The 57,671-nt window shown below is 61.4% G+C and carries 53 protein-coding genes and 1 tRNA gene (2 of these 54 running past the window's edge); 33 read left to right on the top strand and 21 right to left on the bottom strand.

Going from position 1 to position 57,671, the window contains the following annotated elements:
* From deoA to RL_RS01035, 9 genes are all read right to left on the bottom strand, one after another.
* A protein-coding gene (gene deoA / locus RL_RS01075; RefSeq protein ID WP_011650015.1) for a thymidine phosphorylase crosses the window boundary here: on the bottom strand, positions 1-102 show its 5' end (the start). 1,206 nt of this gene lie to the left of the window's left edge; only the first 102 of its 1,308 coding nucleotides appear in the window; the start codon lies at positions 100-102; its stop codon lies beyond the left edge, outside the window.
* 1 nt (position 103) lies between these two features.
* Entirely contained in the window at positions 104-880 is a 777-nt protein-coding gene (deoC, locus tag RL_RS01070; RefSeq protein ID WP_011650014.1) for a deoxyribose-phosphate aldolase, read from the bottom strand.
* Between the two features lie 115 nt (positions 881-995).
* Complete coding sequence (locus RL_RS01065) at positions 996-1,796, bottom strand: purine-nucleoside phosphorylase (protein ID WP_011650013.1); 801 nt, start codon at positions 1,794-1,796, stop codon at positions 996-998.
* Positions 1,793-2,182 (bottom strand): cytidine deaminase, encoded by a 390-nt coding sequence (locus RL_RS01060; protein ID WP_003544464.1) that lies wholly within the window; start codon positions 2,180-2,182, stop codon positions 1,793-1,795. Before RL_RS01060 ends, RL_RS01065 begins: the two co-directional genes overlap by 4 nt.
* A 1-nt stretch (position 2,183) precedes the next feature.
* The gene (locus tag RL_RS01055; protein WP_011650012.1) at positions 2,184-3,155 is read right to left on the bottom strand and encodes an ABC transporter permease; all 972 of its coding nucleotides are present in this window, start codon (positions 3,153-3,155) and stop codon (positions 2,184-2,186) included.
* 10 nt (positions 3,156-3,165) lie between these two features.
* Positions 3,166-4,269 carry an ABC transporter permease gene (locus tag RL_RS01050; RefSeq protein WP_011650011.1) on the bottom strand — a complete coding sequence of 368 codons (1,104 nt, stop codon included), beginning with the start codon at positions 4,267-4,269 and terminating at the stop codon, positions 3,166-3,168.
* A 7-nt stretch (positions 4,270-4,276) separates the two neighbouring features.
* Positions 4,277-5,788 carry an ABC transporter ATP-binding protein gene (locus tag RL_RS01045; protein ID WP_041936129.1) on the bottom strand — a complete coding sequence of 504 codons (1,512 nt, stop codon included), beginning with the start codon at positions 5,786-5,788 and terminating at the stop codon, positions 4,277-4,279.
* An 88-nt stretch (positions 5,789-5,876) separates the two neighbouring features.
* On the bottom strand, positions 5,877-6,869 hold the full coding sequence (locus tag RL_RS01040) for a BMP family lipoprotein (protein WP_011650009.1): 993 nt from the start codon (positions 6,867-6,869) through the stop codon (positions 5,877-5,879).
* Positions 6,870-7,186: 317 nt separating this feature from the next.
* The gene (locus tag RL_RS01035; protein WP_011650008.1) at positions 7,187-7,504 is read right to left on the bottom strand and encodes a hypothetical protein; all 318 of its coding nucleotides are present in this window, start codon (positions 7,502-7,504) and stop codon (positions 7,187-7,189) included.
* Positions 7,505-7,732: 228 nt separating this feature from the next.
* On the opposite strand from RL_RS01035, the gene RL_RS01030 reads away from it, so the two are divergent.
* Positions 7,733-7,822 (top strand) — tRNA-Ser (locus tag RL_RS01030).
* A 100-nt stretch (positions 7,823-7,922) separates the two neighbouring features.
* Here the strand turns inward: RL_RS01030 and RL_RS01025 are convergent.
* Positions 7,923-8,399, bottom strand: a complete 477-nt coding sequence (locus RL_RS01025) for an Lrp/AsnC family transcriptional regulator (RefSeq protein ID WP_011650007.1) — start codon at positions 8,397-8,399, stop codon at positions 7,923-7,925.
* Positions 8,400-8,440: 41 nt separating this feature from the next.
* Here RL_RS01025 and RL_RS01020 point away from each other — a divergent pair, with 41 nt between their 5' ends.
* The 3 genes from RL_RS01020 (at position 8,441) to RL_RS01010 (ending at position 10,160) form a co-directional block, all read left to right on the top strand.
* Positions 8,441-9,061, top strand: coding sequence for an RBBP9/YdeN family alpha/beta hydrolase (locus RL_RS01020; protein WP_041936128.1), 621 nt, complete (start codon positions 8,441-8,443; stop codon positions 9,059-9,061).
* A 234-nt stretch (positions 9,062-9,295) separates the two neighbouring features.
* Positions 9,296-9,505 (top strand): KTSC domain-containing protein, encoded by a 210-nt coding sequence (locus RL_RS01015; RefSeq protein WP_041936127.1) that lies wholly within the window; start codon positions 9,296-9,298, stop codon positions 9,503-9,505.
* Between the two features lie 415 nt (positions 9,506-9,920).
* Positions 9,921-10,160 (top strand): CrpP-related protein, encoded by a 240-nt coding sequence (locus tag RL_RS01010; RefSeq protein WP_041936126.1) that lies wholly within the window; start codon positions 9,921-9,923, stop codon positions 10,158-10,160.
* Here the strand turns inward: RL_RS01010 and pncB are convergent.
* The 7 genes from pncB to RL_RS00975 all read right to left on the bottom strand — a co-directional run bounded on the left by pncB (position 10,142) and on the right by RL_RS00975 (position 18,891).
* Positions 10,142-11,446 carry a nicotinate phosphoribosyltransferase gene (gene pncB, locus RL_RS01005; RefSeq protein WP_011650004.1) on the bottom strand — a complete coding sequence of 435 codons (1,305 nt, stop codon included), beginning with the start codon at positions 11,444-11,446 and terminating at the stop codon, positions 10,142-10,144. The two genes, RL_RS01010 and pncB, sit on opposite strands and share 19 nt — an antisense overlap.
* Positions 11,447-11,633: 187 nt before the next feature.
* Positions 11,634-11,981, bottom strand: coding sequence for a hypothetical protein (locus RL_RS01000; protein WP_011650003.1), 348 nt, complete (start codon positions 11,979-11,981; stop codon positions 11,634-11,636).
* Positions 11,982-12,069: 88 nt separating this feature from the next.
* On the bottom strand, positions 12,070-13,029 hold the full coding sequence (locus RL_RS00995; protein WP_011650002.1) for a 2-hydroxyacid dehydrogenase: 960 nt from the start codon (positions 13,027-13,029) through the stop codon (positions 12,070-12,072).
* Between the two features lie 8 nt (positions 13,030-13,037).
* On the bottom strand, positions 13,038-14,675 hold the full coding sequence (locus tag RL_RS00990; RefSeq protein WP_011650001.1) for an ABC transporter ATP-binding protein: 1,638 nt from the start codon (positions 14,673-14,675) through the stop codon (positions 13,038-13,040).
* Positions 14,672-15,820 (bottom strand): ABC transporter permease, encoded by a 1,149-nt coding sequence (locus RL_RS00985; RefSeq protein ID WP_011650000.1) that lies wholly within the window; start codon positions 15,818-15,820, stop codon positions 14,672-14,674. Before RL_RS00985 ends, RL_RS00990 begins: the two co-directional genes overlap by 4 nt.
* Complete coding sequence (locus RL_RS00980; protein ID WP_011649999.1) at positions 15,820-16,908, bottom strand: microcin C ABC transporter permease YejB; 1,089 nt, start codon at positions 16,906-16,908, stop codon at positions 15,820-15,822. Before RL_RS00980 ends, RL_RS00985 begins: the two co-directional genes overlap by 1 nt.
* A 150-nt stretch (positions 16,909-17,058) precedes the next feature.
* Entirely contained in the window at positions 17,059-18,891 is a 1,833-nt protein-coding gene (locus RL_RS00975; protein ID WP_011649998.1) for an extracellular solute-binding protein, read from the bottom strand.
* Positions 18,892-19,166: 275 nt separating this feature from the next.
* Between RL_RS00975 and mepA the strand changes: the two genes are divergently transcribed.
* From mepA to RL_RS00945, 6 genes are all read left to right on the top strand, one after another.
* A complete protein-coding gene (gene mepA / locus RL_RS00970) occupies positions 19,167-20,243 on the top strand; it encodes a penicillin-insensitive murein endopeptidase (RefSeq protein ID WP_011649997.1) in 1,077 nt (358 codons plus the stop codon).
* A gap of 85 nt (positions 20,244-20,328) precedes the next feature.
* The gene (locus RL_RS00965) at positions 20,329-20,709 is read left to right on the top strand and encodes a methylglyoxal synthase (protein WP_011649996.1); all 381 of its coding nucleotides are present in this window, start codon (positions 20,329-20,331) and stop codon (positions 20,707-20,709) included.
* 17 nt (positions 20,710-20,726) lie between these two features.
* Positions 20,727-21,752, top strand: coding sequence for a glucokinase (locus RL_RS00960; RefSeq protein ID WP_011649995.1), 1,026 nt, complete (start codon positions 20,727-20,729; stop codon positions 21,750-21,752).
* A 147-nt stretch (positions 21,753-21,899) separates the two neighbouring features.
* Positions 21,900-23,687, top strand: coding sequence for an ABC transporter ATP-binding protein (locus tag RL_RS00955; protein WP_011649994.1), 1,788 nt, complete (start codon positions 21,900-21,902; stop codon positions 23,685-23,687).
* Between the two features lie 15 nt (positions 23,688-23,702).
* Positions 23,703-24,527: a 4-hydroxy-tetrahydrodipicolinate reductase gene (dapB, locus tag RL_RS00950; protein WP_011649993.1), complete on the top strand. Its 825-nt coding sequence runs from the start codon at positions 23,703-23,705 to the stop codon at positions 24,525-24,527.
* Between the two features lie 21 nt (positions 24,528-24,548).
* Complete coding sequence (locus tag RL_RS00945) at positions 24,549-25,184, top strand: 2,3-bisphosphoglycerate-dependent phosphoglycerate mutase (RefSeq protein WP_011649992.1); 636 nt, start codon at positions 24,549-24,551, stop codon at positions 25,182-25,184.
* Positions 25,185-25,223: 39 nt separating this feature from the next.
* On the opposite strand, the gene phnF is transcribed toward RL_RS00945, so the two are convergent.
* A complete protein-coding gene (gene phnF / locus RL_RS00940; protein WP_011649991.1) occupies positions 25,224-25,961 on the bottom strand; it encodes a phosphonate metabolism transcriptional regulator PhnF in 738 nt (245 codons plus the stop codon).
* A gap of 117 nt (positions 25,962-26,078) precedes the next feature.
* Between phnF and phnG the strand changes: the two genes are divergently transcribed.
* The 16 genes from phnG to RL_RS00860 all read left to right on the top strand — a co-directional run bounded on the left by phnG (position 26,079) and on the right by RL_RS00860 (position 40,167).
* Positions 26,079-26,555: a phosphonate C-P lyase system protein PhnG gene (gene phnG / locus RL_RS00935; RefSeq protein WP_011649990.1), complete on the top strand. Its 477-nt coding sequence runs from the start codon at positions 26,079-26,081 to the stop codon at positions 26,553-26,555.
* The gene (phnH, locus tag RL_RS00930) at positions 26,555-27,163 is read left to right on the top strand and encodes a phosphonate C-P lyase system protein PhnH (protein WP_011649989.1); all 609 of its coding nucleotides are present in this window, start codon (positions 26,555-26,557) and stop codon (positions 27,161-27,163) included. The genes phnG and phnH overlap by 1 nt, the downstream gene beginning before the upstream one ends.
* Before the next feature lie 4 nt (positions 27,164-27,167).
* Positions 27,168-28,274 (top strand): carbon-phosphorus lyase complex subunit PhnI, encoded by a 1,107-nt coding sequence (locus RL_RS00925; RefSeq protein ID WP_003544416.1) that lies wholly within the window; start codon positions 27,168-27,170, stop codon positions 28,272-28,274.
* A complete protein-coding gene (locus RL_RS00920; protein WP_003544415.1) occupies positions 28,271-29,146 on the top strand; it encodes an alpha-D-ribose 1-methylphosphonate 5-phosphate C-P-lyase PhnJ in 876 nt (291 codons plus the stop codon). Before RL_RS00925 ends, RL_RS00920 begins: the two co-directional genes overlap by 4 nt.
* Entirely contained in the window at positions 29,143-29,919 is a 777-nt protein-coding gene (gene phnK / locus RL_RS00915; RefSeq protein WP_011649988.1) for a phosphonate C-P lyase system protein PhnK, read from the top strand. Before RL_RS00920 ends, phnK begins: the two co-directional genes overlap by 4 nt.
* A gap of 26 nt (positions 29,920-29,945) precedes the next feature.
* Positions 29,946-30,653, top strand: coding sequence for a phosphonate C-P lyase system protein PhnL (gene phnL, locus RL_RS00910; protein ID WP_011649987.1), 708 nt, complete (start codon positions 29,946-29,948; stop codon positions 30,651-30,653).
* Positions 30,650-31,267, top strand: coding sequence for a DapH/DapD/GlmU-related protein (locus RL_RS00905; RefSeq protein WP_011649986.1), 618 nt, complete (start codon positions 30,650-30,652; stop codon positions 31,265-31,267). Before phnL ends, RL_RS00905 begins: the two co-directional genes overlap by 4 nt.
* 118 nt (positions 31,268-31,385) lie before the next feature.
* Positions 31,386-32,228 (top strand): phosphonate ABC transporter ATP-binding protein, encoded by an 843-nt coding sequence (gene phnC / locus RL_RS00900; protein WP_086935536.1) that lies wholly within the window; start codon positions 31,386-31,388, stop codon positions 32,226-32,228.
* Positions 32,229-32,430: 202 nt separating this feature from the next.
* Complete coding sequence (locus RL_RS00895) at positions 32,431-33,498, top strand: IS110 family transposase (protein WP_011649142.1); 1,068 nt, start codon at positions 32,431-32,433, stop codon at positions 33,496-33,498.
* Between the two features lie 270 nt (positions 33,499-33,768).
* Positions 33,769-34,680: a phosphonate ABC transporter substrate-binding protein gene (phnD, locus tag RL_RS00890; protein ID WP_041936125.1), complete on the top strand. Its 912-nt coding sequence runs from the start codon at positions 33,769-33,771 to the stop codon at positions 34,678-34,680.
* Positions 34,681-34,748: 68 nt separating this feature from the next.
* Positions 34,749-35,729 carry a phosphonate ABC transporter, permease protein PhnE gene (gene phnE, locus RL_RS00885; RefSeq protein ID WP_011649983.1) on the top strand — a complete coding sequence of 327 codons (981 nt, stop codon included), beginning with the start codon at positions 34,749-34,751 and terminating at the stop codon, positions 35,727-35,729.
* Entirely contained in the window at positions 35,729-37,081 is a 1,353-nt protein-coding gene (gene phnE, locus RL_RS00880; protein ID WP_011649982.1) for a phosphonate ABC transporter, permease protein PhnE, read from the top strand. Before phnE (RL_RS00885) ends, phnE (RL_RS00880) begins: the two co-directional genes overlap by 1 nt.
* A gap of 121 nt (positions 37,082-37,202) precedes the next feature.
* Positions 37,203-37,898, top strand: coding sequence for a DUF1045 domain-containing protein (locus tag RL_RS00875; RefSeq protein ID WP_011649981.1), 696 nt, complete (start codon positions 37,203-37,205; stop codon positions 37,896-37,898).
* Positions 37,899-37,911: 13 nt separating this feature from the next.
* Complete coding sequence (locus tag RL_RS00870; protein ID WP_041936124.1) at positions 37,912-39,051, top strand: alpha-D-ribose 1-methylphosphonate 5-triphosphate diphosphatase; 1,140 nt, start codon at positions 37,912-37,914, stop codon at positions 39,049-39,051.
* A complete protein-coding gene (phnN, locus tag RL_RS00865) occupies positions 39,048-39,644 on the top strand; it encodes a phosphonate metabolism protein/1,5-bisphosphokinase (PRPP-forming) PhnN (protein WP_011649979.1) in 597 nt (198 codons plus the stop codon). Before RL_RS00870 ends, phnN begins: the two co-directional genes overlap by 4 nt.
* A 19-nt stretch (positions 39,645-39,663) precedes the next feature.
* Positions 39,664-40,167, top strand: a complete 504-nt coding sequence (locus RL_RS00860) for a GrpB family protein (protein ID WP_011649978.1) — start codon at positions 39,664-39,666, stop codon at positions 40,165-40,167.
* A gap of 35 nt (positions 40,168-40,202) precedes the next feature.
* Here the strand turns inward: RL_RS00860 and RL_RS00855 are convergent, their stop codons facing one another.
* Both RL_RS00855 and polA read right to left on the bottom strand, forming a co-directional pair.
* On the bottom strand, positions 40,203-42,548 hold the full coding sequence (locus RL_RS00855) for a DNA translocase FtsK (protein WP_011649977.1): 2,346 nt from the start codon (positions 42,546-42,548) through the stop codon (positions 40,203-40,205).
* Positions 42,549-42,822: 274 nt separating this feature from the next.
* A complete protein-coding gene (gene polA / locus RL_RS00850; protein ID WP_032993322.1) occupies positions 42,823-45,822 on the bottom strand; it encodes a DNA polymerase I in 3,000 nt (999 codons plus the stop codon).
* Positions 45,823-46,367: 545 nt separating this feature from the next.
* Between polA and RL_RS00845 the strand changes: the two genes are divergently transcribed.
* Positions 46,368-46,784, top strand: coding sequence for a MarR family winged helix-turn-helix transcriptional regulator (locus RL_RS00845; protein WP_003544385.1), 417 nt, complete (start codon positions 46,368-46,370; stop codon positions 46,782-46,784).
* Positions 46,785-46,894: 110 nt separating this feature from the next.
* Here the strand turns inward: RL_RS00845 and RL_RS00840 are convergent, their stop codons facing one another.
* Positions 46,895-49,279, bottom strand: a complete 2,385-nt coding sequence (locus tag RL_RS00840; protein ID WP_011649975.1) for a bifunctional diguanylate cyclase/phosphodiesterase — start codon at positions 49,277-49,279, stop codon at positions 46,895-46,897.
* A 212-nt stretch (positions 49,280-49,491) separates the two neighbouring features.
* On the opposite strand from RL_RS00840, the gene RL_RS00835 reads away from it, so the two are divergent.
* The 6 genes from RL_RS00835 to dnaJ form a co-directional block, all read left to right on the top strand.
* On the top strand, positions 49,492-50,880 hold the full coding sequence (locus RL_RS00835; RefSeq protein WP_041936123.1) for a dipeptidase: 1,389 nt from the start codon (positions 49,492-49,494) through the stop codon (positions 50,878-50,880).
* Positions 50,881-51,308: 428 nt separating this feature from the next.
* Positions 51,309-51,959: an SH3 domain-containing protein gene (locus RL_RS00830; protein ID WP_011649972.1), complete on the top strand. Its 651-nt coding sequence runs from the start codon at positions 51,309-51,311 to the stop codon at positions 51,957-51,959.
* Between the two features lie 603 nt (positions 51,960-52,562).
* Positions 52,563-52,784 (top strand): hypothetical protein, encoded by a 222-nt coding sequence (locus RL_RS00825; protein ID WP_003544378.1) that lies wholly within the window; start codon positions 52,563-52,565, stop codon positions 52,782-52,784.
* Positions 52,785-52,994: 210 nt separating this feature from the next.
* Positions 52,995-55,331, top strand: a complete 2,337-nt coding sequence (locus RL_RS00820; RefSeq protein ID WP_011649971.1) for a transglycosylase domain-containing protein — start codon at positions 52,995-52,997, stop codon at positions 55,329-55,331.
* Between the two features lie 336 nt (positions 55,332-55,667).
* A complete protein-coding gene (gene dnaK / locus RL_RS00815; protein ID WP_011649970.1) occupies positions 55,668-57,584 on the top strand; it encodes a molecular chaperone DnaK in 1,917 nt (638 codons plus the stop codon).
* Between the two features lie 85 nt (positions 57,585-57,669).
* Positions 57,670-57,671, top strand: a 2-nt sliver of a protein-coding gene (dnaJ, locus tag RL_RS00810) for a molecular chaperone DnaJ (protein ID WP_011649969.1). The gene runs 1,126 nt beyond the window's last position; only 2 of the gene's 1,128 nt are visible here; its start codon straddles the right edge of the window (only 2 of its three bases are visible, at positions 57,670-57,671); its stop codon lies off the right edge, out of view.

The raw sequence follows: 57,671 nt of genomic DNA, 5'->3' as shown, positions 1-57,671 counted from the left end.
CGACAACTGACCGGCAGCCAACGCAGCGATGAAGGAGCTGATCTCGGCGGCGTCGAGTTCGTCGCCATCGCGCTTACGCCGGATGATCTCCTGCGGAATCATTTCAGTAGCCCGACGCCGCAGCCGAGGCCGACTGTGTTCCGCTCAGAACAGACAGGATATCGTCGAGCAGGTCGGAAGCGCCGAAGCGGAACGTCGACGGCATCGCCCAGTCCGGTGTCATGATGGTTTCGGCAAGGCTCAGATAGAGTGCAGCATCTGCCACCGAGCCGATGCCGCCGGCCGGCTTGAAGCCGACCTTGCGGCCGCTCTCGCGGATAGCGCGGATCATGATGTCGGCGGCTTCGAGAGTCGCATTGACGGCGACCTTGCCGGTGGAGGTCTTGATGAAATCGGCGCCGGCTTCGATGGCGAGTTCGGAGGCATGGCGGATCAATGCGGCATCCTTCAGCTCGCCGGTCTCGATGATGACCTTCAGCAGGACGGGGCCGGCGCATTCTGCGCGCACGGCCTTGACCATGTCGGTCACTGCCTTCTCATTGCCGGCGAGCAGCTTGCGGTAGGGGATGACCAAATCGATCTCATCGGCTCCATCGGCAATCGCCTCGCGGGCTTCAGCGGCGACATCGGCTACTTCCATATCGCCGGAAGGGAGGTTGACGACGGTCGCGATACGCACGGCGTGCCCAGTGCCAAGGATATTGCGGGCCTGAGCGACGAATCGCGGCCAGATGCAGATCGCAGCGCTGGTGCCGTAGGGCGTCTGCGCACGGGCGCAGAGCGCGTCGATTTGCGCCTCGGTGCAATCATCCCTCAAATTGGTGAGATCGAGAAGAGAAAGGGCGACAGCCGCCGTCTCCCGGTTGGAATGGCTATTCATCTTCGCTTCCTCTAGAGCATGATGCCGAAAAGTGTGAGCGGTTTTCGGACGACATCATGCTCTAACTCTTTAATTTAGAACAGGATTCAGATTTCAGGCCGACCCGGCCTAGAAATCATCCTCTTCCAGCCGCAATCATGTCTTTCAATATGGCGGCGAGACGGGCGCCGCCGATGGGCGCCATGTCCTTGGTTTCTTCATGGCTGAGCTCATTGCCGGTCATGCCTGCCCCATAGTTGGTGATAACGGAGGCGGCTGCAACCCTCAGGCCCAGCATTCTTGAGATGATGACCTCGGGCACCGTCGACATGCCGACGGCATCGGCACCGAGGATGCGCGCCATGCGGATTTCGGCCGGCGTTTCGAAGCTTGGACCGGAGAACCACATATAGACACCTTGCGCCAGCTCGATTTCAAGCTTCGCCGCTGCCCTCTGCATCGCCGCGGCAAGGCCCGCATCATAGGCATTGGTCATGCCGACGAAACGGTGATCGCTTTCCTCGCCGATCAGCGGGTTCATGCCGGAATAGTTGATGTGATCGGTGATCTGCATTACCGAACCGGGCGGCATGTCGTCGCGCAGCGATCCGGCCGAATTGGTCAGGATCAGCGCTTCGACGCCGAGCGCCTTCAGCACCTCGATCGGCAGGCGCATGGCGTTGGCATCGCCCTTCTCGTAATAATGCACGCGGCCGGAGAGCATGACGACAGGCACGCCGCCGAGGCGGCCGGCGACGACTTCGCCTGCATGTCCGGAGACGGCGCTGACGGGAAAGCCCGGCAGGTCGCGATAAGGGACACGGACGGCTCCGTCCAGCTCACCGACGAGGGAGCCGAGACCAGAGCCGAGCACGATGCCGTGGCGCGGCTTGATGCCGCCGAGCAATGCGGCGAGCAGGCTGACGGTCGCCTTCATCCGAGTTCGGTCTCGAAGCTGAAGGGAAGAAGCTCTTCCATTGTCATGGTCTTCTTCACGCCCGCTTCATCGCAGAGGTAGATCTTCGTCTCCTTGGAGGCGAATTCGGAGATCTTCTGGCGGCAGCCGCCGCAGGGTGGGCAGAGCGGCAGTTTTTCGGCAATGACCGCCATTTCGACGATCTTCTTCGCGCCGCCCATGATCATGGCGCCGATCGCCGTCGGCTCGGCGCACCATCCTTGCGGGAAGGAGAGGTTTTCGATGTTGGCGCCGGTATAGACCTTGCCGTCCTCGGCGCGGATCGCGGCACCGACCGGGAATTTCGAATAGGGCGCATGGGCAAAGGCCATGGCGCCGCGGGCGGCTTCGAACAGATCGTGAGACATATCAACGCTCCTTCGTATAGGGCACGCCACCGGCTTTCGGCGGGGTTGCGACGCCGATGAAGCCGGCAAGCAGGACGCAGGTGAGGACATAGGGCAGCGCCTGGAAGACCTGAACCGGCACTTCGCCGATCAGCGGCACCTGCTTGCCCTGCATGAAGTTTGCCAGCGCATCGAGGAAGCCGAAGAGCAGGCAGGCAAACATGACGGGCACCGGCTTCCACTTGGCAAAGACGAGAGCGGCGAGCGCGATGTAGCCCTTGCCGGCCGACATGTCCTTGATGAAGGCGGCGGACTGGGCGATGGCCAGATAGGTGCCGGCAAAGCCGCAGAGAATGCCGGCACACATGACGGCGCGGTAGCGCAGCCAGGCAACGGAAATACCTGCCGTATCGACCGCGCCCGGATTTTCGCCGACGGCGCGAAGGCGCAGGCCGAAACGTGTGCGGTAAAGCACCCACCAGGAAAACGGTACGGCGAGAAAGGCGAGGTAGGTGAGTATATTGTTGCCGGATATGACATTGGCATAAAGCGGGCCGATGATCGGAATGTCGCGGGCGACGTCGGCGCCCGGCAGGATGATCGGCGCAAAGCGCGAATCCGGCGCCAGCTGCGGCGTGCGCCCGCCCTGGCCGAACCATGCCTGGCCGAGCACGATGGTGATGCCGGCGATGAAGAAGTTGATCGCCACACCTGACACAATCTGGTTGCCGCGATTGGTGATCGAGGCAAAGCCGTGCACCAGGCTCAGCGCCACCGAGCAGAGGATGCCGGCACCGAGGCCGAGCCAGGCCGAATCGGTGAGATAGGCAACGCAGGCGGCGGCAAAGGCCGAGCCCAGCATCTTACCCTCGAGGCCGATATCGAAGATGCCGGCGCGTTCCGAAAACAGACCGGCAAGGGCGGTGAAGATCAGCGGGATCGACAGGCGGATGGTGGAGGCTAGAACGCTGATGAAGATGTCATAATAATCCATCGCCCGCTCCTTAACCGCGCTTGAACTGCTGATAGAGGCGCACCATCGCCGGCCGGAACATATATTCCAGCGCGCCGGCAAAGAGGATCACCAGACCCTGGATGACGAGGATCATCTCGCGGGTGATATTCGGCATTTCGAAGGAGATCCAGTCGCCGCCCTGGTAGAGGATGCCGAAGAGGAATGCCGCCAGGATGATGCCAAGCGGATGATTGCGGCCCATCAGCGATACGGCGATGCCGACGAAGCCGGCGCCGCCGACGAATCCCACCTGCAGGCGCGCGGAGGCGCCCATAACCGGATTCAGCGCCATCATGCCGGCCAGCGCGCCGGAGAGCATCATCGCGATCATCACGATTCGTACGTAGGGAATACCGGCGTATGAAGCAGCTGTCGGGCTGACGCCCAGCGTGCGCATCTCGAAGCCAAGTTTCGTGCGCCAGATTAAAAGCCAGACGACGTAGCACATAACCAGTGCAATGATGAAAGAGACATTCAACGGGGCAGCACCCAGCTTTGTCCCGAATATTTCCATCAGCCATGTTAGCTTCGGCAACTGCCCACCCTCGAGGAATGTGCGTGTTTCCGGCGCCATTTTGCCGGGCACGATCAATACGTGCACCAGCAGGTAGTTCATCAGCGAGGCGATGATGTAGTTGAACATGATCGTCGTGATGACGATATGGCTGCCGCGCTTCGCCTGAAGCCACGCCGGTATGAAGGCGGCAACCGCGCCGAAGAGTGCAGCGCCGACCACCGCAACCGGCATCGTCACATACCATGGCACGTAATTATCGAGCGAAAGCGCCACCAAAGCACAGCCGAGGCCGCCCATGTAGGCCTGGCCTTCGGAGCCGATGTTGAAGAGACCGGCATGGATTGCCACTGCGACGGAAAGGCCGGTGAAGATGAAGCTCGTCGCGTAGAACAGCGTGAAGCCGATGAATTCGCCATTGCCGAGCGCACCCTCGATCAGCAGCGACAGCGCATCGAGCGGGCTCTCGCCGATCAGCCAGACGACGAATCCGGAGATCAGGAAGGCGACGATAAGGTTCAAAATCGGGATGAGGCCGTAATTGATCCAGTTTGGCAGCGGAACGGAAGCAGTGCTCATAAAGGCCTCATGCGGCAATGCCGGCCATCATCAGGCCGAGGGTCTGTTCACCGGCATCGGGCGTCTTCTCGCCGACGACATGGCCGGCAAACATGACAAGGATACGGTCTGAAAGGGAGCGGATTTCATCGAGCTCGACGGAGACGAGCAGGATCGCCTTGCCCGCGTCGCGCATTTCGATGATACGGCGGTGGATGAATTCGATAGCGCCGATATCGACGCCACGTGTCGGTTGGCCGATGATCAGCATCTTCAGATCGCGTTCGATCTCGCGGGCGACGACGATCTTCTGCTGGTTGCCGCCGGAGAAATTCGCCGTCTTCAGACGCGGGTTTGGCGGGCGGATGTCGTATTTCTCGATCTTCTCCATCGCATCCTTGCGGATCGCTTCGAGATCGAGCAGCGGGCCTTTGCTGTAGGCCGGGCGGCGATGATAGCCGAGCACGGAATTTTCATATTCCTCGAATTTCAACACCAGGCCCATATGGTGGCGGTCCTCAGGAATATGCGCGAGGCCGAGATCACGCAGGCGGGCGGGATCAGCCTTGTCGATCGTCTGGCCGTCGAGAAGAATTTCACCGGAGGTCGGCTTGCGGATGCCGGCAATTGCCTCCAGCAATTCGGATTGGCCATTGCCGGCGACACCGGCGATGCCGACGATCTCACCGGCGCGCACGTCGAAGGAGACGTTGTCGACCATGGTGACGCCGCGATTGTCCTTGACCGTCAGGTTGCGGACAGACAGCACGGCAGATCCGGGGTTGGCCTCGCCCTTCTGCACGCGCAGCAGCACGCGGCGGCCGACCATCAGTTCGGCGAGTTCCTCCACCGTCGTCTCCGCCGTCTTGCGGGTCGCGACCATCTCGCCGCGACGCATGACCGAGACCGTATCGGTGATCGCCATGATCTCGCGCAGCTTGTGGGTGATGAGGATGATCGTCTTGCCCTGGTCGCGCAGCACCTTGAGAATGCGGAAGAGGTGATCGGCCTCCGCCGGCGTCAACACGCCGGTGGGCTCGTCGAGGATCAGGATCTCGGCGCCGCGATACATGGCTTTCAGGATCTCGACACGCTGCTGCAGGCCGACCGGGAGCTCTTCGATCAGCGCGTCCGGATCGACCTCCAGGCCATATTCCGTTTCCAGCCGCTTGAGCTCGGCGCGGGCCGAGGCAACGCCTCTCGCCAGCAGCATGCCGCCTTCGGCGCCAAGCATGATGTTCTCGAGCACCGTGAAATTATCGACCAGCATGAAGTGCTGGTGCACCATGCCGATGCCGGTGGCGATCGCCGCCTGGCTGTCGCGGATGGTGACGGGATTGCCGTTGACGCGGATCTCGCCGCTATCGGCATGGTAGAAACCGTAGATGATCGACATCAGGGTCGATTTGCCGGCGCCGTTTTCACCGATGATGCCGTGGATCGTCCCCTTGGCAACGGTCAGGTTGATGTCCTTGTTGGCATGGACGGCACCGAACTTCTTGTCGATGCCGACAAGCTCGATAGCGGGCTTATCTGTCACTGCAGGCTCCAAATAAGAAAAGGGCGTATGGCGAAAATCCCCTCCGCCATACGCCCGATCTCAATCGTCGATCACATTCGGGCGCGGATCACTTCGGGCAAGCGTTGTCCGAGGTATAATCGTGAACCTTGATGGTACCCGCGATGATATCGGCCTTGGCCTTGTCGACGGCAGCCTGCATTTCCGGCGTGATCAGCGACTTGTTGTTGTCGTCGATCGCGGCGCCGACACCATCTTCCTTGACGCCGAGCGCCTGGACGCCAGCGGTGAACTTGTCGTTCTTGGTGTCGTTGTAGGCATTGTAGACGGCGAGGTCGACGCGCTTGACCATCGAGGTCAGGACCGAGCCCGGATGCAGATGGTTCTGGTTGGAGTCGACGCCGATCGACAGCTTCTTGTTGTCGGCGGCGGTCTGCAGAACGCCGAGACCGGTGGCGCCGGCTGCCGCATAAACGACGTCAGCGCCCTGGTCGATCTGGTTCTTGGTGAGCTCACCGCCGCGGACCGGGTCGTTCCAGGCAGCGCCCGTGGTGCCGGTCATGTTCTGGAACACTTCGATATCGGCCTTGACGGAGCGGGCGCCCTGCTCGTAGCCGCATTCGAACTTGCGGATCAGCGGGATGTCCATGCCGCCGACGAAGCCGACCTTGCCGGTCTTGGAGGCCATGCCGGCGAGAACGCCGACGAGGTAGGAGCCTTCTTCTTCCTTGTAGACAACCGAACGGACGTTCGGCTTGTCGACGACGGAGTCAACGATGATGAATTTGGTATCCGGGAATTCGGCTGCAACCTTCTCGATAGCCGAGGTCCAGGCGAAGGAAACAGCAACCACCGGATTGAAACCGCGGCTTGCGAAGTTGCGGATGGCCTGTTCGCCCTGGGTGTCGCCCGTCGGCTCGAAATCGCGATAGGCAATGCCGGTCTCGGCCTTGAACTTCTCGGCACCGTTATAGGCCGCCTCGTTGAAGGACTTATCGAACTTCCCGCCGGTGCCGTAAACCAGCGCCGGCTTGACATCGGCGGCAAGCGCCGTCGTCGACATGGCAGCCACGGCAAAGAGAGTGAGAAGGGATTTTTTCATTGTGCAGCCCTGTTGTTGCTATTCGTTAGGGGTCCTCCCGCAAGCCCTTTTCGGGCATGTCTGCGGAACCACCGACCTCCCCCCGGAGGCCTGGCTGCGCGCATCCTTGCATGGCTCACGGAAAAATTCACCAGAAATTTTTCAGCTGGTAAAGATTTGCAGCGATTGCCGAAAATCAGCTCTTCGGGGCTGATTTTTGGACAATCCTTGCATCGGAATGCGGATTTTCTAGCCAATCCTCTGACAAATGACGCGGCGGTAGAGGGGCGAATGCCCACCCGGATTTCCCGCCGGATCGTGTTGGCAGAACCACCTTGCTATGCGGTGAAGCGACCGGCCACCGACGGCTTCTTGTAGCCGATCATCCACAGAAGCAGCGCGATCACCAGGAAAACGGCAAAGGCCGGCTGGAGCATCAGCCACTGGAAGATGAGGGCGTAGAAACGCGGGTGGATATAATAGGAAAGGGAGGATTGCAGCGACGTCAGCGTTGTCGGGCTCACATCCTGCCAGGCATCGGAGATCGGCGTCATCACCACGGAGGACGCCGCAACCGATTGGATCGAATCGATGGTCCCGGCAATCACGGCCGCCGCAAGCGCGACAAGACTCGCCAGACGCAACAGGAAACGCATCAATTCCTCCGACGCTCGATATGCCGGACAATTCCGGCCGGCCGCGCCATTCTCCACCTTCGAGAATTACATAGTCATCGATGAGGTGAAGCACAATGGAGGGGCCGAGGCGAGTTTTATCCGAAGAAGTCAAAAAACTGTTAGATTTCGGTTGATCGGCAAAAATTCATCGGTATATATCGCGCCGTTCCGACGATTTGCTCCTATCCGGGCGCGAACGCCAAAAAAGGACAGGTGGCCGAGTGGTTTAAGGCGCACGCCTGGAACGCGTGTGTACGTGAAAGCGTACCGTGGGTTCGAATCCCACCCTGTCCGCCATACCCTCATTTTCAATATTGATTCAAACCGTATCGAGAGCGGGACGCGCAAGCGTATTGGCGGTACGCTTCGATAGAACAAGCTGGTCGTCCGCATACTCTCAAGGGCGCTGCAGCAGGGCGCGTCCAATCGGCTTCGGATTCTCGCTGCGCAACACCAGAGATGTCGTCACGGCCCCAAAACGCGCGATCGTGTCAACGATCGTTTCCAGCTCTCCCGGCGCCGGAACCAGCACCTTCAAGAGAAAACAGTCCTCTCCGGTGAGGCGCAATACCTCCATGACCTGCGGCATCTCCGCGAACTGTTTCAGACAGGGTTTGATATGCTCATGCGTCGTGCGCAAGCGAAGCACAGCCGTCATTCCAATTCCCAAAGCGGTGGGGTCGATACGGGCGGCGTAACCGACAATGATGCCGCGGTCTTCCAGCCGCTTGACCCGTTCTGATGCTGCCGGCTGAGAGAGCCCGACCCGTCGACCGAGTTCGGAAACCGCAATGCGTCCGTTTTCCTGCATCGCTTCGATAATGGCGATATCGGTTGGATCGAGCTGTACCCGATTGTTTTCCTGAAAAGCCATGGGATCACCTTGAAATCATCGGAAAGAGACGCGGTTTTCCGATGATCATTCATTCCGAAGCAAATGAAAATGGATCATTTTCACCGGCGCGGATGATCAGAGGAAAAGACATGAAGGACATCATCATATTGCCGGGGATTGGCGGTTCGGGCGAGGCTCATTGGCAAACACGCTGGGAACGGTCGAACCCTTATATGCGGCGTTTCCAACCGACCAATTGGGAAAAACCCGACCTGGCGGACTGGATTTCAGCCCTGGAGCGCGCCGTCGGCGCATCGACAACCCCTCCCCTGCTGGTCGCCCACAGCCTTGCCTGTCTGCTGGTCGCTCATTGGCAGCAGGTTTCTTCGCTGGCCGTTGCCGGAGCGTTTCTTGTGGCAGTCCCGGATCCGCAGTCCGCGTCATTCCCCAAGGAGGCGGCCGGATTCGCCGATCCGCCGTCGCAAAGGATGCGCTTCCCCACTCTGATTATCGCAAGCGGTGATGATCCCTTCGGCACGCTCGACCATGCCCATGCGCGAGCCGACCTGTGGGGCAGCGGTCTTGTCGCGATCGGTCCTTTCGGCCATATCAACGGGCAAAGCGGCCTTGAGGACTGGGGCCAGGGAAAGGCCTTGCTGACGGCGTTCTCCGCCGGATTGGCAAGATCTGATCGGGCTTGATCTTGTTTTCGGGCTCACGATCGAATGGACGAAACACGCCTTTGCGTGTGCTGGATCCGTGCGAGACCGAACAACGAAATGGCCCGCTTGCCTGCGTATCCTCGAGGCCGTCGCTCCGATGGCGCTGCGAGATTTAGACGTTCAAAGATTCCTGATTTTTTACCATGCAGCTTCACCGCGTCTTTGCACGTTTGGGTTTATCGTCTGCCAAAATCAAAAACAGAGGTAAAACAGGTGGAAGAACTTTCGGTAAAGTCGAAGATCATCAAAACCGTCTATTTCAGCCAGGAAGACGGGCGGCTCAGGATTTGCTTTAAGAATGGCGAGGAGCGGCTGTTCGAAGGCGTTCCGTCCTCGGAAGCCCATGCGATGACGGTGGCACCGTCTCCCGGCCATTATTACCTCGACCGGATCAGAACCCGGTTTCGCAGACTGGCTGCCTGAAAAACCCGAAGGATAGCTTGTGCGAAATCGGGGCGAGGCCGGTGGATATTAACCGGCTGTTAGCCCTCGATATCATCTGGGTTGGATCGCCCCTGCCGGAAAGCGCCAACGTGTCGGGGCTGCCGGCCTGTTCAAGGTAGGCCAGCCGGGAGGCTCGGCGGCGGACCCCAGCCAGGAAGTCGAGCCTCCCCGTCACCGGTGTGCTCGTTGAGATTAATGGCGAAACACATTGAACGGCTTTCGGACGCCGCTACGCCCTGCTGCCTGATTGAGCTGACCCCGGGCCGTTACGACCGATCATCCCCTAGGCTAGCGAATAGGGGCTAATCCTGTGAAAAACCCAAATTATCGCATCCGGACTCGACAATGCTTTATTAGCATGATTGCATAAATCGGGATAAAGACGGGGGTAACGATGTTCGAGAATCTGCTTGAGATGCAGGAGCGTGGCGCACGGGATCGTGCACGTGGCCGCAGCTTGGCCGACAATCCGATGTCGAAGCCGGATATCCTGCCGATCGCCGATTTTCAGGAATGGTACTCGATGTTCGACGCCTGGCGCTTCGGTTGGTCGATCGAGGATGCGATGGCGGGGCACATCAATATGCCCTGGGATAGCGGCACATTGGCCCGGACCTACACCAGAACGGTCTGATCGATCCTGTCCTCGGCGCCGAAGAATTTCAGGTAGCGTTCGACCTCGGCCGGTTCGCCGGTCGCCTTCTGCGGGTTGTCGGAGAGCTTCACCGCCGGACGGCCGTTGGCGTCGCTGACCTTGCAGACAACGGAGATCGGGTTGAGGCCGGAGATCTCGATCGGCGCGCAGCCGGAAAAATCGTTCGTCAGGTTCGTGCCCCAGCCGAAGCTCATGCGCACGCGGCCTTCGAAATGCCGGTAGGTATCGATGATGGCGTCGACATCGAGGCCGTCGGAGAAGATCAACAGCTTCTGGCGCGGATCGCGACCCATCTTCTTCCACCAGTCGATAATCTTCTCGCCGCCTTCGATCGGCGGGGCACTGTCCGGGCGGAAACCGGTCCAGTCGGCGACCCATTCCGGCGCGTCGCGCAGGAAGGCTGCGGTGCCGAAGGCATCCGGCAGCACGATCAGCAGGTTGCCGCCATAGAGCTTGTTCCAGTCGCGCAGGATCTTATAGGGCGCGTTGCGCAGCTGCTCGTCGGTTTCGGCAAGGGCGGCGGCCACCATCGGCAGCTCGTGAGCATTGGTGCCGACGGCCTCGAGATCGGAATCCATCGCCAGCAATACGTTGCTGGTACCGGCAAAGGCCGGGCCGATGCCTTCCTTCAGCGCCTCGACGCACCAGCGCTGCCAGAGGAAACTGTGGCGGCGGCGAGTGCCGAAATCGGAGATACGCAGGCCCGGCAATTCCTTCAGCCGTTCGACCTTCGACCACATCTTCGCCTTGGCGCGAGCATAGAGCACATCGAGGGTGAATGGACCGAGCGCCTTCATCGCCGAGCGGGAGCGCAGCTCGTTGACGATGGCGAGCGCTGGGATTTCCCACATGGTGGTTTCCTTCCACGACCCGTGGAAATCCAGCACATACTGGCCGTCCTTCTTCGACAGCTCGTATTCGGGAAGCTGGAAATTGGAAAGCCAGGCAAGGAATTCCGGTTCGAAGATCTGCGCGCGGCCATAGAAGCTGTTACCCGCAAGCCAGATCATTTCCTTTTTGGAAAGTCTCAGCGTGCGGGCATGATCGAGCTGCTCGCGCAGCTCGCCTTCGTCGAGCTCCTCGGCCAGACGCACACGCTTGGTGCGGTTGATGAGGGTGAAGGAAGCGTTCACATCAGGATAAAGCTTCCAGATCATCTGCAGCATCAAAAGCTTGTAGAAGTCGGTATCGATCAGACTGCGGATGATCGGATCGAGTTTCCAGGCGTGATTGTAGACGCGTCTTGCGATATCGGTCCTGGCCATCAAACTCCCGCCCCTGTCCACTCCGGTCAGGTGCTGCCAAATTCCTGGGTACTGCCAAGTTCCCGGCCGGCGCACAAAACCGGCTCGTGCGCCTTCTTATCGAAAAATCGGCGGCTAAAGTCCAGACAAAACAATGAACGTCCCGCCGCGGAGTGGCGGCGGGACGTGAACATGGTTTTGCTCACGATTATTGGGCCGGCGTTGCGGGCGCCACATTCGGAGCGGCTGGCGTGGTGTTCGGCGTTTCGGTTGGAACGGCAGTCCCGTTTTGCAGCGCCGGCGCGGGAGCCGGAGCAGGCTGCTGCGACTGGAGCTGCTGACCCGGCTGTTGCGGTGCCACTTCGTTTGCCTCGCGATTACCCCAGATTTCGACCGGTATCCAAACCACGAAAGCAAGCACCAACGCGACGATCAGCACCGTCAGGATGCGATAACCCATGCGTCCCTGCCTTGCCTTCACCGGCGGGATCTGCTCTTCCTTGTGAAGCTTGCCATTCGACTTTTCCCAGCGTGTATCGGTCTGATGGGCCATCATCGTCTCCTTCCGCTGTCTTGACGGGCCGATCCGGCCGCGAAGAATTTCCGCAGAGGAAACGGGTGGCTGTCTGGAAGGTTCCGAAAGCTCAATAGCCGGCGGCGCGGTCGACGACGAATTGCAGCGGCTCGCCGCGCTCAAAGCGGGCGATCTGCGTCTCGACATGACAGAACAGCGCGTTTTCTTCGGAGACAGCCGCGTCGTGCGGCGTGATGAAGACGTTCCGCAATTCCCATAACGGGTGGTCTGATGCAAGCGGCTCCGCCTCGAAGACATCGAGGGAAGCGCCGCCGAGGGTGCCGTCACGGATGGCGGAGACGATATCGGCCTCGACCTGGCTCTTGCCGCGGCCGGCATTGATGAAGACCGGCTGTCCGAGCGCGCCGTTGCGGCGCAGCTTCGCAAACAGCCCGGCGTCATAGAAGCCTGATGTTTCAGGCGTCAGCGGCAGCAGGCCGACGAGGATGTCGGTCCTTGCGAGAAAGCTGTCCAATTCGCTGGCATCGAAGGTTTCGACGCCATCAATCTGCTTGCGGCTGCGTGACCAGCCGATGACATTGAACCCCATCACTCTCAGCTTGGCGACCGCATCCTGCCCGAGAATGCCGAGGCCCATGACACCGACCGTCACCTCTGCCGCCTCCGGCGCGATCAGCTTGGCCCACTCACGCTGCCGCTGGTGGCTGTCATGGGTGTATTGCCCGCGCAAATGCATCAGGCATTGCATGACCACCCATTCGCTCATGCGGGTCGTCAGGCTGCGGTCGACGAAGCGGACGATCGGGATCTCGGGCAGGCCGTCCATGCCGATAATATGGTCGACACCGGCGCCGCCGGAGAAGATCACTTTCAGGTTCGGAGCCCGCGCGAAAAGGTCGGCATCCGGCTTCCACAGAAGCGCGTATTCGACCGCGCGGAGATCGCGTGCCCGATTGCGCGGATCGGCGAGATTGATGCTGCCGCGGTCGGCAAAGGCGGTCTTCAGCACGCGGGCGACGCCTTCGGCATTGAACTTGATGTCGACGAGAACGGGAGGAGTTGCGGGCATGATCTTCTTTATTGCTGTACGGCGGGTGTCGGCACCGCCTCGATGTTGAAAGCGGCGGCCATCAGTGCCCGGGTGTAATCGTCCTTCGGCGCGCGGAAGATGTCGGCTGACGGACCCTGTTCCACCACCTTGCCGAAACGCATGACGATGACGTCGTTGGCGAGCGCCTTCACCACCTTCAGGTCGTGGCTGATGAAGAGATAGGCGAGGTCGTGCTTCTTCTGCAGATCACGCAGGAGATCGACCACCTGCGCCTGCACGCTCATGTCGAGCGCGGAGGTCGGCTCGTCGAGCATGACGAAGCGCGGCTTCAGCACCATGGCCCGGGCGATGGCGATGCGCTGGCGCTGGCCGCCGGAGAATTCGTGCGGATAACGCCAGCGGGTCAGCGGATCGAGACCCACCTCCTCCAGCGCCCAGCAGACGCGCTGGTCGCGTTCTTCTGATGTCAGGGACCGCTCATGCACCTTCAACCCTTCGGCGACGATATCGCCGACCGACATGCGGGGGCTCAGCGATCCATAGGGATCCTGGAAGACCACCTGCAGCTGGTTGCGCAGCGGCCGCATCTCGTTGAACGAATAGCCGGCTATATCCTTGCCGACGAAGGCGATCCGCCCTTCCGAGGAAATCAGCCGGGTGAGCGCCAGGCCGAGCGTGGTCTTACCCGAGCCAGACTCGCCGACGACGCCGAGCGTCTGGCCGGCGCGCAGCGAAAGATCGATGCCATCGACTGCCTTGACGTGATCGACGACGCGGCGCATCAGCCCTGATTTGATCGGGAACCAGACGCGGATGTCCGAACCTTCCATCACCAATGGTTTCGACGGATCGGCCAGCGGCGGCTCGCCACGTGGTTCGGAGGCGAGAAGATGCCGGGTATAGTCATGCTTCGGATTGGCGAAGACCTCCTCGACGGTGCCGGTTTCGACGATCTTGCCCTTGGTCATGACGCAGACGCGATCGGCGAATTTGCGGACGATGCCGAGATCATGAGTGATGAACAGCATCGACATGCCGTGGACGGCTTTTAACTGCCGGAGCAATTCGAGGATCTGCGCCTGTACAGTGACGTCGAGGGCGGTGGTCGGCTCGTCGGCGATCAGCAATTCCGGCCGGTTGGCGAGCGCCATGGCGATCATGACGCGCTGGCGCTGGCCACCTGACAGTTCGTGCGGATAGGCTTTCAACCGCTTCTCCGGCTCGCGGATGCCGACCTGGTTCAGCAATTCCAGCACGCGCTGGCGTGCCGACTGACCGGTGAGGCCCTGGTGCAGGGCGAGGATCTCGGCGATCTGCTTCTCGATCGTATGAAGCGGATTGAGCGAGGTCATCGGCTCCTGGAAGATCATGGTGATGTCGTTGCCACGCACTTCCCGCAGCGCCCGCTCCGACGCCTTCAGAAGGTCCTTGCCCTTGAACAGGATTTCACCCGAGGGATGGCTTGCGGAAGGATAAGGCAAAAGCCGCAGGATCGAATTGGCCGAGACCGACTTGCCGGAGCCGGATTCGCCGACGAGCGCCACGACTTCGCCTTTGGCGATATCGAAGGAGATATGATCGACCGCGAGCGAGGTTTCGCCGCCCTGATGAAAGGCAACCGAGAGATCGCGGACGGAAAGCAACGGTTCTGTCATGTCACTCATTGAAACGTCTTCCTCGGGTCGAAGGCATCACGCACGGCTTCGCCGATGAAGATCAGCAGGGACAGCATGATCGACATGGCGAAGAAGGCCGTCAGCCCGAGCCACGGCGCCTGCAGATTGGTCTTGCCCTGGGCGATCATCTCGCCGAGCGAGGGGGAGCCCGGCGGCATGCCGAAGCCGAGGAAATCGAGCGAGGTCAGCGTCGTGATCGAGCCGGACAGGATGAAAGGCAGGAAGGTCAGCGTCGCGACCATGGCGTTCGGCAGCAGGTGGCGCCACATGATGGTGCGATTGTTGACGCCGAGCGCGCGGGCGGCGCGGACATATTCGAAATTGCGGGCGCGCAGGAATTCGGCGCGCACGATACCGACGAAGCCGACCCAGGAGAAGAGCAGCATGATGCCGAGCAGCACGAAGAAGCCGGGCGGCAGGAGTGCAGCGATGATCAGCAGGATGTAAAGCACCGGCATCGACGACCAGATCTCGATGAAGCGCTGCAACAGCAGATCGGTCCAACCGCCGAAATAACCCTGCACCGCACCAGCCGTCACGCCGATAACAGCCGAGCAGATGGTCAGCACCAGGCCGAAAAGCACCGATATGCGGAAGCCGTAGATGACGCGCGCCAAGACGTCGCGCGCCTGGTCATCGGTGCCGAGCCAGTTGAGATTGCCGAGGGTGCAATCCGGATCATTTACCCCCTGCGGGTAGCCTGCGCAGCGCTCCTCGTTCGTCATCAGCCAGAACGGAGCGGTGGGCGCCGAATGCGGAATGTTGGAATTGACTGAGCGGTAGGAATAGCGGATCGGTGGCCAGATCATCCAGCCATTGGCATTGATTTCGTCCGCAATCACCGAGGAACGGTAGTCGGTTTCGGCGAGAAAGCCGCCGAACTTCTCCTCGGGATAGTCGATGAGAACAGGAAACAGGACCTCGCCCTTGTAGGAGGCGATGATCGGCCGGTCGTTGGCGAGGAACTCGGCGAACAGGCTGAGCACGAACAACACCAGGAACAGCCACAGCGACCAGTAACCGCGGCCGTTCGCCTTGAAATTATGCCAGCGGCGGATGTTGGTCGGCGAGAGCAGGCCCTTGCGCGGCGGCTTGACGGGCGTTGTGATGACAGGATTTGCGGCGGCGTCCATCAGACATCCCTCCGCTCGAAATCAATGCGCGGATCGATCCAGGTGTAGATCAGGTCGGAAACCAGGCTGACGACGAGGCCGAGCAGCGAGAAGATGTAGAGCGTGGCGAAGACGATCGGGTAATCCCGGTTGATGACTGAGAGATAACCGAGACGGCCGAGGCCATCGAGCGAGAAGATATTTTCGATCAGCAGCGATCCGGTGAAGAAGGCGGAGATGAAGGCGCCGGGGAAGCCGGCGATGATGATCAGCATGGCATTGCGGAAAATATGGCCGTAAAGGACCTGCCGCTCATTCAGACCCTTGGCGCGGGCGGTGACAACATACTGCTTCTTGATTTCCTCGATGAAGGAATTCTTGGTCAGCAGGGTCGTCGTCGCGAAGGCGGACAGCGAAAGCGAGATCAGTGGCAGGGTGAGGTGCCAAAAATAATCGAGCGGCTTCTGCCACCAGGCGAGCTGATCGAAATTGTCGGAGACCAGGCCGCGCAACGGAAACCAGTCGTAGAAGGAGCCGCCGGCGAAAAGCACGATCAGGAGGATGCCGAAGAGGAAGCTCGGGACGGCGTAGCCGACGACGATGACGCCCGATGTCCAGACATCGAAGGTCGATCCATCCTTGACTGCCTTGCGGATGCCGAGCGGGATGGAAATGGCATAGGAGAAGATCAGGATCCAGATGCCGAGCGAGATCGATACCGGAAGCTTCTCCTTGATGAGTTCGAGCACGGAGGTGTTGCGGAAGAAACTCTCGCCGAAATCGAAGCGGATGTAATTCCACATCATCTCGCCGAAACGGGTCAGCGGCGGCTTGTCGAAGCCGAACTGCTTTTCGAGCTTGGCAATCAGTTCCGGATCGAGTCCCTGGGCGCCGCGATATTTCGAGCCTTCGTCGCTGCCGCCACCGCCGAGAAGATCGCCACCGCCGGAGAGGCGCTGGTCGGCACTATCGGCCTGACCGGTCAATTGGGCGATCACCTGCTCGACGGGACCGCCGGGCGCGAACTGAATGACGACGAAGGAAATCGCCATGATGCCGACGATGGTCGGGATCATTAGAAGCAGGCGGCGAAGAATATAGGCGCCCATCAGCCTTCAGCCTCCGGGAATGTTTTTCTCGCCTGCCTGCCGTCCAGTCTCATGCCGCTCAATCCGCCAGCCTTCCCTTGCCGGCTCTGCCGGCTTGTCGTGATTCGCTCGTGCCATTTGGAGCCGAGGCGCCCTGCATTGCAAGCCCGCTCATTTTGCCGAAGTGGACCACCAGGCATCGGGGAAGCCAAGACTGTAGGCCGGAAACTCGGCCGGATGCGTGACCGTGTTCCAATAGGCGATGTTATAGGTATCACGGTAGAACAGCGGGATGACGTAGTGATTTGCAAGCAAGACCCGATCCATGGCCTTGATTGCTGCGATTTGCTCGTCGCGATTCGGCGCGAAGATAACCATGCGAATGAGTTCATCGACTGCCGGGTTGGCAATGCCGGCATAATTGCGAGAGCCTTGCTGGTTGACCGAGCCGGAACCCCAATAGTCGGCTTGCTCATTGCCTGGATTCATGGTCTCCGCCCACACATTCCAGATCATATCATAGTCGAAGCTGCGTTCGCGGTTGACGGCTTGCGAGGCGTCGACTGTCCGGACTCGCGCATCTATGCCGATTTTCCTGAGATTGCTGGCATAGGGCACCGCCCAGCGCTCCAACATGGGGCTTGACAACAAGATCTCGAAACTCATCGGCTGGCCGGTCTTGCTGTTGACCATGCGATTGCCCTTGATCTCCCAGCCGGCTTCTTTGAGAAGCGCAATTGCCTTGCGGAGATTATCGCGGCTCTTCTGCGGATCACCTGCGACCGGATTGGTATAGGGCGTGGTGAAGATTTCTGCCGGCACCTTATCCTTCATGCCCTGCAGAATTTCCAGTTCTCTACCCTGCGGCAGGCCGGAGGAGGCGAGTTCGGTATTCCAGAAATAGCTGTCGATGCGTTTGTAACTATTAAAGGCCACAGTGCGGTTCAGCTCCTCAAAATCCAGACCATAGTTCAGCGCCTCGCGGACCCTGATGTCCTTGAAGAGGTCACGTCGCATGTTGGGCACGAGAGCCTGCATGATGCCGGTGGCGCGCAGCGGGTTTGCAACCTCCTCTTTCTTGACACGTCCTTCCTTCACCGCGGGAAAATCATATCCCGTCGCCCAGCGGGCAGCCGTGGTTTCCTGCCAGTAGTCGCTGTTGCCGGCGCGAAAGGCCTCGAACTCGACATCCCGATCACCGAAATAGGTGTAAATGACGTTGCGGAAATTGTTCTGGCCGACATTCACATTGAGGTCCTTGCCCCAATAGTCGTCACGTAGTTCATAGCGGATTGTCGCGCCTGGCGAGAAGGAAGCAATCTTGTAGGGTCCCGAACCCATCACGGGCTCGAGCGTCGTCTTTGAAATATCGCGTGGCTTGCCGTCCGGTCCCTGCCCCTCCCACCAATGTTTCGGCACCACCACCAACTGGCCGAGAATATTCGGGAGCTCCCGGTTGTTCTTCTCGTCGAAGGTGAAGGTGACGTCGCGGTCGCCGGTCTTTTCGGCCTTCGCGACGTGGCGGTAATAGTTCGCCGTGAGGGGATTTAATTCCTTCGTCTTATCCAAACTGAAGATGACATCCTCGGGCGTTACCGGCTGACCATCCGACCATTTCGCTTCCTTGCGCAGGCGGAAGGTCGCGCTCGAGACGTCGGTGGGAAAAGACAATCCCTCGGCAAGCAGACCGTAGGAGACGAGCAGCTCGTCGTCGGCGGGCTTCATCAGCGTGTCGTAAACGAGCGTCAAGCCCACTGCTGCCTGGCCTTTAGCGAGCAGCGGGTTGAAGGTGTCGAAGGCGCCGCTTGCGGAGAGGCGCAGGTCTCCGCCTTTCGGTGCATCGGGATTGACGTAGTCGAAGTGCGCAAAGCCCGGCTTGTACTTCATCTCGCTGATGACCGAGCTTCCGATCAGAAACGGCTGGTCCTGAGCCGTTGCAGTCATTGGCGCCAAGGCACCCGCAAGCGACAGAAACAAACCGATCTTCGACCACAGAGCCGCCATTCACGCTTTCCCCTGATTATTGATGGGTTCGACAATACGAAAAATACGGGCGAAAAACAGGAGAGAGTTTGGTTTTTGCCGGGCGCGCGAAATTTTGAGCCATCGGCTCGCTTGAGGGCGTCACCTCTTCGAGCCGCCTTCGCAACATGCGACGCAACTCTGCGGCGATCCATCACCGCCGCTTCCCATCGCCAGCCAAAACATCGATTCACCAAAATCGCTTTTCAGGATAGATTCGCGTGCAAATCACTTCGACATCGAATTAAGGGAACAGCATGGCTTTCGGCTTCGCCCAGGCTTTCAGGACATTAGGCACACTGGCGCTCGCCGGCGCGATCGGCGCAGGCCTTGCCGTTGGCGACGTCGGCGCTGAGCAGAAGACGCCAAGCCCAGGCAGCGCCAAGGCACTGTTCGGCGGCGCCGGCCTGCCGACGCAGGGGCCAGCGCAGCCGATCGGCTTCTATGCTAAAGGCTGCATGGCTGGCGCGGTAGCGCTGCCGACCGATGGTCCGACCTGGCAGGCGATGCGGCTTTCGCGCAACCGTCGCTGGGGCAATCCGGCCATGATCGCGCTCTTGGAGCGCTTTTCGCAGGATGCGGTCAGATATGCCGGCTGGCCGGGCATCCTTGTCGGCGATATCGCTCAACCACGCGGCGGGCCGATGCTCAACGGCCATTCCTCGCACCAGATTGGCCTCGACGCCGATATCTGGTTTAGCCCGATGCCGGCGCGCCGCATGACAGCCCAGGAACGCGAGGACTTGCCGTTCACCAGCATGCTGCAGAAGGACAAGTTCCTCACCGTCAACCCCAAGGTGTGGACGGAATCGCGCGCGCGGCTTTTGATGCTGGCGGCGAGCTATCCGGAAGTGGAGCGCATCTTCGTCAATCCGGCGATCAAGAAGAAGATGTGCGACACCTGGGGCGGCGACCGCACCAACCTTGGTAAGCTCCGGCCAATATACGGCCATGACTCGCATTTCCACATCCGCATCAAATGCCCGCCGGGCGCTGCTGGATGCACGCCGCAAGCTCCTGTCCCTGCCGGCGACGGCTGCGATAAGTCGCTCGCCTATTGGTTCACGCCGGCGCCTTGGGCGCCGCCGAAACCGCCCAAGCCAGGCGCCAAGCCGCCGAAGCCGCCGCGTGAGATGATGGTCACCGATCTGCCCAACGCTTGCGCCGCCGTGCTCGATGCCGCTTCCGTTGCTTCGATGCAGGCCGCCACCTATGGTGGACCCTCCGCCGCAAGCGCGCTCGCCGCCACTCCGGCAGCCGCGTCGGCCGATGACACCGATGGGGCGTTACCGGATGTCGGCCCGGTTCCGAACGACAAGCCGGCGATCCAATGAAGGGGCGGATGCGCTGTCTTTCAAATCGCAAGCTCTTGGTATACAGCGGTCAAATCGATTGAATTGTGGGGCGGAGATTCACTTCATGGCCGGCGGCAAATGCCTTGCGCTGATCGCGCATGACCAGAAGAAGGACGACATGGCGGCGTTCGCCCGCGCCAACCGGGACATTCTCTCGCGCTGGAAGATCGTCGCGACGGGCACGACCGGCGGGCGGGTGCTCGATGCCGCTCCCGATCTTGACGTCGTCAGGCTGAAAAGCGGGCCGCTCGGCGGCGACCAGCAGATCGGCGCGCTGATTTCGACCGGCGAGGTCGACGCCCTGATCTTCTTCGTCGACCCCTTGACGCCGATGCCGCACGATGTCGACGTGAAGGCACTGATGCGGCTGGCGATCGTCTACGATATTCCGATGGCGCTCAACCACGCGACCGCTATAAAACTTCTTCCCACACTCGAAGCCTGATCAGCACGGAACCGGCCATGTCAAAACCGAACAACAGCACCGCTCCGCTGCCTTTCCCGATCCTGATCGGCGATATCGGCGGCACGAATGCCCGCTTCTCCATCCTGACCGATGCCTATGCTGAACCGAAGCAGTTTCCGAACGTGCGCACGGCGGATTTCGCGACGATCGACGAAGCGATCCAGCAAGGCGTGCTCGACAAGACCGCCGTGCAGCCGCGCTCGGCGATCCTCGCCGTCGCCGGCCCGATCAACGACGACGAGATCCCGCTGACCAATTGCGACTGGGTGGTGCGGCCGAAGACGATGATCGAGGGCCTCGGCATGGAGGATGTGCTCGTCGTCAACGATTTCGAGGCGCAGGCGCTGGCAATCGCCGCGCTTTCGGATGAAAATCGCGAACGGATCGGCGACGCTACCCGCGACATGATCGCCTCCCGCGTCGTACTCGGACCGGGCACCGGCCTCGGCGTCGGCGGGCTCGTGCATGCCCAGCACAGCTGGATCCCGGTTCCCGGCGAAGGCGGCCATGTCGATCTCGGGCCGCGCAGCAAGCGCGATTATGACATCTTCCCGCATATCGAGACGATCGAAGGCCGCGTTTCGGCCGAGCAGATCCTCTGCGGGCGCGGCCTCGTCAACCTCTATCATGCCATCTGCGTGGTCGATGGCATCGAGCCGACGATGAAGGATCCCGCCGACATCACCTCGCACGCACTTGCCGGCAGCGACAAGGCAGCCGTAGAGACCGTCTCGCTGTTTGCCACCTATCTCGGCCGCGTGGCGGGCGACTTGGCGATGGTGTTCATGGCGCGGGGCGGCGTCTATCTTTCCGGCGGCATCTCGCAGAAGATCATCCCGGCGCTGAAGAAGCCGGAATTCCGCATCGCCTTCGAGGACAAGGCGCCGCATACGGCGCTGCTTCGGACCATCCCGACCTATGTGGTGACACATCCGCTGGCAGCGCTTGCCGGGCTTTCCTCCTATGCGCGCATGCCGGCGAATTTCGGCGTCTCGACGGAAGGCCGCCGCTGGCGCCGCTAACCCCGGCGCGTAAAGCAAATAGAGCGCCTCTGGCGCGTCCTGTCCGGACGAGCGGCGCTCTAGCCAAACCGGTCCCAACTCTTTATAGACCCCGGCAAAAGTGCGTGTCGCCCTCGCGGGCGCTTGGTCCGAGACAGGAAACCCTATTTGGAAGCGGCGGAAAGCAGAACGCAGAGCGTCAGCAGCGATACCGTAACCGGCATCCTGAAACGCATCATCGCTGAAAACGGCCGCGACCATCTGTGGGGCTATGTCTTTGCGATCGCCTGCCTCATCGTGGTGGCGCTTTCGACGGCGTTCACCGCCTGGATCATGCGGGCGATCATCGACGAGGCCTTCGCCAACCGGCGCGCCGACGTCGTCTGGATCATCTGTCTTTCGATCTTCATCGCCTTCGTGCTGCGCGGTTTTGCGAGCTATGGCCAGGCGGTGGCGCTGTCCAGAGTCGGCAACGATATCGTCGCCCGTTACCAGCGCCGGCTCTATGCGCATCTGATGACGCTTTCGGTCGGCTTCTTCAGCGAGGCGCGCTCGGCCCATATCGCCGCGCAGGTAAGCCAGAATGTCAGCGGCATCCGCGACGTGCTCAACCTGACGATCACCTCGACGGTGCGCGACCTGCTGACCTTCGTTTCGCTGCTCGCCGTGATGATCATCCAGGATCCGCTGCTCAGCCTTGCCGTGTTCATCATGGCGCCGCCGCTGCTCTATGCGCTGCGGTATGTTTCCAAGCGGCTGCGCTCGGCGACCCGCGAGGCCGTGCATCTGAACAGCCACGTTCTCGGCGCCATGCAGGAGACGATCCAGGGCATCGCCATCGTGAAAGCCTTCACGATGGAAGAAGAGCTGGAGCGCAAGGTCAACAAACTCATCAAGGGCGCCGAAAGCCGGGCGAACCGGATTGCCCGGCTGTCCGAACGCACCTCTCCGCTGACGGAAAGTTTCGCGGGCTTTGCCGTCGCCAGCGTGCTTGCCTATGCCGCCTACCGCTCGATTTACTTCAATGTGCCGCCGGGCGCCTTCTTCTCCTTCGTCACGGCGCTGCTGCTTGCCTATGACCCGGCCCGCCGGCTTGCCCGCCTGCAGGTGCAGATGGAGCGCGCCGTCGTCAATGCGCGGATGATCTATGAATTGCTCGACATGGAACCGCGCCAGCGCGACCTGCCGGATGCCCGGCCGCTGACGGTGACGCAGGCAAGGATCGAATTCCGCAATGTTTCCTTCGCCTACGGTAAGGAGAGCGTACTCAGCGGCGTCAGTTTCATCGCCGAGGGCGGCGGGACCACAGCGCTGGTCGGCCCCTCGGGCGCCGGCAAATCCACCGTCATCAGCCTCATTCCGCGCTTCTACGATCCGCGCGAAGGCGAAATCCTGATCGACGGGCAGGATATCGCCCACATCACCAAGAAGTCGCTGCGCCAGCAGCTCGCCTATGTCTCGCAGCAGCCCTATCTGTTCGAGGGCACGATCCGCGACAATATCCGCTATGGCCGGCCGGAAGCGACCGATGCCGAGGTCGAAGAGGCGGCGCGGCTTGCCTATGCGCATGACTTCATCTCGGCACAGCCGCAGGGTTACGAGACACCGGTCGGTGAGAACGGCGTGACGCTTTCGGGCGGCCAGCGCCAGCGGCTATCCATCGCGCGCGCCTTGGTGCGCAATGCGCCGATCCTGCTTCTCGACGAGGCGACCTCGGCCCTCGACACCGAATCCGAGGCGGCCGTGCAGAAAGCGCTCGACGAAGCGATGAGCGGACGCACCGTCGTCGTCATCGCCCACCGGCTTTCGACCGTGGTGCGCGCCGACAAGATCGTCGTCATGCAGCAGGGCCGCGTCGTCGAGGAAGGCAATCACGAGACGCTTGCGAAGGTCAGCGACGGTCTTTACGCTCGCCTCAACAACCTGCAGAGGCCTTCGGCCTCCGATTCAAACTGACCTGGTGAGACTGACATGAGCGATGCTGCGATGAAACTGGTGGTGGTTGGCGCAGCCGGACGCATGGGGCAGACGCTGATCCGGCTCATCCATTCAATCGAGGGCGTCAGGCTGCATGCCGCGGTCGAGCGCGCCGGCTCGCCCTTCGTCGGCAAGGATGCCGGCGAGATCGCCGGTCTCGGCCCGACCGGCGTCATCATCGGCGACGATCCGCTCAACGCATTTCTCGATGCTGAAGGCGTGCTCGACTTTACCTCGCCTGCCGCAACGGTGGAATTCTCGGGCCTTGCCGCGCAGGCCCGCATCGTCCATGTCGTCGGCACGACGGGCTGTTCGGCTGATGACAATACCAAGATCGCCGCGGCGGCCCGCCATGCCCGCATCGTCAAGTCGGGCAATATGAGCCTCGGGGTCAATCTGCTCAGCGTGCTCGCAGAGCAGGCAGCGCGTGCGCTGGATCCTGATGACTGGGATATCGAGATCCTGGAAATGCACCACAAGCACAAGGTGGATGCGCCTTCCGGCACCGCTCTTCTCATCGGCGAGGCCGCGGCAAAGGGGCGCGGCATCGATCTGGCCTCGCAATCGGTCCGGGTGCGCGACGGCCATACCGGCGCCCGCGAAGCGGGCACGATCGGCTTTGCGACGCTGCGCGGCGGCTCCGTTATCGGCGAGCATTCCGTGCTTTTTGCCGGCGAGGGTGAAATCGTCACCCTATCGCACAGCGCGGCCGACCGCTCGATCTTCGCGCGTGGCGCCATCAAGGCGGCCCTTTGGGCACGCGACAAAAAGCCGGGTCTCTATTCCATGCTCGACGTGCTCGGGCTTTCTTCTTCATAACGATACTACGGAGGCATATTCATGAGCGGTACCCTCGTCCTCGTTCGCCACGGCCAGAGTGACTGGAACCTGAAGAATCTCTTCACCGGCTGGAAGGATCCCGATCTGACGGAACTCGGCATCCAGGAAGCCAATACAGGCGGTGCGGCGCTCGCCGAATACGGGATCAAATTCGATGTCGCCTACACCTCGGTGCTGGTGCGTGCGCAGCACACGCTGAAGCTCATCCTCGACAAGGTCGGCCAGCCCGATCTCCTGACGATCCGCGACCAGGCGCTGAACGAGCGCGACTACGGCGATCTCTCCGGCCTCAACAAGGACGATGCACGCGCCAAATGGGGCGAGGAACAGGTGCATATCTGGCGCCGCTCCTATGACGTGCCGCCTCCCGGCGGTGAAAGCCTGCGTGACACCGGCGCCCGCGTCTGGCCCTACTACCTCACAGAAATCCTGCCGCGCGTGCTCAGGGGCGAGAAGGTGCTGGTTGCCGCGCACGGCAATTCGCTGCGTTCTCTGGTGATGGTGCTCGACAAGCTCAGCCGCGAAGGCGTGCTTGCCCTCAATCTCGCGACCGGCGTGCCGATGGTCTATAAGCTGAAGGCGGATTCCACCGTCGCTTCCAAGGAAGTGCTCGGCGACATGTCGGGCGCGCATTGATCTCAGCTGATCTTTCCCCGCTTCGGCGGGGAAAGGCGCTCAGTTCTCGATGGTGAACTGCACCCGGTCGGCCGCGAAGCGGCTGATCGAATATTGCACCGGCACACCCTCAAGGTCGGTATTCATCGCCTTGGCGATCAGAAGGATCGCACCGGGGGTGAGTTCGAGGTCGGCCATATCGGCTGCACTCGCATGGGCGGCCGTTACCTCGGTCGTCGCCCGGACATAATCCGGCAGGCCGAGTTCGGCGAAAGCCTTGGTGATCGATTCTTCCGTCCGGTAGGCCTCACCGATACCGGCAAAGCGCTTGGCGGGAAACCAACTCGTCGCCCTTGAAACCGGCCGTTTGTCTGCCTGGCGCAACGTTTCCAGGCGGATCACCTCTTCTCCCGGCTTCAGACCCAGCCAGCGGGCGATCTCGGCACTCGCTTCTTCCTTCGCCTCCTCGAGCAGAAGGCCGCGCATTTCACGCGCCTGATCGCCGATGCCGGCGGTGAAGCGCGTGCGCCGTGTGATCGGGAAATTCAGCCGCTCCTTGCGCTCGATCAGCGTGCCGCGACCTTGTACCGCACGGACGATCCCCTCCTGCGCCAATGCCGCCAGCGCGCTGCGCACCGTATGCCGGTTGACGCCGAATTGCAGCGCCAACATCGTTTCCGGCGGCACCATTCCCGTTTCGTCATAGGCGCCGTTGCTGATCGCCTCGCGAATCCGATCGGCGATCTGGCGCCAGAGCGCCACGCCGGTCTGCCTTTGCACCTGCTTCAATCCCGACATTCCGCCCCTGCCCGCCCATTTAACTCACGATGTCACACGCTTGTCACGACATCGATTTAGAGCTAAACATATCTTGTATGGTTGTCTATATCAATAGACATTTTAAGGGAAGCGGCGATGATATCAGCGGACAGGACAGACGCTGCGTCACAGACGGCATCCGGGCGCAAACGCGCCGCCGATCTGCTGGCGCGTGCGGAGCGCAGCGAACTCTTGGCGGCCTTCGATGCGCTGCCGGAAAAGCCTGTTGCCCACCAAGTGCGCGGACCGGAGACCGGGCTGGTGATGGTGCGTGGGCGCATCGGCGGCGGCGGCGCTCCCTTCAATCTCGGCGAAGTGACCGTGACGCGGGCGACGGTCCGGCTTGACTCCGGCTCGGTCGGCCATGCGCAGGCGCTCGGCACCGACCGCGAGAAGGCCAGGCTTGCGGCGATCTTCGACGCGCTCTGGCAGGAGGAGGCGACGAAGGATTTCGTCGAACAGGCCCTGCTTTTACCGGTCACTGAGCGGATCGCCGACGCCGAACGCCGCAAGGCGGACGAGACGGCGGCAACCCGCGTCGATTTCTTCACCATGGTGCGGGGAGACAACTAATGGGCCTGAAGACAGAAGCTCTGACCGGCGGCTTCGTCGAGCCGGTCTTCCATGCCCAAAGCGTCTTCAAGATGCTGATGGACGGCATGGCCCGCCCCGGCACAATCCAGACCGTTCAGCCCGACGTCGCTCCGCCGGCCCCGCTCGGCATCGCCGCCGGCACGATCGCGCTGACGCTTTGCGACCACGACACGCCCGTCTGGCTTTCCCAGGGACTGGCGAGATCCGCCGTGCCGGAGTGGCTCGGCTTCCATACCGGCGCGCCGTTGACCACCGAAAAGGCCGAAGCGCGCTTTGCCTTCACCGAGGCCGGCACCGCACTTTCCTCCTTCGGCCTCTTTGCATCAGGTACGCAGGAATATCCCGACCGCTCGACGACACTCATCATCGAACTCGCCGAACTCGAAGGCGGCCGCAGGCTGGCGCTGATGGGTCCCGGCATCCAGAGCGTGGCGGAGATCGCGCCTATCGGCCTGCCGGAGACCTTCCTGCGGCTTTGGACCGAGAACCGCGCGCTCTTTCCGCGCGGCGTCGACATCGTGCTGACGGCGGGCAAGCGTTTCCTCTGCCTGCCGCGCACCACCAAGATCACAGCAACGGAGATCTGAGCTCATGTATGTTGCCGTCAAGGGTGGCGAGACCGCCATCGCCAATGCCCACCGCCTGCTGGCCGACCGCCGTCGCGGCGACCGTTCGCTGCCGGCGATCGGCATCGATCAGATTGTGGCGCAGCTGGCGCTCGCCGTCGACCGCGTCATGGCCGAGGCTTCGCTTTTCGACCGCACGCTCGCTGCACTCGCCATCCGCCAATCGCGGGGCGACATGATCGAGGCGATCTTCCTGCTGCGCGCCTACCGCACGACCCTGCCGCGTTTCGGCTATTCCAGGCCGCTCGACACGGCTGATATGACGATCGAACGCCGCATTTCGGCGACCTACAAGGATCTGCCGGGCGGCCAGCTTCTTGGCCCCACCTTCGACTATACACACCGCCTGCTCGATCCCTCCCTGCTTTCGGACGAGGCGGTCGAGACGCCCGCTCAGCGCGCAGCCGAGACCGGCCGCGTCATGCGCGTCTCCGAAATCCTCGGCGAAGAAGGCCTGATCGAGGCCGACGGCGACATGCCGGAAGATCACGAGATCGGCGACCTGACCCGCGAGCCGATGGAATTCCCGATGACCCGGGATCTCCGCCTGCAGGCGCTTGCCCGCGGCGACGAGGGCTTCCTGCTGGCGCTCGGTTATTCTACCCAGCGCGGCTATGGCCGCAACCACCCCTTCACCGGTGAAATCCGCATCGGCGACGTCGAGGTGGAATTCGATGTGCCAGAACTCGGTTTCGCCGTCTCGCTCGGCACCATCCAGATCACCGAATGCCAGATGGTCAACCAGTTCAAGGGTTCGGCCAAGGCGCCGCCGCAATTTACCCGCGGCTACGGCCTGGTCTTCGGCCAGAGCGAGCGCAAGGCGATGGCGATGTCGCTGGTCGACCGGGCTCTTCGCGCCGAAGAGCTCGGCGAGGATATCACCGCGCCGGCACAGGACGAGGAATTCGTCATCTCGCACTCCGACAACGTCCAGGCGACGGGCTTCGTCGAGCACCTGAAGCTTCCACATTATGTGGACTTCCAGGCCGAACTCGATCTCGTCCGCCGCATGCGCCGCGAATTCGAAGCCGCCCGCAACGGTGGCGAAGACATGAAGGAAGCCGCCGAATGACCGATCTGGCCAGCTACAACTTCGCTTATCTCGACGAACAGACCAAGCGGATGATCCGCCGGGCCATCCTGAAGGCAATCGCCATTCCCGGCTACCAGGTGCCGTTCGCCTCGCGCGAAATGCCGATGCCCTATGGCTGGGGCACCGGCGGCGTGCAGGTAACGGCCTCGATCATCGGACCGGACGACGTGCTGAAGGTCATCGACCAGGGCGCCGACGATACGACCAACGCCGTTTCCATCCGCGCCTTCTTCCAGAAGGTCGCCAATGTCGCGGTGACGACGCATACCAAGGATGCGACGATCATCCAGACGCGCCACCGCATTCCCGAGGAAAAGCTCGGGGTTGGCCAGGTGCTAGTCTACCAGGTGCCGATCCCCGAGCCGCTGCGCTTCCTCGAACCGCGCGAGACCGAGACCCGCAAGATGCATGCGCTCGAAGAATACGGCCTCATGCATGTGAAGCTCTACGAGGATATCGCCCATAACGGCCGCATCTCGCGGACCTACGCCTATCCGGTAAAGGTCCACGGCCGCTATGTCATGGACCCGTCGCCGACGCCGAAATTCGACAATCCGAAGATGCATATGTCGGACGCGCTGCAGCTCTTCGGCGCCGGGCGCGAGAAGCGCATTTATGCGGTTCCGCCCTATACCGACGTCGTCAGCCTGGATTTCGAGGATTACCCCTTCGATATCCAGCGCTTCGATAAACCCTGCGCCCTTTGCGGCGCCGAGGACGTCTATCTCGACGAAGTGGTTCTCGACGACAAGGGCGGGCGCATGTTCGTCTGCTCCGACACCGATCATTGCGAAGACCGCCGCGCGCACGGACATGCCGGCGAGATGCTGGCCCGGGAGGCTGCAGAATGAGCGATACTCCACTTCTCAAAGTCCATGACGTTTCGAAATTCTACGGCAACCGCATCGGCTGCCGCGACGTCTCCTTCGAGCTCTGGCCCGGCGAAGTGCTCGCCATCGTCGGTGAATCCGGTTCCGGCAAGACGACGCTGCTCAACTGCCTCTCCACCCGGCTGCTGCCGAGCACCGGCAGCGTCGAATATCACATGCGCGATGGCAGCTACCGCGATCTTTACCGCATGAACGAGGCCGAGCGGCGCTTCCTGATGCGCACCGACTGGGGCTTCGTGCACCAGAACCCAGCCGACGGCCTGCGCATGACCGTCTCTGCCGGCGCCAATGTCGGCGAACGGCTGATGGCGACCGGCGACCGGCACTATGGCAAGATCCGCGCTTCGGCGATCGACTGGCTCGAACGCGTCGAGATCGACGCCGACCGCATCGACGACCAGCCGCGCGCCTTTTCCGGCGGCATGCGCCAGCGATTGCAGATCGCCCGCAACCTCGTCACCGGCCCGCGCCTCGTCTTCATGGACGAGCCGACCGGCGGCCTCGACGTCTCGGTGCAGGCGCGCCTGCTCGATCTCGTGCGCGGCCTCGTCAACGATCTCGGTCTCTCGGCCATCATCGTCACCCACGATCTCGCCGTCGCCCGCCTGCTCTCACACCGGATGATGGTGATGAAGGACGGCTACGTCATCGAACACGGGCTCACCGACCGCGTGCTCGACGACCCGCGCGAACCCTATACGCAGCTGCTCGTCTCCTCGATCCTGCAAGTCTGAGGCCCAAAACCAAGGAAAAAGAAATCATGGCAACGCCCCTCGTCGTTTCCGAAGTCTCCAAGAGCTTCACCATGCATCTGCGCGACGGCATCAAGTTGCCTGTCGTCTCCGATGTCGCCTTCTCGGTCGCATCGGGCGAATGCGTCGTGCTCGGTGGCCCATCGGGCATCGGCAAGAGCTCGCTGCTCAAGATGATCTACGGCAATTATGCCGTCGACACCGGCCAGATCCTCATCCGCCACGACGGACGCATCGTCGATCTCGCCTCCATCGATCCGCGCACCGTGCTCAACGTCCGCCGCAATACACTCGGTTATGTCAGCCAGTTCCTGCGCACCGTGCCGCGCGTCGCGGCGATCGACGTGGTTGCCGAACCGCTGGTGGCACGCGGCGAGGACGCCGTCACGGCCCGGGAAAAGGCGGGCGCCCTGCTTGCCAGGCTCAACCTGCCGGAAACGCTCTGGCAGCTTCCGCCCGCCACCTTCTCCGGCGGCGAGCAGCAACGCGTCAACATCGCGCGCGGCTTCATCACCGAGCACACAATCCTGCTTCTCGACGAACCCACAGCCTCGCTCGATGCCAGGAACCGTGCCGTCGTCGTCGGCATGATCGCGGAAAAGAAGAAGGCGGGTGTGGCCCTTCTCGGCATCTTCCACGACGAGGAAGTGCGCGAAGCCGTCGCCGACCGCATCCTCGACGTCCAGCAGTTCTCACCCAGGAAGATCGCTGCATGAGCCGCAAGCTGGGTATCGAGCCCTACTTTCATGAAACGGCATCCGTCAGCGATTCCACCTTCGGGCGCTATACGGAGGTCTCGGAACGCTGCCGCATCAGCGAGGCCAGCTTCGGCGACTATTCCTACATCATGCAGGATGGCTCCGTCTGGTGTGCGACGATCGGCAAGTTCGTCAATATCGCCGCCGCCGTGCGCATCAACGCCACCAACCATCCGACCTGGCGCGCGACACTGCATCATTTCACCTATCGCGCCGCCGACTACTGGCCGGATGGCGACATGGAAACGGACTTCTTCGCCTGGCGGCGCGCAAACCGGGTGACGATAGGCAACGATGTCTGGATCGGCCACGGAGCGACCATCCTGCCGGGCGTCAGCGTCGGCAACGGCGCGGTGATCGGAGCCGGCGCCGTCGTGTCGAAGGATGTCGCGCCCTATACGATCGTCGGCGGGGTGCCGGCCAAGCTCATCCGCGAGCGCTTTCCAAGAGAGGTCGGCGAACGGATGGACAGGCTTTCCTGGTGGGACTGGGAGCATGACCGGCTGCGCCAGGCGCTCGAGGATTTTCGCAACCTGGACGCGGAAGATTTCCTGTCCCGCTACGGCGGTTAAAACCCCCGATATAGGGGCGAAGAATTGTGACAGGACTTACACAAATATGACATGCGAGGTTCATCAAGCGGGACTAATGCGATGCTGACCAAGGCCTGGATCGCAAGGGAAGAGCATGATGTTCGAGCTGAAGAATGTCACACGTCGTTTCGGAAAAAAGCTCGCTGTCGATTCCGTCACGCTTGCCATTGCCCAAGGCCAGATGGTTGGCATCATTGGCCGCTCCGGCGCCGGCAAGTCGACGCTGCTGCGCATGATCAACCGCCTTCAGGAGCCGAGCTCCGGCTCCGTTCATTTCGCCGGCGTCGAGGTCTCCGGACTTCGCGGCCAGGCGTTGCGCAACTGGCAGCGCGACTGCGCGATGATCTTCCAGCAGTTCAACCTGGTGCCGCGCCTCGACGTTCTCACCAATGTCATGCTCGGCCGCCTCAATCATCGCTCGACGCTTATGAGCCTGCTCAACATCTTCACCCGCGAGGAACGCGTGCATGCCATCGCGGCACTCGAACGCCTCGGCATCGAGCAGACGGCGCTGCAGGCAGCCGGCACGCTTTCCGGCGGCCAGCAGCAGCGCGTGGCGATCGCCCGGGCGCTGATGCAGAACCCGAAAATGGTTCTCGCCGACGAGCCGATCGCCTCTCTCGATCCGCTGAACGCCAAGATCGTCATGGATGCGCTGCGCGATATCAACGAGCGCGAGGGCATCACCGTCATCACCAACCTTCATACGCTCGATACCGCCCGCAACTATTGTGAGCGCATCGTCGGCATGGCCGGCGGCCGCGTCGTCTTCGACGGCAAGCCCTCGGAGCTGACCGCCGAAGCGGTGAAGGAAATCTACGGGACGGACAAGGACGGCGCCGGCATCGACGAAACGATGACATCAACCAGCCTCGAATCCAAGCGTCGCGCCGAGGATGTCTCATCCGGCAGGGTGGCCAAAGCAGCCGCCGTGCACTGACCCGTTTCCGGCCGACGGGACAACGGTCGGAAAAATTACTGACAAACAAACCATGTCACAAAAGGAGGTGGCATGAAAGAGGCCGCGCCCGTTGAGAGAACGGATCACTGAGATGCAGATGATGATCGAGGGACAGTCACACTTCCAGCCTTTCGGCTTATCCTATTGGGGTTTCGAAGATCTCAATAAGGGAGTTGGAAGCATGACTGCCTCTTATGAATACCATATCGGGGTCGACTACCACAAATCCTACAGCCACCTGGTGGTTCAGGACAGCAGCGGCAAGACGCTGAGATCCGGCCGGGTGAAGAACGACCGACAGTCGCTCGGCGGGTTTCTCGAACGCTATCGGGAGAACTCGCATGCGGTTGTCGAAGCGACGCGCAACTGGATGGTGATGTACGACTGGCTCGACGACATTTGTGATGATGTCGTTCTCGCTCATCCGCTGAAGGTTAAGGCGATCGCCGACGCCAAGATCAAGACCGACAAGATCGACGCGACGGTGCTGGCACATCTGCTCAGAGCCGATCTGGTACCCGAAGCCTGGGCGCCAAGCGAGAGATCGCGGGACCTTCGCGTCGCGCTGCGCGAGCGGATGTTTTACGTGCGGCTGCGCACGATGACCAAGAACCGCATCGTCACGGTGTTCGACCGCTATCCGGAGCAGACGGCGCAATTGAAGAAGCTTGGCGACCTGTTTGGCAAGGCCGGCCGCGTCCAGCTGGCTCAAGTGAACGTCTCTGAGATCGACCGCATCCAGATTGACCGTGGTCTCGCCTTCATCGGCGACATCGACATGCGGATCAAACAGTCGGAAGCAACGATCCGGGCGATGACCAAGGCCAATGCCAACGTCAAGCTGTTGAAGACGATCCCCGGCATCGGCGAGTTCTTCGCCCGGCTGATCGATGCGGAGATCGACGACATATCGCGGTTCCGCCACTCGAAGAAGCTTGCCGCCTATGCCGGGCTTGTGCCGTCGACCCATTCCTCCGGCGGCAAGACCTTCCACGGCAAGATCATCAAGCAGGGCAACAAGTGGCTGCGCTGGGCCTTCGTCGAAGCCGTCGCTCCTGCCATCGCCAGCGATCCACAGCTGCGCGCCCAATACGAGCATCTGAAGATCAAAGGAATAAACAAGGCGCGGGTGGCGATTGCGCGCAAGCTTTTGACGATCACCTTCCAGATCCTGCGTGACCAGCGCGCCTACGAGCCGCGCGGCGAAAGCACCATGGAAGGCGCGTCGACGATATCCCGGTTGTCCTGATGGCAGTCTAGCGAGCCCGGTAGAACTGGGTTGCGCTTCTCAAGGAGAATGGGAAACCGGGAGCCGAACGCCACTCTGTGACCGAAGCCCCAGGCATCAGGTCACGCATTGGAGACTGGTTCAAGAACCGAAGGACAGCAAAGCGATCTGTCCGGCGGAAAGAGAGACTTTGCCGATCGGTGCGAATGCCGGTCAAAACTTAACCGAACCCAAGGAAAAGCCGCCAAATGGTGGTGTTCTGCCCCTTGCGTTCTTTCATTGGAGACTTCCATGTCTGCATTCCGCAAGATCCTGATGGCAACCATCGCCGTCGCCGCCCTCGCCGGCAATGCTGCTGCCCAGGACGTCAAGGTCCTCCGCATCGGTCTCGATGGCGGTGAAAACGAAGCCGACCAGGTTCGCCGCACCGAGTGCGTCAAGCCGGGCCTGATCGCTGCCACCGGCGTTTCCGAAGTTCAGCTGTTCCCATCGCCGAACTACAACGGCGTCATCCAGGGCCTCCTTGGCGGCACGATCGACCTCGCCGTCATGGGCGCCGCCTCTTACGCCGCGATCTATATCAAGGATCCGAACGCCGTCACTCCGGTTCTGACCACCAAGCAGGCCGACGGTTCGACCGGATACTACTCGATCATGGTTGCCCGCAAGGATTCCGGCATCAAGACGCTCGCCGACGCCAAGGGCAAGAAGCTCGGCTTCGCCGATCCGGACTCTACCTCCGGCTATCTTGTTCCTAACGTTGCCCTTCCGAAGGACACCGGCGCTCCAGTCAAGCAGTACTTCTCTGAAACCGGCTTCGGCGGCGGCCACGAGAACCTCGTTCTCGGCGTTCTCGACAAAAAGTTCGACGTTGGTACCACCTTCGGTTCCGGTCAGGGCGACTGGGCGCAGGGCTACTCCTCCGGCAACCTGCACCAGATGGTCACCAAGGGCCTGCTCGACATGGACGATATCGTCGAAGTCTGGAAGTCGCCGCTCATCCCGAACGGTCCGCTGATGGTTTCCCAGAAGCTGCCGGCCGACCTCCAGAAGAAGGTTACCACCTACTTCGCCGAACTGCCGAAGACAGACAAGAGCTGCTTCGAATCGTTCACGGGCGGCGGCTACGTTGACTGGGTGCCGGTCGACCAGAGCTTCTACCAGACGATCATCGACGCCCGTAAGGCCGTTATCGGCGGCTGATCCTCAGTCTGAACAAGCTTGCGGCGGCATCATGATGATGCCGCCGTTTTCCAAGAAGGAAGCCACATATGGCGCACTCAGCCGGCGCGGACTCTCTGAGCGGATTGCAGGAGGGCTCCCGCACCATCCTCGATCATTATCAGAGCCAGGTTCGAACGCGGCGGATCTATACCGTCGTTTCAATCGTGGTCTTCCTGATCATCCTCGGCGCCTCGCTCGACTTCGCCAACAGCGCCAATTCGGGCAAGTTCTTCGAGCGCCTTCCCTATTTCTTCGACTTCATGAAGAGCTTCGTGCCGGACAGTCCGCTGGAGATCTTCCGCGCCATGTTCGACCTGCCGTCGCCCTTCTCCGACGGTTCGATCAAATACGACTATACAAGCGACCGCGTGTGGATCACCGATAGTTTCTACATCCCGAATTTCTTCTACCAGCTCGCGATCACGCTCAACATCGCCATCGTCTCCACCATTCTCGGTGCGAGCGGCGCGTTCTTGCTCTGCTTTTTCGCTTCCACCAATCTGGTCGGTGCAGGCGTGACGCGCTGGGTCGTGCGGCGCATCATGGAAATCATGCGCGCCTTCCCGGAGATCGTAGTCGCCGGTCTTCTCGCCGCGATCCTGTCGATCGGTCCGATTTCGGCGATCATCGCGGTATGGGTCCATACTGTCGGCGCGCTTGGGAAGCTGTTCTTCGAAGTCGTCGAGAATGCCGACATGAAGCCGGATGAAGGCCTGCGCGCCGCCGGTGCCGGCTGGCTGGAGCGCGTGCGCTTCGCGATCCTGCCGCAGGTGTTGCCGAACTTCGTCTCGTACACGCTGCTGCGGACTGAGATCAACGTGCGCGCCTCGACGATTATCGGCGCCGTCGGCGGTGGCGGCATAGGCGAGGTCTTCAGCCTGTCGATCGGGCGCGACCATGCTGCCAAGACCTATGCGATCATCATCCTGCTGCTGATCACCGTCATTTGCGTCGACCAGTTCTCCGCCTGGCTGCGCCGCAGGCTAATCGGCAAGCAGTCCTTCGAATTCGGCCAGGGAGCAGCCTGATGTCCTCTGTTCCGACCATCAACGCCGCCGAGCGCGAACGACTGCTTTCCGCCTATCCGGACGTCTTCCATCGCAGCTTCATGCAGCGCTGGGGTCTGCTCCTCATTTCAGCTGCCGTCTTCGTTTACCTTGCCTTCTGCTTCGCCTTCTTCAACGTCATCCCCACCTTCGTGAACGGCAACTGGGACCGCGCGGCGATCTATGTCCAGGACTGGTATTCCTGGCGCGCCCAGCCACGCCTGCGTTTCCAGAACGATCAGGTCGTCCCCCAATGGACGAGCCGCCGCCAGTATCCCGAGGGCGCCGATATCAACTGGCTGAAGCCCAATGCCGACGGCAGCCGATACACCGTCACCTTCGGCAGCGACGGCGACCGAATGGAAGTGACGCCGAGCCGCGTCGACGTCTATATCGACGGCAAGCTCTATCCCGTGACCATCACCCACGATCGTGCCTCCCTGCCGTCCGATGCACCTGCCCGGATGCAGCAGGACGACAACAAGGTGAACGTCTATTACGGCTTCGCGGGACAGGCGGAAATCCGTACCAACCAAGTCTATATCCAGCGCCGCTTTCTCGGCTGGGCAAACTTCTTCTTCGATACGCATTCGCCCTTCTGGGGCCGCAGCCTGCCTGAGGTCGTCGGCCTGATGTTCTCCGGCGAACGGCTCGATCCGAACCAGTCCAATGCCTCGCTGGCGCTGGACAACTTCCTGAACAATGCAAGCTGGCAGCATGGCGACATCCTGTCGAAGTTGATGCAGACGCTGGTCATGGCCTTTGTCGGTACGCTCTTCGGCACGCTGGTCGCTTTCCCGCTTGCCTTCATCGCCGCGCGCAACATCATGCGCAGCCGCGCTGCGAACTGGGGCACGAAGCGGCTCTTCGATTTTCTGCGCTCGATCGACATGCTGATCTGGGCGTTGTTCTTCACCCGTGCCTTCGGCCCAGGGCCGCTTCCGGGCATCGCGGCGATCTTCTTCACCGATACCGGCGCGCTCGGAAAGGTCTATGCCGAAGCGCTTGAGAACATCGACGACAAGCAGCGTGAGGGCGTGAGATCGGTCGGTGCGGCACCGGTGGCCGTCCAACGTTATGGCGTCATCCCCCAGGTCCTGCCGGTGTTCATCTCGCAATCGCTCTATTTCTGGGAATCGAATACCCGCTCGGCGACCGCAATCGGCGCCGTCGGTGCGGGCGGCATTGGCCTCAAGCTGCTCGAATCCATGAAGACCAATTCGGACTGGGACAAAGTCGCCTATATGGTCCTGCTGATCCTCCTCGTGGTCTTCGCCTTCGACAACCTCTCGAATGCGCTGCGTTCGCGCGTGATGGGAAAAAAGGGCCACTGACGAACTGACCCCATCATCATTCTGTCACGGAAATCTTTTAGCCGGGAGCCTGCTTGCGGTTCGCCGCCAAATCACTGCACAGTGCGCTCCCCCCGTTTGGACGATCTCCAGGATAAAAGCCTTGCGCTACGCTCTCTATTTCTCGCCGCCGAAGGATGATCCCCTGACCGGCGCCGCCTCGCTCTGGCTCGGCCGCAATGCTTTCACCGGCGAGACCTATCCGGCACCGGAACATGAGCAGCTGGGTGCTGCAGAGCAGTTCGAGCTGACCGCCGACCCCCGCCGCTACGGTTTTCACGCCACGATCAAGGCGCCGTTTTCGCTCGCCTCCTCCGTCACCGAGAAGGATCTCATGACCGTTGCCGAGGATTTTGCCCGGCGCACGCAAGCCTTCGAGATTCCTGAACTCGTGCTTGGCCAGCTCGGCCGTTTTTTTGCCCTCGTTCCCGGTTCTCTTCATCAACCTCTTCAGGATTTCGCCGCGAAGGTGGTAAGGTCCTTCGAACCGTTCCGCGCGGCGCTTTCTGAGACCGATATGGCGCGGCGCAACCCGGAGAAGCTCAGCGACAGCCAGCGTGCCCATCTGAAGCGCTGGGGTTATCCTTACGTCATGGAGGATTTCGGCTTTCACATGACGCTGAGCGGCCAGGTGCCCGAGACACGCGCCGAGGTGATGAAAGCGATCCTGACCGAGCGGTTTGCCAATTTCACTGGCCGGCCGCTTTCGATTTCCGGCCTTGCCGTCTTCATCGAGGAGACGCGCGGCGCGCCGTTCAAAGTTCATTCCTGGCTGCCGCTTGCCGGCGCCAAAAGCTGAAAGACCTGACGCCATGAGCAAAGAGACCGTGTTTTCCAACGCCCGCATCGTTCTTGAGGACGACATCCTCTCGGGCTCTATCCTCATCCGCGACGGGAAGATCGCCGATATCTCCGAGGGCAACTCGGTAGCCGGCGAAGATTTCGAAGGCGACTATATGATTCCCGGCCTTGTCGAACTGCACACCGACCATCTCGAAGGCCATTATCAGCCGCGCCCCGGCATTCGCTGGAACAAGACTGCCGCTGTCCAGGCGCATGACGCCCAGATCGTCACATCAGGCATCACCACGGTGTTCGACTGCCTGCGCATGGGGGCGGACGAAGACGGCGGCTTCGAACATGGCGAGATGCGCGAGATGGCCGATGCCATCCAGTCGGCGGAGACGGAAGGCAGGCTGCGCGCCGAGCACCTCATCCACCTGCGCTGCGAGGTCTCGGCCGACAATGTGCTCGAACATTTCGCCGATTTCGAAAGCGACCGGCATGTGCGGCTCGTCTCGCTGATGGATCACGCGCCCGGCCAGCGGCAATTCCAGACGATGGATCAATATATTTTCTACTACCAGAAAAAGCGGGGCCTGAGCGACGAGGCCTTCGCCCGTTTCGTCGCCAAGCGCCAGGCAGAATCGGCGCGCAATTCGACGCCGCACCGCAACGCCATCGCCAAGGTCTGCGCCGAGCGCGGCATCACCGTGGCAAGCCATGACGATGCGACGCTCTCCCATGTCGATGAGGCGATCGACAACGGTGTGCGCCTGGCCGAGTTCCCGACCAGTTTCGATGCCGCCCGGGCATCACACGAGCACGGCATGAGCGTGCTGATGGGTGCGCCGAACATCGTGCGCGGCAAGTCCCATTCCGGCAACATCGCCGCCCGCGACCTTGCCGAGATGGGGGTGCTCGACGTGCTTTCCTCCGACTACGTGCCGCTCAGCCTGCTGCATGCGCCCTTCATCCTCGCCGACGAAGTCGAGAGCATCAGCCTGCCGAAGGCGATCGCCATGGTGACGTCGACGCCCGCCCGCACCGTCAGCCTCGACGATCGCGGCCGGATCGCAACGGGGCTGCGTGCCGATCTCGTGCGCGTCCACCGTTCGCACGGCGTGCCGGTGACACGCTCCGTCTGGCGCCAGGGACGCCGTGTCGCATGATGTCGCACGAACCCCACGCAGGAGCCGGAGCCGAGCGCGGCACCATGGTCGTCGTCGTCGGACCGAGCGGCGCTGGCAAGGACACGCTGATGAACCTCGCGGCCCGGCGTTTCAAGGGCCGCGAAGATGTGCATTTCGTCCGCCGCGTCATCACCCGTCACCGTGACGCCGGTGGCGAAGATCATCTATCCGTCTCCCTCCAAGGTTTTGCCGCCATGGAGCAATCAGGCTCCTTCGCCGTCTGGTGGGAGGCGCACGGCCTGAAATACGGCATTCCGGCCGAAATTTCGGTAGCGCTTTCGAAAGGCCACATCGTCGTCGCCAACGGCTCGCGCTCGGCGCTTCACCGCTTCCAGGCCGCCTTCCCGCGGCTGAAAGTCATCAACGTCACCGCCCGCCCCGAGGTGCTCGCCGGCCGGCTGGAGACGCGCGGCCGCGAGACGCATGAGGATATCATGGCCCGGCTTGCCCGCGGACCGCTGACGGTGCGCGGCGAATACGACGTGGTGGAGCTCGACAATAGCGGCTCGCTTGAGGAAGCCGAGCAGAAGATGATCGAGATCCTGAACGGGTTGCTGACCAAGACGCCCTGAACAGATCGAGAGGAAGGGCATGCGCGCCATCAAGGTGGTCGACTATGATCCCTCTTGGCCGCGGCTGTTTGCCGAGATCAGCGCGGAGGTCTCCGCTTTGCTCGGTGACCGCCTGCTTTCCATCGACCATATCGGCAGCACGTCGGTGCCTGGCCTGGCGGCCAAGCCGAAGATCGACCTTGCTGCCGTGATGATATCAGACGCCTTCCTGCCAGCGGCGATCGAGATCGTGCGCGCTGCCGACTTCGTCTTCCACGGCGATACCGGAGAGCAACGATGGGCCTTCACCCGCGATCATGACGGTTATGGGTTCAGGCTCTATCTTTGCGGACCCGATAATCGCGCGCATCGGGGCCGCATTCTGTTTCGTGATTATCTCAGGAATCACCCCGAGAGGGCCAAGGCCTATGCCGATCTGAAACGCCGGCTGGCTGCGGAGGCAGACGACGATTGGGATTTTTATACCGGCGGAAAGACCGATTTTGTCAGCGAGACGGTTCGGCTGGCTGCCTTGAAAACGTAAAACAGGAATCCGTCAGACGCCCTGGCCGCCGGCGATTACTCGCCGTCGCCCCGTCCCGATACGATCTCGCGCTTGCCGACATGGTTGGCCGGGCCGACGAGGCCTTCCTTTTCCATGCGTTCCACCAATGAGGCGGCGCGGTTGTAGCCGATGCCGAGGCGGCGCTGGATATAGGAGGTCGAGCATTTTTTATCGCGCATGACGACCTTGACCGCCTGTTCGTAAAGCTCGTTGCCATCTTCGGAGGCCATGGCGCTCTTGTCGAAGACGGCGCCGGCTTCTTCCTCTTCCGTCTCTTCCTCCTCGTCGGCGGTGACGGTATCGAGATATTCCGGGCGGCCCTGGGTCTTCAGATGGGCAACGACCTTTTCGACCTCGACATCCGAGACGAAGGGTCCGTGGACACGGGAAATCCGCCCGCCGCCCTGCATATGCAGCATATCTCCCTGACCGAGCAGTTGCTCGGCACCCTGTTCGCCGAGAATGGTGCGGCTGTCGATCTTCGAGGTCACCTGGAAGGAGATGCGGGTCGGGAAGTTTGCCTTGATCGTGCCGGTGATGACGTCGACAGACGGACGCTGTGTCGCCATGATCAGATGGATGCCGGCGGCTCGCGCCATCTGGGCGAGGCGCTGGATCGCGCCTTCGATGTCCTTGCCGGCGACCATCATCAGGTCTGCCATCTCGTCGACGATGACGACGATATAGGGCATCGGCGTCAGGTCCAGCGCCTGGCTTTCCTCGATCGGAGTGCCGGTGCCCTTGTCGAAGCCGACCTGGACCATGACATGGATGGTCTCGCCCTTTTCGCGGGCCTGGGCGACGCGGTCGTTGTAACCGTCGATGTTGCGGACACCGAGGCGCGACATCTTGCGATAGCGCTCCTCCATTTCGCGCACGGCCCATTTCAGCGCCATGACCGCCTTCTTCGGATCGGTGACGACGGGCGTCAGCAGATGCGGGATGCCGTCATAGACTGACAGTTCGAGCATCTTCGGGTCGACCATGATCAGGCGGCACTGTTCCGGCGTCATGCGGTAGAGCAGCGACAGGATCATCGTATTGATGGCGACCGACTTGCCGGAACCGGTGGTGCCGGCGACGAGCAGATGCGGCATCTTGGCAAGCTCGGCGATGACAGGCTCGCCGCCGATGGTCTTGCCGAGGCCGAGCGCCAGCTTGTAGCCGCTCTTCTCGAAATCCTGGCTCTCGATCATCTCGCGGAAATAGACGGTTTCACGCGTGACATTCGGCAGTTCGATGCCGATGACGTTGCGGCCGGGCACGACGGCAACGCGGGCCGAGAGCGCCGACATCGAGCGGGCGATATCATCGGCAAGGCCGATGACGCGCGACGATTTCACGCCCGGCGCCGGCTCGAATTCATAGAGGGTGACGACAGGGCCGGGACGGACATGGATGATTTCGCCCTTGATGCCGAAATCTTCCAGCACGCTTTCCAGAAGCCCGGCATTCTGCTCCAGCGTCTCCTGCGACATGATCTCGCCGAGGCGTTCCGGCGGTTCCTGCAGAAGGGCACGCGGCGGGAATTCATAGCCGGATGCGTCGATCTTTTCGGGCCTCGCGGCCAGGCGCGGCGACGGCAGGACCGCGGCGACGGGCGGCGTGCGCTGCGGCGCCGGCGCGGCTTGAGGGGCTGATGCGATGTGAGGGGCTGGCGCGAGCTGAGGCGTTGGCGCCGCCTGAGGTGCGAGCATGACCGGTGCCTCGACAGCAATGCGCCTGGGCTTTTCCAGGGATATTGCGGCCGCAGGGCGCACGGCAACCTTCGCGGAGACCGCGGCGGGCTGTGGGGCCGGGCGGGAGACGACTTGAGCGGGGGCCGGCCGGCCGGGGCGCCATTCCATGATCCGGAACAGCGACGTGATCGATTCGGGCGAGGTCTCGGTCTTCGGGAACGATATCAACGGCGGCGCGCGAACCGGCTCTGCCTCTTCGAAGGCCATGACTTCCCAGAAGGCGAAATCCGAAATGGAGGAAAGCTCGGCGCTGGCGCGGAAAGCCGGCGCGGCGGCCTCATCAAGCAAAGGTGACTGCTGCAGTTCGATCCTCTGCGGTGCTGCGGAAATTTCGTCCGGCTCCGGCAGATAGATATCGAACGGGACGTCGACGGCGACCGGCTCTATCCGTATCGCCTGCTGTCCAATCTGCGAATCATCGCGAACCGGCTCATTCGGCGCGCGCCGCCTGCTGATCAGCGTTTCCGGCGTGCGGGTGAAACGGACATTCGGCGCGAGGGAAAAGTTGCTCTGCCAGATGGGTGCCGCCGGCTTCTCCCCTGGGTTTTCCTCCGGAAGGTCCGTTTCAATCTCGCTGGAAAAATCTCCGGCATCCGTCAAATTGGTTCTGGGAAAACGCATGCGTCCGCTACTCACTCATGCTTTGCAAATTACGACCCTACCGGGATAGAAAAGGAAGGTTAATAAGTTCCTTCCTGCCGTATCGTTCCGATACGACCCCTTGGGATAAATCGCTGCACTTTCAATGAGTTCTGGCAGTGAGAAAAATCTTTGCCAATTTTGGGGAGGCGCTCTGAAGCGCGTCGCAATCTTTTAGATTCGCACGTCGCGCTTTAGGCTTTATTTCCACACATGTCGTTGTCGCAAACCGCTGCACAGTTTTGCGCGACATGCTTTAGTGTGCCTCGTCCCAATTGGTGGCGGCGCGTGCATCGACCCTCAGCGGCACGCGCATTTCCAGCGCCGGCATGGTGGCGTTTTCCATGACCGAGACGATGACCGGCATCGCCTTTTCGACATCCTCGTCCTCGACCTCGAAGATGAGTTCGTCATGCACCTGCAGCAGCATGCGGACGCGATCGGCAAGGCCGACTTCAACAAGCGCCGGCTCTATCTTGATCATTGCCCGGCGAATGACGTCGGCAGCCGAGCCCTGGATCGGCGCGTTGATGGCCGCACGCTCGTTAAAGGCACGCACGGATGGATTGGAAGAGCGGATTTCGGGATAGTTGATGCGGCGACCGAAGATCGTTTCGACGTAACCCTTGTCGCGCGCCATGGCCTTTCGGCTTTCCATATAGTCGCGGATGCCGGGGAAACGTTCGAAATACTTCTTGATGTAGTCGCCGGCTTCCGAACGCTCGATCGAAAGCTGATTGGCAAGCCCGAAGGCCGAGATGCCGTAGATGATGCCGAAATTGATCGCCTTGGCGCGGCGGCGCACCTCGCCCGGCATGCCTTCCACCGGCACGCCGAACATTTCCGATGCCGTCATGGCATGGATGTCGACGCCATCTTCGAAGGCCTTGGTCAGTTGCGGGATCTCGGCCACATGGGCAAGCACGCGCAGTTCGATCTGGCTGTAGTCGGCGGAGATCAGCTTGTGGCCAGGCGTCGAGATGAAGGCGGTGCGGATCTTGCGGCCTTCTGCGGTGCGCACCGGAATGTTCTGCAGGTTCGGCTCGGACGACGACAGACGCCCCGTGGTCGTCGATGCCAGCGAGTACGAGGTGTGGACCCGCTTTGTCTCGGGGTGAACGTAACCCGGAAGCGCGTCGGTATAGGTGGATTTCAGCTTGGTGACCTGGCGCCAGTCGACGATCTTGCGCGGCAATTCGAAACCGGCGGCGGCCAGATCCTCGAGTACCTGGGCGGAGGTGGACCATTGGCCTGTCTTCGTCTTGCTGCCGCCGGAAAGGCCCATCTTGCCGAACAGGATATCGCCCAGCTGCTTCGGCGAACCGATATTGAAACGCTCGCCGGCCAGCACGTAAATCTCGTCCTCCAGCCTTGCTGCACTCTGGGCCAGCTCGCCGGAGAGGCGCGACAGGATCTGCCGGTCGACGGTGATGCCGCGCGCTTCCATGCGCGCCAGCACCGGCAATAGCGGCCGCTCCAGCCGTTCATAGACGCTGGTTAATCCCGCCGCCGCCAGCCGCGGCTTCAGCACCAGCCAGAGGCGCAGCGTCACGTCGGCATCTTCGGCGGCATAGTGGGTGGCGCGGTCGATATCGACCAGATCGAAGGTGACATTCGCCTTGCCGCTGCCGGCCACGTCCTTGTAGGGGATCGGCGTATGGCCGAGGAATTTTTCCGAGAGCGGGTCCATGCCATGCGCGCCGGTGCCGGCATCGAGCACGTAGGAGATCAGCATCGTGTCGTCGAAACTCCTGGTCTCGATGCCGTAGCGCTTCATCAGCAGGTAATCGTATTTCAGGTTCTGGGCGACCTTGAGAATAGATTCGTCCTCCAGCAATGCCTTCAGCCGCGCCAAGGCATCGCCCATCGGGATCTGGTTTTCGGCAAGGCCGCCGCCGAGCAGATCGCCGACGCCGTTCTTATGGACGAGCGGCACATAGGCGGCGCGGATCTTCGTGCCGGTGGGATCGGCCGTATTGTCGGCGATCGCCAGCGAAAAGCCGACAAGCTCGGCCTGCATCGCATCCAGCGAGGTGGTCTCGGTATCGAAAGCAACGAGGCCGGTGGCGCGCGCATCGGCGATCCAACGGTCGAGCGTCGCCAGATCGCGGATCGTGACATAGGCCGAATGATCGAAGGGCAGCGTCGCAAAGGCCTCGGCCCGCGCCTTGGCAAGATCGGCGGGCGAAAAGGCGCCTTCGACGGCGGTCTTTGCCTTTGCACGCGGCGGCACCGGCACGGATTCGCCGGAAACGTCGGGGATGCCGCCGGCAACGGGCTCGGGCTCGGCCGCATCGAGATCCGGGCCGCGGGCCTTCTCACCCCATTCGATGCGGACGATCGCCGGCTCGATGGCGCTGGCATCGCAATCGCAGGCTTCGGCGACGCGGCGCGTCAGCGTGGTGAATTCCATCGTCTTCAGGAAGCCGATCAGCTTCGGACCGTTCTGCGGTTCCAGCACCAACGCGTCGAGATCGAGATCGAGCGGCACATCGGTGCGCAACCGCACGAGGTCGCGCGAGAGCCTGGCCATATCGATATTGGCGAGGATCGTCTCACGGCGCTTGACCTGCTTGATCTCGGTGGCGCGTTCGAGCAGCGTATCGAGATCGCCGTATTCCTCGAGCAGTTGGGCGGCGGTCTTCGGGCCGATGCCGGGAATGCCGGGAACATTGTCGACCGAATCGCCGGTCATCGCCTGCAGGTCGATCATCTTTTCCGGCGGCACGCCCCATTTCTCGACGACATCGGGAATGCCGATCTGCTTGTCCTTCATGCTGTCATACATATGGACATTGGGGCTGACGAGCTGCATCAGATCCTTGTCGGAGGAGACGATGGTGACATCGGCGCCGGTCGCTTCGGCCTGGCGGGCATAGGTGGCGATGATGTCGTCGGCCTCGAAGCCCTCGGTCTCGATGCAGGGCAGATTGAAGGCGCGAGTCGCCTCGCGGATGAGGCCGAATTGCGGGATGAGCTCCTCCGGCGGTGCGGAACGGTTCGCCTTGTAGGCGTCGTAGAGATCCTTGCGAAACGTCCTGGCGGAATAATCGAAGATGACGGCAAGATGTGTCGGCGTCACGCCGACATCGGTATTGCGCGCGTCCCTCAGCAGCTTCCACAGCATGTTGCAGAAACCGGACACGGCGCCGATCGGCAGGCCGTCGGTCTTGCGGGTCAGCGGCGGCAGTGCATGAAACGCCCGGAAGATGAATCCGGAACCATCGACTAGGAAGAGGTGATCGCCTTTTTTCATGCGTGCATGGATAGCGCGGGCATGGGACGAGGTCCATATAGAGTTCGGCATAAAGTTCGGCGCGCGAAAAGGATTATGGCGCTCGGAGCGTCACACAGCGCCGCGCGTCTTTTCGGACGTGCAAAGGACGCTGAGCACTTGGCGTTGCTGCATAATTTTATCCTTCCATCGATTCCGATCTCAGGAATTGTGCGGCAGAGATTCCGGCTCACCAAACTGTTACCGATTTGTAACGATCGCCCTCCCTTGAAAAACCACATTCTGAGCCACAAATCCATGTCACCGGCGCTTGATCGCGTCGCGGGTCTGATTACCGGCTTGTCCCCCGCCGCGTCAGGCTTGGACAAAGGCCTTATCCCCCTCTCCGGGCCTTTGTCCCCACTTTAAAGTCGCCATGGCCAACCTCCAGGCCATGGCGACTTTTGTTTTTTCGAGGCACTCGAAATTCTGCTCGCCGCTTGCATGTTTAGGAGCATCGTATGCGATTTGCTGCATTGTCTCCGGCATGGTTTTGAGCCTAACTTGCAATCATGGGATTTAACCGCATGGATTCGGGAGCCTACCTTGCCAGCCAGCTGGCGAAGGGTTTTGCCCGCTCGCTGCACCAGCGCGCGGTCGGGCTCGGTTTTTCTCCGGGGCAGTTCCCCATTCTGCTGGAACTCTGGGCCGAGGACGGGCTGACCCAGAAACAGCTTCTCGAGCGGGTCGATATCGAGCAGGCGACCATGGCCAATACGCTTTCGCGCATGGTCCGCGACGGGTTGATCGAGCGCCGTCCGCATCCGTCCGACAAGCGGGCGCAGCTGCTCTTCCTGACGCCGAGGGCGCGCGCCATGGAGGCCGAGGCGATCGAGACCGCGCGGGAGGCCGATCTTGCGCTGTTTAAAGGTTTCCGGGTTTTCGAGCGTGAGCTGACGCTTGAATATATCCGCCGGCTTCTGGAAAACGCCAAGGCGCTCTGACCACTGCATAATTCCTTAAATCGGAATCGATTTGAGGATAGAATTATGCAGCAGTCCAAAAGTGTTACAGCGTCCTTTGCGCGTGTGAAAAGACGCGCGGCGCTGTAAGATCACTCACCAGCACCCTGTGCGCGTCGCAATGAGGACACGCCGGTTTCGATCTGCGCGGTCAGGACGTTTTCGTGAGCGGCAAGCTTGATGCTCGGCTCGATATCCGGCTTGCCGAGTAAAAGGCCCTGCACTTGCGCGCAACCTTCCTCGACGACTATCCGGCGCTGCATCTCGGTTTCCACCCCCTCCGTCACGACAGGCATGCCGAGGCTATGACCAAGGCCGATGATGGCGCGCACGATCGAGCGCGCCCCCGCATCATGTTCCAGCACGCCGGTGAAACTGCGATCGACCTTGATCTTGTCGAAAGGGAATGAACGCAGGTTGGAAAGCGAGGAAAAACCGGTGCCGAAATCATCCATGACGATGTGCACGCCGAGCTTGTGCAGCCGCAGCAGCGTCGTCATCACCCGGTCGCGATCGCGAATGAGGGCCGCTTCGGTGATCTCGAGCTCCAGCCGGCTGGGCGCAAGCCCGGTTTCGGCAAGGATCGCCTCGATCCGCTCGCAGAGGTTCGGCAGCATGAATTGCACCGGCGAGAGATTGACGGCGATCATCAACGGCAGCGGCCAGCGCACAGCCTCCCTGCAGGCCTGCTGCAACACCCATTCGCCGAGTTGGACGATCGAGCCGCTTTCCTCGGCGATCGAGATGAAGATATCGGGCTCGGTCAGGCCGTGACCTGGCCGGTTCCAGCGCATCAGGGCCTCGTAGCCGCCGATCTCGCCGCTCAGCGCATCGAGGATCGGCTGATAGCTGACATGGATCTGGTTGCGGATGATCGCATGGCGCAGTTCGCTTTCGATCTGGCGGCGGTTCCGTGCCGCCTTATCCATTTCCGCGTCGAAGAAACAGATCTTGCCGCGACCGTCATGCTTGACGCGGTAGAGTGCAGTATCGGCATTGTTGCAGAGTTCTTCAGCAGCAGCGCCATCCGTGGGATAGAGTGCGATGCCGACGCTGACGCCGACGGCGGTCGGGTCGCGCGCCGTGTCCATCTCGGCGGCGAATTCGCCAAGGATATCAGCCGCAAGCTTTTGGGCCGCCGCCGGCTGCTGCCCGGCGAGCTGAATGATGGCGAATTCATCGCCGCCGAGGCGAGCGACTGTATCGCTTTCATCGGCCACGCGGCGCAGGATCGAGGCGACCTTGCGGAGAATACGGTCGCCTTCGGCATGGCCGAAGATATCGTTGACGGCCTTGAAGCGATCGAGGTCGAGATAAAAGAGGGCAACCTCGCTGTTCTTTCGTTCGGCCATCTGCAGCGCCTGCCGGATGCGGGTATCGAACAGCGACCTGTTCGGCAGATCGGTGAGCACGTCGTGGTGGGCGAGATGCTCGATCATCTCCTCGGCCTGCCTGCGCTCGGTGAGATCACGCACCGCCAGCACCTCGCAATTGTGCCCGCGATAGACGATCCTGCTCGCGGTCACTTCGACGGCGATCTCCCTGCCGTCCCTGGTGTTGAGCACCGTCTCGCTGGGTCTGTTCTGCCCAGTCCCCTGAACAGCGGTCAAAACAGCCGAGGGCGCCTTGCCGGAAAGACCGGCAAGCTTCCAGCCGGAAAGCCCCTGGAAGCGTTCATTGGCATCGATGATCCGGCCTTCCCGCAGGATCAGCAGCCCCTCCTGCGAGGCATTCGCGAGCCCCTTCAGATCCGTCAGGTGGCTTTCGATAAAGACCACCGCGAGCGCAATGAGAATGAGCGTCGTCGCCGCCACAACGACGATCGCAGCAAGCAGGCTGGCATCGAGTACCGTTGCCGGAACCTCTTTGCCGGGATCCGGCACGAGCGTGATGCTAGCCATCGAGATGAAATGGAGAGCGCAGATCGCGAGGACGAAAGTGATTGACGAGGCGAGGAGCCGCCTCAGTCCCTTCGATTGGAAAAAGGCGTGGAAGGCGGCGCTCGACAACAGCGCTCCTGCGAGAACCGCACTCAGCGTCATGAAGGGATCATAAAGGATTGCCGCCTGCGTTTCGATCGCCTGCATGCCGGTCAGGTGCATGGAGGCGATGCCGAGCGCCATCAGGACGCCGCCGCGGATGCGAGAAAACCTGCCGCGGCTTTCCGAAGCGACGAGGATTGCCGCCCACGAACCGACAACCGACAGGAGGAAAGAAAGCGCCGTCAGGCCCAGTTGGTAGCCGATCGGCATGCCGCCGTCATAGGCCAGCATCGCGATGAAGTGCGTTGCCCATACGCCGGTGCCGAAAGCAAAAGCCGAGGCGCCGATCCAGAGCTTGCGCCGCCCGGCATCGCATTCCTGGGCGCGGGAAAGCAGCAGCATAGCCGCCATAGTGCCGACCAGGCAGACCGCCGCCGCCGCAAGCACCAGCCGCCAATCGTGGTTGTCCCGAATACATGTAATGACCGAAAACATCCGAACCTCGCACAGCTGAATTCGGTCAAGCTATTTAGGTTGTACTAAATAACTGTAAATTGAATTAGAATTCACTTTTATATTATCCGGCAAATCTTCCTGATATTGGTCTATGCCCCACCGGTCTTTCGCGCCGACGATTTTTGTTTTTCCGCCTCGCCTGCCTTTCTGGTTTGGTCTATCGTCCGGCCGAATTTCAAAAGGAGTCGAAAATGACCGATGTAAACCAGGTGCTTGCGCGCGCGGATCAGAACCTTTCATCGAGCCTCGACAAGCTGTTCGAACTTCTGCGCATCCAGTCGATTTCCACCGATCCCGCCTATAAAGCCGAATGCCGAAAGGCCGCCGAATGGCTCGTCGCCTATCTTGAAGGGCTAGGCTTTACGGCCTCGGTCCGCGACACGCCCGGCCATCCGATGGTGGTCGCCCACCATGCCGGCGCTTCCGCCGATGCGCCGCACGTTCTCTTCTACGGCCATTACGACGTTCAGCCGGTCGACCCGATCGAGCTCTGGGAAAACGACCCCTTCGAGCCATCGATCAAGGATGTCGGCGAGGGCCGCAAGATCCTGACCGGCCGCGGCACCTCCGACGACAAGGGTCAGTTGATGACCTTCGTCGAGGCTTGCCGGGCCTATAAGGAGATCAACGGCGCGCTTCCCTGCCGCGTCACCATCCTCTTCGAGGGCGAGGAGGAATCCGGCTCGCCGTCCCTGAAGCCCTTCCTCGAAGCCAATGCCACCGAGCTCAAGGCCGATTATGCGCTGGTCTGCGATACCGGCATGTGGGACCGCGACACGCCGGCGATCGCCGCAGCGCTGCGCGGCCTCGTCGGCGAGGAAGTGATCGTGACGGCCGCCGACCGCGACCTGCATTCCGGTCTCTTCGGCGGCGCGGCCGCCAATCCGATCCATATTCTCGTCAAGGCTCTTGCCGGTCTGCATGACGAGACGGGCCGCATCACGCTTGACGGCTTCTATGAAGGCGTCGAGGAAACGCCCGACAACATCAAGGCGTCATGGGAGACGCTCGGCAAGACCGCGGAGAGCTTCCTTGGCGAAGTCGGCCTTTCCATCCCATCCGGCGAAAAGGGCCGGTCGGTGCTGGAACTCACCTGGGCTCGGCCGACCGCCGAAATCAACGGCATCTGGGGCGGCTATACCGGCGAAGGCTTCAAGACGGTGATCGCCGCCAAGGCTTCGGCCAAGGTTTCGTTCCGCCTCGTCGGCACGCAGGATCCGGCCGCCATCCGCGAGGCTTTCCGCAGCTATATCAGCTCGAAAATTCCCGCCGATTGCTCGGTCGAGTTCCATCCGCATGGCGGCTCGCCGGCGATCCATCTTTCCTATGATTCGCCTGTTCTCACCAAGGCGAAGAACGCGCTTTCCGACGAGTGGCCGAAACCCGCCATCGTTATCGGCATGGGCGGGTCGATCCCGATCGTCGGGGATTTCCAGAAGATGCTTGGCATGGAATCGCTGCTCGTCGGCTTCGGCCTCAGCGATGACCGCATCCACTCGCCGAACGAGAAATACGAGCTCGTCTCCTACCACAAGGGCATCCGCTCCTGGGTGCGGATTCTTGAGGCGCTCGCTGCCTGAAGGAAGATGCGCCAGGCAAAGTCGCAAGCAACAAAAAGGCCGGTTCGACCCGGCCTTTCGTCATCCGCTCATCTCAGTGCCAGTTCATCCGTGGTCAAGGAGCAAGCGGGTATTGCAATGAGACTGCCGCCGAAAGGTTAATGGGCCGTTAACGGCGCTTGCTCAATGGAATCGCACGGCCCGACCGCGCTTAAGGTCCACGCATTTGCGATTTCACAGGGCCTATCGAGAACGCGATATTGCGTCACAAAATTCCCCCCGTTCAAGCTGCGTTCATCACCACCGGAGTATAAGCTATTGAAAGACAATGAAAATAGTGGCGCTCTAACAAATGCGAGCGATCGCTCCATGTTTTGTTCCAGATGGCATATGCCAAGAAAACGCAGCCAAGCGCTGCTTGAAAAACGCGCCAACGAGGAGTGAGAAGCGTGAAAAATCTCATTGTTAAAGTCGCTGCGGCCGCCATGCTTGTGCTGGCTCCGGCCATAGCGCAGGCCGCCGAGGGCTACTCGACGGCGAACGTCAACATGCGTGCGGGTCCAAGCACCCGATACCCTGCTGTCGCAGTCGTGCCCGCCGGTTCCTCCGTCGAAATCCGTGGATGCCTTTCCAACGTCAACTGGTGCGACGTCGAATTCTATGGCGGCCGCGGCTGGGTTTCCGGCCAATACGTGCAAGCCGTCTATCAGCAACGCCGCGTCTATGTCGGCCCGCAATATTACCGTCCGCTGGGCATTCCGATGGTCAGCTTCAGTGTCGGCAATTATTGGGATCGCTACTATCGCAACCGTGATTTCTACCGCGAGCGCGACCGCTGGAGTCGTGGCCCGGACTATTACTACCGCGACCGCGTTTACCGGGATCGCGACCGGGACTGGAGCGACGACAAGCGAAGGGACGACCGCAGAGACGATATTCGCCGGTCGGACCGCCGGGATAACGACAACAGAGGCAACACCAGGAGTTCGGATTTCCGTGACCTGCCGCAGTTCAATGGCGGCAAAGCCGACACCTACAATCGCCCGGACCCCAGGGCTTCGCCCTTCGTCTGCCGCCCGGGCGATCCGTCCTGCGACTGAGATATCGCGGGCGGCAGCAATGCCGCCCCCATCTCAAGATGCAGCTCGTCCTGTAAACAGAGCCTACCGCATAATTGAAAATGTTACGGCATCCTTTGCACGTCTTGAAAAGACGCAGCGCTGCCAAAAAAAGCCCGGCGCTCCCATGAGGGGTGCACCGGGCCTGATGTCGATCGGCGCGCGTTGAGGGGAGACGGCCGATCATTCGCGGGACGTGAGGGGCTGTCCCGCTTCTTCATAAACAATCGCGAGGCCTATTGGTTCCGCCTGCTGCATAATTCCTTGAAGCAGAGCCGATTTGAGGAGACACTATGCGGCAATTCAATGTGTTACAGCCTTTTTTATGTCTCTCGAAAAGACGCGCGGCACTAAAAATGCGTCGTATCACCCGTGATTCACGTGACGCACTTCAGGTCTTTTTTTCATGAGCGTGCGAATTGGCCGGTGAGCGCAAGATAAGAGCCGCCGAGGAAGCATCGGTCCTCGAATGCGGTCACCGACAATTTGATGTGAGGCCATCGCGAAGCTCTTGTCTTGCGGGATTGTTTATTGCACTTTTGTGAAGTTGCGGATTGATCTTAATCCGTTCGAGGCTGGACCCTGATGACGCAAGACTACCTGGCTTTCCTCGGGCTTTTTGCCCCTCGGGCAGCCGCCATAGATGTTACCGTTTGGCATAAACACAATCCGATCCTGCCAGTACGCCTTACCGATGGGGCGAACCTCAACCCTTCCGGTCAGATCTGGCGCCGCTTTCATCTGGGCGAGTGGGAATATAAGCAGGACCCGGAAACGCTCGACGATTACGAGGCCCGGCAGTTCTGAAGGCCAAGCTGTCGCCCGGCGTGATCTGCTTTACTTTCCATTATTAATACCCCGTTAAATCGCCGCATTTACAGTTCAGTCGGATGATCACGGCGGCACTCAAAGTGCTCCAGCGTCCTTTGCGCGCCTGAAAAGACGCGCGGCGCTGCAGAAGAGCGCCGTTATGCGAAGCTGACTTCGCGATCGAACATGGGGTGTGACCGGTCCGCGATGGCAGGCAGAGGCAGATCAGGCGACAGAATAGAACCCTCCTTCAGCGGCCGCCCGGCGCGCGACGATGACGAATTCTCGCTCGATGCCGACGATCGCATCGCCGGAGGCCGATCTCAGCGCCGCGGCGGCTCGAAACCCCCGCCGCAGCGCGCCGCCCCCCGACGGCGGCGCGAGCCGCCGGAGCGTGAAGGCGGCGGGTTTTTCGGCTTCATGCGCCGCGTGATCTACTGGTGCGTCGTGCTTTTCATCTGGGCCGGCATCGGCGTTGCCGGGCTCGTGGTCTATTATGGCTCTCGCATGCCGAGCGCCAGCACATGGGCGATCCCGGAGCGGCCGCCGAACGTCAAGATCACCGCTGTCGACGGCAGCGTCATTGCCAATCGCGGAGCCACCGGCGGCGAGGCGCTGTCGCTCGAAAACATGTCGCCCTATATTCCAGAAGCCGTCATCGCAATCGAGGATCGACGTTTCTATTCGCATTTCGGCGTCGATCCGCTCGGCCTCGGCCGGGCTATCGTGACCAATCTCACGGCTGGCCACATGGTCCAGGGGGGCTCGACGCTCACGCAGCAGCTTGCCAAAAACCTCTTCCTCTCGCCTGAAAGAACGCTGGAACGCAAGGTGCAGGAGGTGCTGCTCTCGCTCTGGCTGGAGCAGAAATACACCAAGGACCAGATCCTTGCCATGTATCTCAACCGGGTGTTCTTCGGATCGAACGCCTATGGCGTCGAGGCAGCCTCGCGCCGCTACTTCAACAAATCGGCGCGTGACGTAAACCTCGGCGAGGCCGCTGTGCTGGCCGGCCTGCTCAAGGCGCCGTCGCGGCTTTCGCCGGCCCGCGATGCGGAAGCTGCGAATGCACGCGCCCAGCTCGTGCTCGCGGCGATGCGCGAACAGGGTTTCATCACCGATTCCGAGGTCAAGACGGCGATGTCGCAGACCCCGGCTTCGGCCAAGAGCTACTGGTCCGGCGCCGGGCACTATGTCGCAGACATGGTGATGGACGAGCTGCCGGGTCTGATCGGCGACGTCAAGGAAGATGTCATCGTCGATACGACCATCGACAAGTCGCTGGAAAAGAAGGCCGAGCAATCGCTGGTCGACATACTCGACAAGGAGGGCGGCAAGCTCGACGCCTCGCAGGCCGCCCTCGTCTCGATCGACGGCACCGGCGCGATCCGAGCGCTCGTCGGCGGCAGGGACTATGCGACGAGCCAGTTCAACCGCGCCGTCAAGGCCAAACGCCAGCCGGGTTCCTCGTTCAAGCCCTTCGTCTATGCCGCAGCACTCGAAAAGGGGCTGACGCCCTATTCAGTGTTCAACGACGCGCCGATCCGGATCGGCGACTGGACGCCCGAGAATTACGAGAAGAAATACAATGGCGAAGTGACGCTGGCGACTGCGCTTGCCAAGTCGCTGAACACCGTGGCCGCCCAGCTGGTGATGTATGACGGGCCGGATCAGGTGATCAAGCTTGCCCACCGGCTCGGCATCGAAAGCGAGCTGCAGCCGAACGCCTCGATCGCGCTCGGCACGTCCGAGGTTTCGCTGATGGAACTCACCGCCTCCTATGCCGCCTTCATGAACGGCGGCTACAAGGCGACGCCGCACGTCATCCGCCGGGTGACGACGGCCGAAGGCAAGGTTCTCTACGAAAATACCTATGACAGCCCGCCGCGCGTGCTGTCCGAGCAGATCGCCGCCGAAATGGATGCGATGATGATGGGCGTCATCGACAACGGCACGGGCAAGAGCGCCAAGATCCCCGGCTGGCAGGCGGCGGGAAAGACCGGCACGACGCAGAATTCGCGCGACGCGCTCTTCGTCGGCTTCACCAGCAACCTCACCACGGGTGTCTGGTTCGGCAATGACGACGGCAAGCCGATGAAGAAAGTGACCGGCGGCGGCTTGCCCGCCAAAGCCTGGAAGGAATTCATGATCGCCGCCCACAAGGGTCTTTCGCCGGCGCCGCTCTTCGGCAACGGCCAGTTGATCGCCGATCCGAACAACGGTCAGCCGATGGCTGAGGCACCGGGTAATGGGCAGTTGGGCAGCGGGCAACCGATGACGGCGGAGGCGCCGCCATCGACGATCGGCGGTATCATTTCCGGCGTCTTCGGCGGCAACGACAATGCAAACCGCTATCCGCAAGCACCTGTCCGGCAGCAGGCGGCGACCTCCGGCAGCGGCCCGGTTCCGCCCGCAGACATTGCCGAAGGCGGCGGTTCTGGCTATGAGGGCATGGTGCCGCCCGGCGATGTCGGGGGCGCGCAGACCACCTCTTCCGTCCAGCCGCGGCGCACGACGCTGCTCGATCTGATCATGGGCCAGTGAGATCTTTGCTGCATGCCCGGCACAAGCCCGATGCTCTTAAGCGCGCCGCAATCTTTCAGATTCGCGCCTCGCACTTTTGCGCAACATGCCCTAAAAAACGACCGCTTTCCGGAGATGGGGCGACCTCTTTCCCGGCTACTGTAAAAATTGAACGCAACACATTCGTTTTGCTGGATTCCGGGCCATTTCTCGCCTTGCAGTCCAGAAAACCGCTCCTTATATACGCCGCATCACCGCAATCACGATTGCGTAATCTCAAGTAGACCCATCCCGTAAGGGGCTGTCAGGGAAATGCCTTCTCGGGGTTCCGACAGCTTGCTTCAAGGAGAGAATGACATGGCAAAAGTAATTGGTATCGACCTTGGAACGACGAATTCCTGCGTCGCAGTCATGGACGGCAAGGACGCGAAGGTTATCGAGAATGCGGAAGGCGCGCGTACGACCCCTTCCATGGTGGCATTTTCCGATGATGGCGAACGCCTCGTCGGCCAGCCGGCCAAGCGCCAGGCAGTCACCAACCCGACGAACACGCTCTTTGCGGTCAAGCGCCTGATCGGCCGCCGCTACGAAGATCCGACCGTCGAGAAGGACAAGCACCTCGTTCCCTTCACCATCGTCAAGGGCGACAATGGCGACGCCTGGGTCGAAGCCAATGGCAAGGGCTACTCGCCCGCACAGATTTCCGCGATGATCCTTCAGAAGATGAAGGAAACGGCCGAATCCTATCTCGGCGAAAAGGTCGAGAAGGCCGTCATCACCGTTCCCGCCTACTTCAACGACGCGCAGCGCCAGGCAACCAAGGATGCCGGCCGCATCGCCGGTCTTGAAGTCCTGCGCATCATCAACGAGCCGACTGCTGCGGCTCTCGCCTACGGTCTCGACAAGAAAGAAGGCAAGACGATTGCCGTCTACGACCTTGGCGGCGGCACCTTCGATATTTCGATCCTCGAGATCGGCGACGGCGTCTTCGAAGTGAAGTCCACCAACGGCGATACCTTCCTCGGCGGTGAAGACTTCGACATGCGCCTCGTCGAATATCTCGTCGGCGAGTTCAAGAGAGACAACGGCATCGACCTGAAGAACGACAAGCTTGCCCTGCAGCGCCTCAAGGAAGCTGCGGAAAAGGCAAAGATCGAGCTTTCGTCCTCGCAGCAGACCGAAATCAACCTGCCGTTCATCACGGCCGACGCCTCCGGCCCGAAGCATCTGACGCTGAAGCTGACCCGCGCCAAGCTCGAAAGCCTGGTCGACGATCTCGTCCAGCGGACGATCGCGCCGTGCAAGGCAGCGCTCAAGGATGCCGGTGTTACCGCTGCCGAAATCGACGAAGTGGTTCTCGTCGGCGGCATGAGCCGCATGCCGAAGGTACAGGAAGTCGTCAAGCAGCTGTTCGGCAAGGAGCCGCACAAGGGCGTCAACCCGGATGAAGTGGTAGCGCTTGGCGCCGCCATCCAGGCCGGCGTTCTGCAGGGCGACGTCAAGGACGTCCTGCTCCTCGACGTGACGCCGCTGTCGCTCGGCATCGAGACGCTCGGTGGTGTCTTCACCCGGCTGATCGAACGCAACACGACGATCCCGACGAAGAAGAGCCAGACGTTTTCGACCGCCGAAGACAACCAGCAGGCCGTGACCATCCGCGTTTCGCAGGGCGAGCGTGAAATGGCTGCCGACAACAAGCTGCTCGGCCAGTTCGACCTCGTCGGTCTGCCGCCGTCGCCGCGCGGCATGCCGCAGATCGAAGTCACCTTCGACATCGACGCCAACGGCATCGTCCAGGTTTCGGCAAAGGACAAGGGCACCGGCAAGGAACAGCAGATCCGCATCCAGGCTTCCGGCGGTCTTTCCGACGCCGACATCGAGAAGATGGTAAAGGATGCCGAAGCCCATGCAACCGAGGACAAGAAGCGCCGCGAGGCCGTCGAAGCCCGGAACCAGGCCGAAAGCCTGATCCATTCCTCGGAAAAGTCGCTGAAGGATTATGGCGACAAGGTTTCCGAGGCCGACCGCACCGCAATCTCGGATGCGATCGCCGCGCTGAAGACGGCGTCGGAAGCGTCCGAGCCCGATGCCGACGACATCAAGGCCAAGACCCAGACGTTGATGGAAGTGTCGATGAAGCTCGGCCAGGCGATCTATGAGGCACAGCAGGCCGAAGGCGGCGCTGCCGGTGATGCTTCTGCGGAAAGCGGCGACAATGTCGTCGATGCCGACTACGAGGAAATCAAGGACGACGACCGCAAGAAGTCCGCGTAATCCGCGACGGCGTGGTTATGCTTCAACATCTGATCCGGCTGCTCACCATGGCAGCCGGAAATCCATTTCCGGGGTTTAATCCTTAAT

Source organism: Rhizobium johnstonii 3841 (assembly GCF_000009265.1).
Classification (GTDB): domain Bacteria; phylum Pseudomonadota; class Alphaproteobacteria; order Rhizobiales; family Rhizobiaceae; genus Rhizobium; species Rhizobium acaciae.
Note: the sequence above shows the minus strand (reverse complement) of the source record. Positions and strands in the feature narration are given on the sequence as shown.

What these genes read in the sequence shown, in the direction of transcription:
- RL_RS00965 (WP_011649996.1), top strand. Translation starts at nt 20,329, where the DNA reads ATGGCCGGCGGCAAATGCCTTGCGCTGATCGCGCATGACCAGAAGAAG.
- RL_RS01020 (WP_041936128.1), top strand. Translation starts at nt 8,441, where the DNA reads ATGATCATTCATTCCGAAGCAAATGAAAATGGATCATTTTCACCGGCG.
- polA (WP_032993322.1), bottom strand. Translation starts at nt 45,822, where the DNA reads ATGAAAAAAGGCGATCACCTCTTCCTAGTCGATGGTTCCGGATTCATC.
- RL_RS00835 (WP_041936123.1), top strand. Translation starts at nt 49,492, where the DNA reads ATGACCGATGTAAACCAGGTGCTTGCGCGCGCGGATCAGAACCTTTCA.
- phnK (WP_011649988.1), top strand. Translation starts at nt 29,143, where the DNA reads ATGAGCGATACTCCACTTCTCAAAGTCCATGACGTTTCGAAATTCTAC.
- dapB (WP_011649993.1), top strand. Translation starts at nt 23,703, where the DNA reads ATGAGCGATGCTGCGATGAAACTGGTGGTGGTTGGCGCAGCCGGACGC.
- RL_RS00925 (WP_003544416.1), top strand. Translation starts at nt 27,168, where the DNA reads ATGTATGTTGCCGTCAAGGGTGGCGAGACCGCCATCGCCAATGCCCAC.
- phnN (WP_011649979.1), top strand. Translation starts at nt 39,048, where the DNA reads ATGATGTCGCACGAACCCCACGCAGGAGCCGGAGCCGAGCGCGGCACC.
- phnE (WP_011649982.1), top strand. Translation starts at nt 35,729, where the DNA reads ATGTCCTCTGTTCCGACCATCAACGCCGCCGAGCGCGAACGACTGCTT.
- RL_RS00995 (WP_011650002.1), bottom strand. Translation starts at nt 13,029, where the DNA reads ATGCCCGCAACTCCTCCCGTTCTCGTCGACATCAAGTTCAATGCCGAA.
- phnE (WP_011649983.1), top strand. Translation starts at nt 34,749, where the DNA reads ATGGCGCACTCAGCCGGCGCGGACTCTCTGAGCGGATTGCAGGAGGGC.
- phnC (WP_086935536.1), top strand. Translation starts at nt 31,386, where the DNA reads ATGTTCGAGCTGAAGAATGTCACACGTCGTTTCGGAAAAAAGCTCGCT.
- RL_RS00975 (WP_011649998.1), bottom strand. Translation starts at nt 18,891, where the DNA reads ATGGCGGCTCTGTGGTCGAAGATCGGTTTGTTTCTGTCGCTTGCGGGT.
- RL_RS01025 (WP_011650007.1), bottom strand. Translation starts at nt 8,399, where the DNA reads ATGGCTTTTCAGGAAAACAATCGGGTACAGCTCGATCCAACCGATATC.
- RL_RS01010 (WP_041936126.1), top strand. Translation starts at nt 9,921, where the DNA reads ATGTTCGAGAATCTGCTTGAGATGCAGGAGCGTGGCGCACGGGATCGT.
- RL_RS01060 (WP_003544464.1), bottom strand. Translation starts at nt 2,182, where the DNA reads ATGTCTCACGATCTGTTCGAAGCCGCCCGCGGCGCCATGGCCTTTGCC.
- RL_RS00905 (WP_011649986.1), top strand. Translation starts at nt 30,650, where the DNA reads ATGAGCCGCAAGCTGGGTATCGAGCCCTACTTTCATGAAACGGCATCC.
- RL_RS01040 (WP_011650009.1), bottom strand. Translation starts at nt 6,869, where the DNA reads ATGAAAAAATCCCTTCTCACTCTCTTTGCCGTGGCTGCCATGTCGACG.
- RL_RS01050 (WP_011650011.1), bottom strand. Translation starts at nt 4,269, where the DNA reads ATGAGCACTGCTTCCGTTCCGCTGCCAAACTGGATCAATTACGGCCTC.
- phnD (WP_041936125.1), top strand. Translation starts at nt 33,769, where the DNA reads ATGTCTGCATTCCGCAAGATCCTGATGGCAACCATCGCCGTCGCCGCC.
- RL_RS00870 (WP_041936124.1), top strand. Translation starts at nt 37,912, where the DNA reads ATGAGCAAAGAGACCGTGTTTTCCAACGCCCGCATCGTTCTTGAGGAC.
- RL_RS00990 (WP_011650001.1), bottom strand. Translation starts at nt 14,675, where the DNA reads ATGAGTGACATGACAGAACCGTTGCTTTCCGTCCGCGATCTCTCGGTT.
- RL_RS00960 (WP_011649995.1), top strand. Translation starts at nt 20,727, where the DNA reads ATGTCAAAACCGAACAACAGCACCGCTCCGCTGCCTTTCCCGATCCTG.
- phnL (WP_011649987.1), top strand. Translation starts at nt 29,946, where the DNA reads ATGGCAACGCCCCTCGTCGTTTCCGAAGTCTCCAAGAGCTTCACCATG.
- dnaK (WP_011649970.1), top strand. Translation starts at nt 55,668, where the DNA reads ATGGCAAAAGTAATTGGTATCGACCTTGGAACGACGAATTCCTGCGTC.
- RL_RS01035 (WP_011650008.1), bottom strand. Translation starts at nt 7,504, where the DNA reads ATGCGTTTCCTGTTGCGTCTGGCGAGTCTTGTCGCGCTTGCGGCGGCC.
- RL_RS00985 (WP_011650000.1), bottom strand. Translation starts at nt 15,820, where the DNA reads ATGGACGCCGCCGCAAATCCTGTCATCACAACGCCCGTCAAGCCGCCG.
- mepA (WP_011649997.1), top strand. Translation starts at nt 19,167, where the DNA reads ATGGCTTTCGGCTTCGCCCAGGCTTTCAGGACATTAGGCACACTGGCG.
- RL_RS00895 (WP_011649142.1), top strand. Translation starts at nt 32,431, where the DNA reads ATGACTGCCTCTTATGAATACCATATCGGGGTCGACTACCACAAATCC.
- RL_RS00945 (WP_011649992.1), top strand. Translation starts at nt 24,549, where the DNA reads ATGAGCGGTACCCTCGTCCTCGTTCGCCACGGCCAGAGTGACTGGAAC.
- phnF (WP_011649991.1), bottom strand. Translation starts at nt 25,961, where the DNA reads ATGTCGGGATTGAAGCAGGTGCAAAGGCAGACCGGCGTGGCGCTCTGG.
- RL_RS01065 (WP_011650013.1), bottom strand. Translation starts at nt 1,796, where the DNA reads ATGAAGGCGACCGTCAGCCTGCTCGCCGCATTGCTCGGCGGCATCAAG.
- RL_RS00855 (WP_011649977.1), bottom strand. Translation starts at nt 42,548, where the DNA reads ATGCGTTTTCCCAGAACCAATTTGACGGATGCCGGAGATTTTTCCAGC.
- deoC (WP_011650014.1), bottom strand. Translation starts at nt 880, where the DNA reads ATGAATAGCCATTCCAACCGGGAGACGGCGGCTGTCGCCCTTTCTCTT.
- RL_RS00920 (WP_003544415.1), top strand. Translation starts at nt 28,271, where the DNA reads ATGACCGATCTGGCCAGCTACAACTTCGCTTATCTCGACGAACAGACC.
- RL_RS00825 (WP_003544378.1), top strand. Translation starts at nt 52,563, where the DNA reads ATGACGCAAGACTACCTGGCTTTCCTCGGGCTTTTTGCCCCTCGGGCA.
- pncB (WP_011650004.1), bottom strand. Translation starts at nt 11,446, where the DNA reads ATGGCCAGGACCGATATCGCAAGACGCGTCTACAATCACGCCTGGAAA.
- RL_RS00980 (WP_011649999.1), bottom strand. Translation starts at nt 16,908, where the DNA reads ATGGGCGCCTATATTCTTCGCCGCCTGCTTCTAATGATCCCGACCATC.
- phnG (WP_011649990.1), top strand. Translation starts at nt 26,079, where the DNA reads ATGATATCAGCGGACAGGACAGACGCTGCGTCACAGACGGCATCCGGG.
- RL_RS00860 (WP_011649978.1), top strand. Translation starts at nt 39,664, where the DNA reads ATGCGCGCCATCAAGGTGGTCGACTATGATCCCTCTTGGCCGCGGCTG.
- RL_RS01000 (WP_011650003.1), bottom strand. Translation starts at nt 11,981, where the DNA reads ATGATGGCCCATCAGACCGATACACGCTGGGAAAAGTCGAATGGCAAG.
- phnH (WP_011649989.1), top strand. Translation starts at nt 26,555, where the DNA reads ATGGGCCTGAAGACAGAAGCTCTGACCGGCGGCTTCGTCGAGCCGGTC.
- RL_RS00845 (WP_003544385.1), top strand. Translation starts at nt 46,368, where the DNA reads ATGGATTCGGGAGCCTACCTTGCCAGCCAGCTGGCGAAGGGTTTTGCC.
- RL_RS00820 (WP_011649971.1), top strand. Translation starts at nt 52,995, where the DNA reads ATGGCAGGCAGAGGCAGATCAGGCGACAGAATAGAACCCTCCTTCAGC.
- RL_RS00840 (WP_011649975.1), bottom strand. Translation starts at nt 49,279, where the DNA reads ATGTTTTCGGTCATTACATGTATTCGGGACAACCACGATTGGCGGCTG.
- RL_RS01055 (WP_011650012.1), bottom strand. Translation starts at nt 3,155, where the DNA reads ATGGATTATTATGACATCTTCATCAGCGTTCTAGCCTCCACCATCCGC.